Annotated in this window: 64 protein-coding genes, 5 pseudogenes and 1 riboswitch (2 of these 70 only partly in view); of the genes and pseudogenes, 28 read left to right on the top strand and 41 right to left on the bottom strand. The window is 36.1% G+C overall.

All coding sequences use genetic code 11. From position 1 onward, the window contains the following. From Y7E_RS0124120 to Y7E_RS0124095, 6 genes are all read right to left on the bottom strand, one after another. Positions 1–1523, bottom strand: partial view of an FtsX-like permease family protein gene (locus tag Y7E_RS0124120; RefSeq protein WP_017153780.1) — the 5' portion only. Its footprint begins 331 nt before the window's first position; only the first 1523 of its 1854 coding nucleotides appear in the window; it begins with the start codon at positions 1521–1523; its stop codon lies off the left edge, out of view. Positions 1524–1539: 16 nt separating this feature from the next. Then, the gene (locus Y7E_RS0124115; RefSeq protein ID WP_017153779.1) at positions 1540–2301 is read right to left on the bottom strand and encodes an ABC transporter ATP-binding protein; all 762 of its coding nucleotides are present in this window, start codon (positions 2299–2301) and stop codon (positions 1540–1542) included. Between the two features lie 173 nt (positions 2302–2474). Beyond that, entirely contained in the window at positions 2475–3167 is a 693-nt protein-coding gene (locus Y7E_RS0124110; RefSeq protein WP_017153778.1) for a hypothetical protein, read from the bottom strand. Between the two features lie 147 nt (positions 3168–3314). After that, a complete protein-coding gene (locus Y7E_RS0124105; protein WP_017153777.1) occupies positions 3315–3677 on the bottom strand; it encodes a VOC family protein in 363 nt (120 codons plus the stop codon). 95 nt (positions 3678–3772) lie between these two features. Continuing rightward, positions 3773–3922 carry a hypothetical protein gene (locus tag Y7E_RS0124100; RefSeq protein WP_017153776.1) on the bottom strand — a complete coding sequence of 50 codons (150 nt, stop codon included), beginning with the start codon at positions 3920–3922 and terminating at the stop codon, positions 3773–3775. Positions 3923–3937: 15 nt separating this feature from the next. Further along, positions 3938–4201, bottom strand: a complete 264-nt coding sequence (locus tag Y7E_RS0124095) for a YtzC family protein (protein ID WP_017153775.1) — start codon at positions 4199–4201, stop codon at positions 3938–3940. Between the two features lie 110 nt (positions 4202–4311). Between Y7E_RS0124095 and mnmL the strand changes: the two genes are divergently transcribed. The 6 genes from mnmL (at position 4312) to Y7E_RS0124065 (ending at position 9688) form a co-directional block, all read left to right on the top strand. Further along, positions 4312–5271: a tRNA modification radical SAM protein MnmL/YtqA gene (gene mnmL / locus Y7E_RS0124090; protein WP_017153774.1), complete on the top strand. Its 960-nt coding sequence runs from the start codon at positions 4312–4314 to the stop codon at positions 5269–5271. After that, on the top strand, positions 5268–5840 hold the full coding sequence (gene mnmM, locus Y7E_RS0124085; RefSeq protein ID WP_017153773.1) for a tRNA 5-(aminomethyl)-2-thiouridylate-methyltransferase MnmM: 573 nt from the start codon (positions 5268–5270) through the stop codon (positions 5838–5840). Before mnmL ends, mnmM begins: the two co-directional genes overlap by 4 nt. 71 nt (positions 5841–5911) lie before the next feature. Next, entirely contained in the window at positions 5912–6805 is an 894-nt protein-coding gene (locus Y7E_RS0124080) for an ABC transporter ATP-binding protein (protein WP_026049333.1), read from the top strand. Next, on the top strand, positions 6774–7466 hold the full coding sequence (locus Y7E_RS0124075; protein ID WP_017153771.1) for a hypothetical protein: 693 nt from the start codon (positions 6774–6776) through the stop codon (positions 7464–7466). Before Y7E_RS0124080 ends, Y7E_RS0124075 begins: the two co-directional genes overlap by 32 nt. A 53-nt stretch (positions 7467–7519) precedes the next feature. After that, positions 7520–8200: an aspartate/glutamate racemase family protein gene (locus Y7E_RS0124070; RefSeq protein WP_017153770.1), complete on the top strand. Its 681-nt coding sequence runs from the start codon at positions 7520–7522 to the stop codon at positions 8198–8200. 174 nt (positions 8201–8374) lie between these two features. Then, positions 8375–9688 carry a PepSY-associated TM helix domain-containing protein gene (locus Y7E_RS0124065; protein ID WP_017153769.1) on the top strand — a complete coding sequence of 438 codons (1314 nt, stop codon included), beginning with the start codon at positions 8375–8377 and terminating at the stop codon, positions 9686–9688. A 307-nt stretch (positions 9689–9995) separates the two neighbouring features. Here Y7E_RS0124065 and Y7E_RS0124060 read toward each other — a convergent pair whose 3' ends face one another. From Y7E_RS0124060 to Y7E_RS0124045, 4 genes are all read right to left on the bottom strand, one after another. After that, positions 9996–10382, bottom strand: a complete 387-nt coding sequence (locus Y7E_RS0124060; protein WP_017153768.1) for a GyrI-like domain-containing protein — start codon at positions 10380–10382, stop codon at positions 9996–9998. A gap of 60 nt (positions 10383–10442) precedes the next feature. Beyond that, positions 10443–11354, bottom strand: a complete 912-nt coding sequence (locus Y7E_RS0124055; protein ID WP_017153767.1) for a helix-turn-helix transcriptional regulator — start codon at positions 11352–11354, stop codon at positions 10443–10445. Between the two features lie 240 nt (positions 11355–11594). Then, the gene (locus tag Y7E_RS0124050; RefSeq protein WP_017153766.1) at positions 11595–12656 is read right to left on the bottom strand and encodes a tetraprenyl-beta-curcumene synthase family protein; all 1062 of its coding nucleotides are present in this window, start codon (positions 12654–12656) and stop codon (positions 11595–11597) included. A 36-nt stretch (positions 12657–12692) separates the two neighbouring features. Beyond that, positions 12693–13496: an alpha/beta hydrolase gene (locus Y7E_RS0124045; protein ID WP_017153765.1), complete on the bottom strand. Its 804-nt coding sequence runs from the start codon at positions 13494–13496 to the stop codon at positions 12693–12695. A 74-nt stretch (positions 13497–13570) separates the two neighbouring features. On the opposite strand from Y7E_RS0124045, the gene Y7E_RS0124040 reads away from it, so the two are divergent. The 3 genes from Y7E_RS0124040 to Y7E_RS0124030 all read left to right on the top strand — a co-directional run bounded on the left by Y7E_RS0124040 (position 13571) and on the right by Y7E_RS0124030 (position 15920). After that, entirely contained in the window at positions 13571–14083 is a 513-nt protein-coding gene (locus Y7E_RS0124040; RefSeq protein ID WP_017153764.1) for a gamma carbonic anhydrase, read from the top strand. Between the two features lie 145 nt (positions 14084–14228). Beyond that, positions 14229–14762, top strand: coding sequence for a phosphatase PAP2 family protein (locus Y7E_RS0124035; protein WP_017153763.1), 534 nt, complete (start codon positions 14229–14231; stop codon positions 14760–14762). Positions 14763–14774: 12 nt separating this feature from the next. Continuing rightward, a complete protein-coding gene (locus Y7E_RS0124030; RefSeq protein WP_017153762.1) occupies positions 14775–15920 on the top strand; it encodes a glycosyltransferase family 4 protein in 1146 nt (381 codons plus the stop codon). 58 nt (positions 15921–15978) lie between these two features. Here the strand turns inward: Y7E_RS0124030 and Y7E_RS0124025 are convergent, their stop codons facing one another. Together Y7E_RS0124025 and Y7E_RS0124020 are read right to left on the bottom strand one after the other, a co-directional pair. Next, on the bottom strand, positions 15979–16587 hold the full coding sequence (locus tag Y7E_RS0124025) for a molybdenum cofactor guanylyltransferase (RefSeq protein WP_017153761.1): 609 nt from the start codon (positions 16585–16587) through the stop codon (positions 15979–15981). Further along, positions 16584–17093: a MogA/MoaB family molybdenum cofactor biosynthesis protein gene (locus Y7E_RS0124020; RefSeq protein ID WP_017153760.1), complete on the bottom strand. Its 510-nt coding sequence runs from the start codon at positions 17091–17093 to the stop codon at positions 16584–16586. Before Y7E_RS0124020 ends, Y7E_RS0124025 begins: the two co-directional genes overlap by 4 nt. A gap of 415 nt (positions 17094–17508) precedes the next feature. Between Y7E_RS0124020 and Y7E_RS0124015 the strand changes: the two genes are divergently transcribed. From Y7E_RS0124015 to Y7E_RS0124005, 3 genes are read left to right on the top strand one after another with little or no spacing between them, the layout of a single operon-like run. Continuing rightward, complete coding sequence (locus Y7E_RS0124015; protein ID WP_017153759.1) at positions 17509–17688, top strand: hypothetical protein; 180 nt, start codon at positions 17509–17511, stop codon at positions 17686–17688. Between the two features lie 6 nt (positions 17689–17694). Further along, entirely contained in the window at positions 17695–17886 is a 192-nt protein-coding gene (locus Y7E_RS34585; protein WP_017153758.1) for a hypothetical protein, read from the top strand. A gap of 14 nt (positions 17887–17900) precedes the next feature. Next, positions 17901–18425, top strand: coding sequence for a GNAT family N-acetyltransferase (locus Y7E_RS0124005; protein WP_017153757.1), 525 nt, complete (start codon positions 17901–17903; stop codon positions 18423–18425). Between the two features lie 39 nt (positions 18426–18464). On the opposite strand, the gene metK is transcribed toward Y7E_RS0124005, so the two are convergent. Further along, entirely contained in the window at positions 18465–19664 is a 1200-nt protein-coding gene (metK, locus tag Y7E_RS0124000; RefSeq protein ID WP_017153756.1) for a methionine adenosyltransferase, read from the bottom strand. A 165-nt stretch (positions 19665–19829) separates the two neighbouring features. After that, a riboswitch (SAM riboswitch) is annotated at positions 19830–19952 on the bottom strand. A gap of 229 nt (positions 19953–20181) precedes the next feature. Between metK and pckA the strand changes: the two genes are divergently transcribed. Beyond that, positions 20182–21768, top strand: a complete 1587-nt coding sequence (gene pckA, locus Y7E_RS0123995; RefSeq protein ID WP_017153755.1) for a phosphoenolpyruvate carboxykinase (ATP) — start codon at positions 20182–20184, stop codon at positions 21766–21768. Between the two features lie 348 nt (positions 21769–22116). On the opposite strand, the gene Y7E_RS0123990 is transcribed toward pckA, so the two are convergent. Next, entirely contained in the window at positions 22117–22488 is a 372-nt protein-coding gene (locus Y7E_RS0123990) for an ATP synthase subunit I (protein WP_017153754.1), read from the bottom strand. Between the two features lie 456 nt (positions 22489–22944). On the opposite strand from Y7E_RS0123990, the gene Y7E_RS0123980 reads away from it, so the two are divergent. After that, complete coding sequence (locus Y7E_RS0123980) at positions 22945–23166, top strand: hypothetical protein (RefSeq protein ID WP_017153752.1); 222 nt, start codon at positions 22945–22947, stop codon at positions 23164–23166. A 28-nt stretch (positions 23167–23194) separates the two neighbouring features. Here the strand turns inward: Y7E_RS0123980 and Y7E_RS30305 are convergent. Both Y7E_RS30305 and Y7E_RS0123970 read right to left on the bottom strand, forming a co-directional pair. Then, positions 23195–24102: pseudogene (locus Y7E_RS30305) on the bottom strand (DMT family transporter). A gap of 112 nt (positions 24103–24214) precedes the next feature. Beyond that, a complete protein-coding gene (locus Y7E_RS0123970; protein WP_017153751.1) occupies positions 24215–24538 on the bottom strand; it encodes an iron-sulfur cluster biosynthesis family protein in 324 nt (107 codons plus the stop codon). Between the two features lie 401 nt (positions 24539–24939). On the opposite strand from Y7E_RS0123970, the gene Y7E_RS0123965 reads away from it, so the two are divergent. Beyond that, positions 24940–25857 carry a Nif3-like dinuclear metal center hexameric protein gene (locus Y7E_RS0123965; protein ID WP_017153750.1) on the top strand — a complete coding sequence of 306 codons (918 nt, stop codon included), beginning with the start codon at positions 24940–24942 and terminating at the stop codon, positions 25855–25857. Positions 25858–25942: 85 nt separating this feature from the next. Here Y7E_RS0123965 and Y7E_RS0123960 read toward each other — a convergent pair whose 3' ends face one another. After that, positions 25943–26569 carry an HAD family hydrolase gene (locus Y7E_RS0123960; RefSeq protein WP_017153749.1) on the bottom strand — a complete coding sequence of 209 codons (627 nt, stop codon included), beginning with the start codon at positions 26567–26569 and terminating at the stop codon, positions 25943–25945. 24 nt (positions 26570–26593) lie between these two features. Next, the gene (locus Y7E_RS0123955) at positions 26594–27352 is read right to left on the bottom strand and encodes a DeoR/GlpR family DNA-binding transcription regulator (RefSeq protein ID WP_017153748.1); all 759 of its coding nucleotides are present in this window, start codon (positions 27350–27352) and stop codon (positions 26594–26596) included. A 133-nt stretch (positions 27353–27485) separates the two neighbouring features. Here Y7E_RS0123955 and Y7E_RS0123950 point away from each other — a divergent pair, with 133 nt between their 5' ends. Further along, the gene (locus Y7E_RS0123950) at positions 27486–28139 is read left to right on the top strand and encodes an HAD family hydrolase (protein ID WP_017153747.1); all 654 of its coding nucleotides are present in this window, start codon (positions 27486–27488) and stop codon (positions 28137–28139) included. A gap of 18 nt (positions 28140–28157) precedes the next feature. Here the strand turns inward: Y7E_RS0123950 and Y7E_RS0123945 are convergent, their stop codons facing one another. Then, the gene (locus Y7E_RS0123945) at positions 28158–28523 is read right to left on the bottom strand and encodes a winged helix-turn-helix transcriptional regulator (RefSeq protein ID WP_017153746.1); all 366 of its coding nucleotides are present in this window, start codon (positions 28521–28523) and stop codon (positions 28158–28160) included. A 129-nt stretch (positions 28524–28652) separates the two neighbouring features. On the opposite strand from Y7E_RS0123945, the gene Y7E_RS0123940 reads away from it, so the two are divergent. Continuing rightward, positions 28653–30029 carry an MFS transporter gene (locus tag Y7E_RS0123940; RefSeq protein ID WP_017153745.1) on the top strand — a complete coding sequence of 459 codons (1377 nt, stop codon included), beginning with the start codon at positions 28653–28655 and terminating at the stop codon, positions 30027–30029. Between the two features lie 252 nt (positions 30030–30281). Here the strand turns inward: Y7E_RS0123940 and Y7E_RS0123935 are convergent, their stop codons facing one another. The 7 genes from Y7E_RS0123935 to Y7E_RS0123905 form a co-directional block, all read right to left on the bottom strand. Further along, the gene (locus Y7E_RS0123935; protein ID WP_017153744.1) at positions 30282–31505 is read right to left on the bottom strand and encodes an ATP-binding protein; all 1224 of its coding nucleotides are present in this window, start codon (positions 31503–31505) and stop codon (positions 30282–30284) included. Between the two features lie 233 nt (positions 31506–31738). After that, positions 31739–32938 (bottom strand): ATP-binding protein, encoded by a 1200-nt coding sequence (locus Y7E_RS0123930; protein WP_017153743.1) that lies wholly within the window; start codon positions 32936–32938, stop codon positions 31739–31741. A gap of 183 nt (positions 32939–33121) precedes the next feature. Further along, positions 33122–33316, bottom strand: a complete 195-nt coding sequence (locus Y7E_RS0123925; protein WP_017153742.1) for a thermonuclease family protein — start codon at positions 33314–33316, stop codon at positions 33122–33124. Between the two features lie 285 nt (positions 33317–33601). After that, positions 33602–35419 (bottom strand): acyltransferase family protein, encoded by a 1818-nt coding sequence (locus Y7E_RS0123920; protein WP_017153741.1) that lies wholly within the window; start codon positions 35417–35419, stop codon positions 33602–33604. A gap of 271 nt (positions 35420–35690) precedes the next feature. Next, positions 35691–36317: a YwbE family protein gene (locus Y7E_RS0123915; RefSeq protein WP_017153740.1), complete on the bottom strand. Its 627-nt coding sequence runs from the start codon at positions 36315–36317 to the stop codon at positions 35691–35693. 145 nt (positions 36318–36462) lie between these two features. Next, positions 36463–37425 carry a metallophosphoesterase gene (locus Y7E_RS0123910; protein WP_017153739.1) on the bottom strand — a complete coding sequence of 321 codons (963 nt, stop codon included), beginning with the start codon at positions 37423–37425 and terminating at the stop codon, positions 36463–36465. A gap of 215 nt (positions 37426–37640) precedes the next feature. Next, on the bottom strand, positions 37641–37937 hold the full coding sequence (locus Y7E_RS0123905) for a DUF3986 family protein (protein ID WP_017153738.1): 297 nt from the start codon (positions 37935–37937) through the stop codon (positions 37641–37643). 121 nt (positions 37938–38058) lie between these two features. On the opposite strand from Y7E_RS0123905, the gene Y7E_RS0123900 reads away from it, so the two are divergent. The 3 genes from Y7E_RS0123900 to Y7E_RS0123890 are packed head-to-tail and all read left to right on the top strand — an operon-like array spanning position 38059 to position 40638. Next, positions 38059–39063, top strand: a complete 1005-nt coding sequence (locus Y7E_RS0123900) for an ABC transporter substrate-binding protein (RefSeq protein ID WP_017153737.1) — start codon at positions 38059–38061, stop codon at positions 39061–39063. An 11-nt stretch (positions 39064–39074) separates the two neighbouring features. Further along, entirely contained in the window at positions 39075–39839 is a 765-nt protein-coding gene (locus Y7E_RS0123895) for an ABC transporter ATP-binding protein (RefSeq protein WP_017153736.1), read from the top strand. Beyond that, positions 39832–40638: an ABC transporter permease gene (locus Y7E_RS0123890; RefSeq protein WP_017153735.1), complete on the top strand. Its 807-nt coding sequence runs from the start codon at positions 39832–39834 to the stop codon at positions 40636–40638. The genes Y7E_RS0123895 and Y7E_RS0123890 overlap by 8 nt, the downstream gene beginning before the upstream one ends. A 69-nt stretch (positions 40639–40707) precedes the next feature. On the opposite strand, the gene Y7E_RS0123885 is transcribed toward Y7E_RS0123890, so the two are convergent. Then, a complete protein-coding gene (locus Y7E_RS0123885; protein ID WP_017153734.1) occupies positions 40708–40935 on the bottom strand; it encodes a hypothetical protein in 228 nt (75 codons plus the stop codon). Between the two features lie 168 nt (positions 40936–41103). After that, positions 41104–42228 (bottom strand): hypothetical protein, encoded by a 1125-nt coding sequence (locus Y7E_RS0123880; RefSeq protein ID WP_017153733.1) that lies wholly within the window; start codon positions 42226–42228, stop codon positions 41104–41106. Positions 42229–42332: 104 nt separating this feature from the next. On the opposite strand from Y7E_RS0123880, the gene Y7E_RS0123875 reads away from it, so the two are divergent. Further along, a complete protein-coding gene (locus Y7E_RS0123875; protein WP_017153732.1) occupies positions 42333–42992 on the top strand; it encodes an HAD family hydrolase in 660 nt (219 codons plus the stop codon). A gap of 327 nt (positions 42993–43319) precedes the next feature. Here the strand turns inward: Y7E_RS0123875 and mutTA are convergent, their stop codons facing one another. The 3 genes from mutTA to Y7E_RS0123855 form a co-directional block, all read right to left on the bottom strand. Further along, entirely contained in the window at positions 43320–43799 is a 480-nt protein-coding gene (mutTA, locus tag Y7E_RS0123870) for an antimutator 8-oxo-(dGTP/GTP)ase (protein ID WP_017153731.1), read from the bottom strand. A gap of 85 nt (positions 43800–43884) precedes the next feature. After that, positions 43885–44202 carry a hypothetical protein gene (locus Y7E_RS0123865; protein WP_017153730.1) on the bottom strand — a complete coding sequence of 106 codons (318 nt, stop codon included), beginning with the start codon at positions 44200–44202 and terminating at the stop codon, positions 43885–43887. Between the two features lie 465 nt (positions 44203–44667). Then, positions 44668–46338 carry an IS200/IS605 family accessory protein TnpB-related protein gene (locus Y7E_RS0123855; protein ID WP_017153728.1) on the bottom strand — a complete coding sequence of 557 codons (1671 nt, stop codon included), beginning with the start codon at positions 46336–46338 and terminating at the stop codon, positions 44668–44670. 146 nt (positions 46339–46484) lie between these two features. Here Y7E_RS0123855 and Y7E_RS34905 point away from each other — a divergent pair. From Y7E_RS34905 to Y7E_RS0123850, 3 genes and pseudogenes are all read left to right on the top strand, one after another. Continuing rightward, positions 46485–46556: pseudogene (locus tag Y7E_RS34905) on the top strand (YtzI protein); the annotation flags it as partial. Position 46557: 1 nt separating this feature from the next. Then, positions 46558–46758, top strand: coding sequence for a DUF3953 domain-containing protein (locus tag Y7E_RS32165; protein ID WP_081584750.1), 201 nt, complete (start codon positions 46558–46560; stop codon positions 46756–46758). A gap of 58 nt (positions 46759–46816) precedes the next feature. Continuing rightward, positions 46817–47047 (top strand): DUF3953 domain-containing protein, encoded by a 231-nt coding sequence (locus tag Y7E_RS0123850; RefSeq protein WP_017153727.1) that lies wholly within the window; start codon positions 46817–46819, stop codon positions 47045–47047. A gap of 450 nt (positions 47048–47497) precedes the next feature. Here the strand turns inward: Y7E_RS0123850 and uptA are convergent. From uptA to luxS, 3 genes and pseudogenes are all read right to left on the bottom strand, one after another. Then, positions 47498–48102 (bottom strand): annotated as a pseudogene (uptA, locus tag Y7E_RS30300) (undecaprenyl phosphate transporter UptA). 247 nt (positions 48103–48349) lie between these two features. Continuing rightward, positions 48350–48523: pseudogene (locus Y7E_RS30295) on the bottom strand (DMT family transporter); the annotation flags it as partial. A 107-nt stretch (positions 48524–48630) separates the two neighbouring features. Beyond that, positions 48631–49104, bottom strand: coding sequence for an S-ribosylhomocysteine lyase LuxS (gene luxS / locus Y7E_RS0123830; protein WP_017153724.1), 474 nt, complete (start codon positions 49102–49104; stop codon positions 48631–48633). A 129-nt stretch (positions 49105–49233) separates the two neighbouring features. On the opposite strand from luxS, the gene yidD reads away from it, so the two are divergent. Continuing rightward, positions 49234–49470, top strand: a complete 237-nt coding sequence (yidD, locus tag Y7E_RS0123825) for a membrane protein insertion efficiency factor YidD (RefSeq protein ID WP_017153723.1) — start codon at positions 49234–49236, stop codon at positions 49468–49470. Here yidD and Y7E_RS0123820 read toward each other — a convergent pair. Continuing rightward, positions 49467–50030 (bottom strand): beta-class carbonic anhydrase, encoded by a 564-nt coding sequence (locus tag Y7E_RS0123820; protein WP_017153722.1) that lies wholly within the window; start codon positions 50028–50030, stop codon positions 49467–49469. The two genes, yidD and Y7E_RS0123820, sit on opposite strands and share 4 nt — an antisense overlap. 224 nt (positions 50031–50254) lie before the next feature. Between Y7E_RS0123820 and cydA the strand changes: the two genes are divergently transcribed. Continuing rightward, complete coding sequence (gene cydA / locus Y7E_RS0123815) at positions 50255–51601, top strand: cytochrome ubiquinol oxidase subunit I (RefSeq protein WP_017153721.1); 1347 nt, start codon at positions 50255–50257, stop codon at positions 51599–51601. Continuing rightward, positions 51591–52619: a cytochrome d ubiquinol oxidase subunit II gene (gene cydB, locus Y7E_RS0123810; RefSeq protein ID WP_017153720.1), complete on the top strand. Its 1029-nt coding sequence runs from the start codon at positions 51591–51593 to the stop codon at positions 52617–52619. The genes cydA and cydB overlap by 11 nt, the downstream gene beginning before the upstream one ends. Before the next feature lie 45 nt (positions 52620–52664). Here cydB and Y7E_RS0123805 read toward each other — a convergent pair whose 3' ends face one another. Continuing rightward, entirely contained in the window at positions 52665–52898 is a 234-nt protein-coding gene (locus tag Y7E_RS0123805) for a spore germination protein (protein ID WP_081584749.1), read from the bottom strand. A gap of 337 nt (positions 52899–53235) precedes the next feature. Here Y7E_RS0123805 and Y7E_RS0123800 point away from each other — a divergent pair, with 337 nt between their 5' ends. Next, the gene (locus Y7E_RS0123800) at positions 53236–54270 is read left to right on the top strand and encodes a YdcF family protein (protein ID WP_017153718.1); all 1035 of its coding nucleotides are present in this window, start codon (positions 53236–53238) and stop codon (positions 54268–54270) included. A gap of 68 nt (positions 54271–54338) precedes the next feature. Here the strand turns inward: Y7E_RS0123800 and Y7E_RS33325 are convergent. From Y7E_RS33325 to Y7E_RS30290, 5 genes and pseudogenes are all read right to left on the bottom strand, one after another. Next, positions 54339–55534 (bottom strand): IS3 family transposase gene (locus Y7E_RS33325; RefSeq protein ID WP_154652025.1). Its coding sequence is split into 2 segments (ribosomal slippage): positions 54339–55228 and positions 55228–55534, totalling 1197 coding nucleotides; the frame shifts between segments, so codons are not numbered across the junction. Between the two features lie 99 nt (positions 55535–55633). Next, positions 55634–56413, bottom strand: coding sequence for a DUF4247 domain-containing protein (locus Y7E_RS0123785; protein ID WP_017153717.1), 780 nt, complete (start codon positions 56411–56413; stop codon positions 55634–55636). Positions 56414–56427: 14 nt separating this feature from the next. Beyond that, positions 56428–56934, bottom strand: a complete 507-nt coding sequence (locus tag Y7E_RS0123780; protein WP_017153716.1) for a DUF4178 domain-containing protein — start codon at positions 56932–56934, stop codon at positions 56428–56430. A gap of 21 nt (positions 56935–56955) precedes the next feature. Further along, positions 56956–57360: a DUF350 domain-containing protein gene (locus tag Y7E_RS0123775; protein ID WP_017153715.1), complete on the bottom strand. Its 405-nt coding sequence runs from the start codon at positions 57358–57360 to the stop codon at positions 56956–56958. Between the two features lie 268 nt (positions 57361–57628). Continuing rightward, positions 57629–57671 (bottom strand): annotated as a pseudogene (locus Y7E_RS30290) (PspA/IM30 family protein); its annotated part runs 518 nt beyond the window's last position; the annotation flags it as partial.

Below are 57671 nucleotides of genomic sequence, written 5' to 3'. Positions count from 1 at the left end.
GCAATTCCGAGGAAGAAGCCCATGAATACTGTTCCGCTAGCAACTCCATAGAACATATCATATGCTTGATATTTACTTCTCAATTGTTCAGCTTTTACATTTTTATATTTAACTAGCTGCAACTCGTCAAGTTTTTTCCATTCTTTTGTATATGTTAAGAAATCATCTGTTTTTCCAATGAATACAGTACCCTCTGCACCTTTCAAGCCATCATACATTTTTTGATCGACAATTTTAATTGTTCGATCAGGATGCACGTAAAATGGCTCTAACGTTCTGAAAGCATCCTCCCACTCTTCCGGAATTACATTATCAGACTTTTCTTGGCTGAAACTTGAAATCGCTCCTACTGGTAATTCTTCTGAAGCTTTTTTCACCTTAGCAAGATCTTTCATTCCTTTAATATTTTTAACATCTTTTACGAAAGGACGATTTTTCTCTAAATCTTCTTTTAAATAATAAACATATTTATCATCTACTTTGTAACGATATTCGCTCTTTTCTTTAAATGTAATACCATCTAAAACTTTCTTTTCTTCAACTGTTGGAGTGTGCACAATTGAATCGTATATTTCTAATCCATCAACAGTTTTTATAACGTTATTTTTAAACGCCATACCGCCTGAAATTGCCCCTGCACCAAGCGCAACTAACATTGCAACTGTTGCAAGCACCTTCGTTAAACTATTAATACGGAAATTTAATTGCGCAAATGTAAAGGCATTAAGTCCTTTCTCACTACGCTTCTTATTGCCCTTTAACTTTTTAATGATGAATGGTAGAAGCGATCCGAACAACATATACGTACCGGCTGTTGTTGTAATTAACGCTATAAGAATTCCCATTTCTCTTAATTTTTCCATATAAATCATAGATGCATAACCAATACCTAATAAAATAATGGCAAGAAATGCAATTACGCCTGTCATTTTCCCTTTTACTGCAACACGCTCTGTTTGCGCATCTGCATGTACAAGTTGCAATACAGAAATACGTGATAACTTAATACTGTTCATAATTGCCGATAACACAAATAGTGCAAAGAAGAAAACACATGTAACAGTCATTGATGGAATGTAAAATGATTTATAACCTTCTCCAGCAAATTCAAGCTGTTTCATTAATAACTGACCAATACCTTCTGCAAACCCCACACCAACTGCGATTCCGACTGCAAGTGATGCAGCACCTAGTACCATTGTTTCAATAAACATAAGTAGTGTAACTTTATGCTTTTTTGCACCTAACATCATATACATGCCGAACTCTTTTTGACGAAGCGATAGTAAAAAAGAGTTTGCATATAAAATATAGAAGAACGTTATGATTGCTAATAAGAATGAACCGGCTTGGAATACAAATCCAATAGATTGAATAACAGCGTTAGATTCAAGAAACGCTTTATTAAGCGCTAGCGTTTGAAACATGTAAAAAATTGAAATTGACATCACCAGACCAACAAGTAAGACGATGTAATCTTTCAGCTTACTTTTTAGTCCTGACATAGAAAGCTTAAATAACATGCTTGACCCTCCTTTCTTATGCTTTTTGTGTACCTAAGTCTGCAAGCACATCTAAAATTTCTTTATAGAACGCTTCACGCGTACCACCGCGGTGAATTTCTTTGTATAACTCTCCGTCTTGGATGAACAAAATACGCTGACAGTAACTTGCACTGTATGGATCATGAGTAACCATCATGATAGAAACACCTTGTTCCTCATTTAAATTTGTCATCGCATCTAAAAGACTTGTTGCGTTTTTAGAATCGAGCGCTCCTGTTGGCTCATCTCCTAAAATGATTGCTGGTTCATGCACAAGCGCACGCGCTGCCGCTGAACGTTGTTTTTGTCCACCAGATACTTCAGATGGATACTTTTGAAGTATTGCTGAAATCCCTAACATTTCTGCTACCTTTTCTACTTTTGGTCCAATCTTACGTGATGGAACACCTTGGAGTGAAAGTGGCAATGCAATGTTTTCATAAATTGATAGATTTTCTAGTAAGTTAAAGTCTTGGAAAATAAATCCTAACTTTTGAGAGCGGAAATCAGAAAGCTCACCTTGCTTCATTTTCGTAATATCCGTCCCAGCAATTTCAACAACACCACCCGTTGCCTTATCTAATGTTGAAATTACATTTAGTAACGTTGTTTTCCCTGAACCAGATGGTCCCATGATTCCAACGAATTCACCCTCTTGAATGGAGAATGATACACCTTTTAATGCGTGTGATTGATTTTCGCCTTTTTTACCGTATACTTTTTGGACGTTTTTTACGTCTACAACTGGTTTATTCATATATATCCTCCTACGCTTTGTTTTCCTTTTCCTATTCTGCTCCTTTTCCTGAGTATCTGCTATTGGTTAACATTACATTTACCTTACATTTTTGTAATATAAATAAAACGGCTCAATATGTTACATGTAACATATTGAGCCGTTTGTTATTTTAAAGTATCTCGAAAGGCATATTAAACACGTGTTATCTTTCCAACACTCGCACACGGATCTATATCTAATGTGCCGCTATATTCAACCTCACCCACGTGGCAATTTGAACCAATTTTTATATGATGACCAGACACAAGGGATGCCTCTGTTTTACTCAAAGTAATGTCGTTCTCTGTTATCGTTTTACAAGCAATTCTTTTCTTTATGCCTGGAATAAAGCTTGTAAGAGATATAAATTTACGAGATGGCACTATCATAATTATATCGCCTTCAACATTTTGCAATTCACTAGGTGAAATAAATTGTATTCCAATCTTTTTCGCCTGTAGATTTCCATGTACTCGAACAGCCCCTTGTACTGTAAATGATTCTGCATGCACATCTTCTTTCACCGATAAAGTACCCGATGAATATATATGTTTCGTCTGCACTTTTCCTAATCTACAACTACCGATGTTTTTCATTTCATTAAACTGACTTATCCCTTTAATTTTGCATGCACCAGAATTGCTAAAGCTTTTAACGGTTAAACTTCCCCGAATTACACAATCACCGATTACACTGAATTCAGCAGCTTGTACATCTTCTTTGAAAGATGCGGCGCCTTTCACACCAACACTTCCTGCAATTACTGGTTGAGAAAAAGATTTGCTACCAAATACATTGAGTTTCTCCTGTACATTAGCAACTTTTGTTTCCATAGTATTTTTCATCTATGTTCCCTGCCCTTTAGCTTTTCCCGTCGTGTTTTATAAGAAACTAATTATTTTAATATTTCTCTCTATATAGAATGTACCACAATTACCATGAAGAACATAAAAAAACTGAGCCATGTAAGCTCAGCTTTTCCTTTTATCATTTTAACCTTTTAAAACAAACTCATTTCCTTCATTATCTTTAAAGATAGAGAATGTACCCCAAGGCATTTCGTTTGGCTCTTGCGTAAATTCTACACCGTTGTTCTTCATTGTTTCATACGTTTCTGTAATATTTTCTGTTACAAATACGATAGATGCCTTTAACTCATTTGCATTTGGCATCATTGTTTTGGGATAAATGACTAAGTGAGAACGTGTCCCTTTTGGTCCTACTTCAATCCAGCTCGCATTTGGTCCCATCGGATCGTTACGATATACTTCAAATCCCGCTTTCTCTGTCCAAAACTCAAGTGCCTTTTGTTGATCATCTACGTAAATCGCTACTGTACCAATATGTGCAATCATTGTTTATTCCTCCGTTACTCTTCTTATTGAAACTTAATTATAATGTAAGTATGAAAAAATGCAAAAAATAAAACCAGGTCATACTTCGACCTGGTTTACTCTGATTGCTTCGATTTTTGCGGTTGTCCTTTTTTACGATTACGCTGTTTTGCTTCAACAACTGGATCGAGTTCATTTGAAAACTCAGCGTTATGTCCATTTTGCGTTTTTTGCTCTGGATTGTTTTGATCTGAACGTTTTGCCATTACATTCACTCCTTATTAGTGCGGTGTAACAATCATTTGGTGCTGCAATTGACGAACTGCCATACGTGCACGATTTAACTGCTCACGCTGTTCATCATTCGCATGTTGCTGCATAATTTGTAAATCATTATAAGCTTGTTCTAATTGTAATTGTGCATCGGAATACTCCATTGTATTGTAATGCTCTTGTCTACTTCCGATATCTAATTGCTCTTTTGCATATTCTATCGCTTGCTCAGCTTGCGTGATGTATTCTTCAAGTGATTGACGCTCTGCCATTTTGTTTCCTCCTTGCCTTTAATTCCCCTTTAGTGTGTCCCTTCCATATCGACCTTATGAGTATGTTATAATGGATTTTGTTTCATTTTAGGCTTTAGGAGGGATATGTTATGAAGGTTCAAAACCCTTTTCCATATACAAATGACAATAAACGTTACCATACGTGGAATTATCACTTACGAAAACACTTTGGCGAAAAAATCTTTAAAGTTTCATTAGATGCTGGCTTTGACTGTCCGAACCGTGATGGCACAGTCGCATATGGCGGTTGTACGTTTTGCAGTGCTGCTGGTTCTGGCGACTTTGCTGGTGATCGCCGCGAGGATGTTGTAACGCAATATCATGAAATGAAAGAAAAAATGCACTCAAAATGGAAAGACGGAAAGTGTATTGCTTATTTCCAAGCGTACACAAATACGCACGCTCCAGTAGAAGTATTAAAAGAAAAATTCGAACCACTTTTAGCAGAAAAAGACGTTGTTGGTCTTTCCATCGCAACTCGTCCAGACTGCTTGCCTGACGATGTTGTTGAATATTTAGCTGATTTAAATAAACGCACATACCTTTGGGTAGAACTTGGACTACAAACTGTTCATGAGCGCACTGCGAATCTCATTAACCGTGCTCATGACTATCCATCATATGTGGAAGGTGTAAACAAACTTCGTAAACACGGCATTAAAGTATGCTCTCATATTATTAACGGCCTGCCGCTTGAGGACTATGACATGATGATGGAAACTGCACGTGAAGTAGCAAAACTGGATGTACAAGGAATTAAAATTCACTTACTTCACTTATTAAAAGGAACGCCAATGGTAAAGCAATATGAAAAAGGACAACTAGAATTTCTCTCTCTTGAGGATTACGTAAGCCTTGTTGTTGACCAACTTGAAATCATGCCAGCAGAGATGATTGTGCACCGCATCACAGGTGACGGTCCACCTGAATTAATGATTGGTCCTATGTGGAGTTTAAATAAATGGGAAGTATTAAATTCCATCGATGCGGAATTTGTACGCCGCGGAAGCTGGCAAGGAAAATACGCAAACGAGGTGAAACCAGTATGAAATTAGAACGTGTATTGCCGTTTGCACGCACGCTTTTGCAAACAGCTGTTAAAGAAGGTGATTTTGCTGTAGACGCAACGCTTGGCAACGGTCACGACACTTGTTTTCTAGCGGAGATTGTTGGAGAAAACGGGAAAGTATTTGGATTTGATATTCAGCGTGAAGCGATTGAAAGTTCGACTGTTCGCCTAAAAGAAAAAGGACTTGAAGAACGAACTGTTTTAATTCACGATAGCCATGATACATTATTATCCGTCTTGCCAGAAGAAGCAAAAGGTAAAGTAACAGGAGCAATTTTCAACTTAGGTTACTTGCCCGGCGGTGACAAACATATTGTAACAAAACCAAACTCAACAATAGCTGCTATTGAACAATTATTAGAAGTAATGGCACCAGAAGGCATCATCATCCTTGTCATTTATCACGGACATCCAGAAGGACAAGTAGAACGCGATGCCGTATTGCAATTTGCCGAAGAGCTCGATCAAAAACAAGCTCACGTACTTCGTTACGGATTCATCAATCAACAAAACAACCCGCCATTTATCGTGGCAATTGAGAAGCGCTAAATATATCGGCGCTTTTTTTATTGTTCCAAGAACAAAATATACCATATAATGGATACGAGAAGGAGGGAACCATTTTGTTAGAACTAAAGGGTATACAAAAGAAATACGACAAACAGATAATACTAGAAAACATCCATTTATCAATTCCAAAAGGACAAGCGGTTGCCATTATCGGCGGCAACGGTACTGGAAAAAGCACTTTACTCAAAGTTATCGCTGGATTTATTCATCCTACGGCAGGCACAATCCACAAAGCATCAAATATGAAAATCGGATATGTACCAGAACATTTTCCAGAAGATATTCGTTTTACGCTCGAAGAGTATTTATATCATCTCGGTCGTATTCATGGTTTATCGAAAGAGCATTTAGAAAACAAAATCCCCTCATTACTAGAAACTTTTCATTTACAACATGCCAATCATTCCGTTATAAGAAATTTTTCAAAAGGAATGAAACAAAAAACAGGTATCATGCAGGCACTCCTTAGTGATGTTGATATATTAATTTTAGATGAACCGCTTTCTGGACTTGATCCAAGGTCCCAAGAAGAACTTGAACATATATTTCTCTCATTGAAAAAACAAGGTCTTACCATTCTCTTCACTTGTCATGAGAAACAGCTATTAGAAAACTTTGCCGACCGAATTGTGACACTCGCTAATCATACAATTGCAGAGGATAAACTTTTAACATTTGATGCAATCCCGAAAGAACATACTTACATAGAAGCAACGGTATCACACACTTTTTCTATCACAAAGTTACAGAAGCAATCCGGCTATATACATGTTACATATAACGCAAATCAGCACCTCATTCAATTACAAATTGAAAAGACTTATACAAATGACATACTTCAATACTTATTACATAACGATGCGTTCATTACATTGCTACAACCTAAATTCCTTAACCGAAAGGAGGATCCCTATGCTCGCGCTCATTCGTTACAATTTTCTTGATTATACAAAGTCCTATAAATATGTTCCACCAATCGCGATGTACATCGTAAGTTTACTCTTTGTCTATGCTTACAAACCAAATCCGATTGTTACAACGTATTTAGAAACTTCCCTTATACTCTATTTACTTTCAGCTTGGATTACCATTACGCTGTTTCATACAGAAGACCCTGTTCAAGAACAAATTACCCTTTCACATACAAAAAACATATGGACTTTATACCTTGGTAAATATGTAACGGTACTTCTCATTTGTAGCATTCTATCCCTTATCTCTGTTATATATCCAATTGCCTTTCAAATGTTTAACGAAAAAATGACAGTCTCATTATTTATAACTGGTATCCTTGCACATTTTTCTTTATCTATACTCAGCATTTCAATTGCAACACTATTTACACGAAACATCATTAGAAAAGCGAGTACAGCTTGGCTGAGTCTTTCTTTTGTATTACTGATTACGATTGCGTCGATTCGCCTCAAAAAAGACATGCCGGAACTATTATGGTTCTTCCCGCCTATCAATGGTTTTATGATGCTTGGACAATATGAACATCATTTGCTTACGCACGTGCTTTGGCTTACTGTATGGGCACTTGCATATTCAGTTGTATTAATAGGCTTATTCCTTTATCTTGTACGAAAAAGAAGGAACATGTAGATAAAAACAAGAATTTCTAACTTTAGATTACGAAATTAAGGAGAGGTACAACAATGATCGGAATACTAGCAGGAATGGGACCAAAATCAACAGGTCCATTCGTTGATACAGTCGTAGAGCAATGTCAAAAAATATACGGTGCCAAACATGATATGGATTTTCCTCATATGATGATTTATTCTTGCCCGACACCTTTTTATATAGATAAATCCATTAATCATGAAGCTATGGAAAAAGCTATTATAAATGGTGCACAAAAACTTGAAAGTACGGGTGTCGATTTTATTGCCATGCCATGTAATACCGCTCACCTATATTTTGATCAGTTACAAAATTCAGTGTCAGTTCCTGTTTTAAATATGGTAGATGAAACACTAAAAGAAATACCAAATCATATAAAAAAAGTAGCTCTCTTAGCGACCGATGCAACCATTCAATCTGGCATATATCAAGATTGGATTGTAAAACGTGGCATGGATTATATACATAAAAATAGCTGGCAAACAATTATCACTCAAATTATCTCTAGCATAAAAACAGGGAACATCAATAAAGCAAACGAATTATGGCATACACTTTGTATGGAATTATCTGAAGCAGTGGATGTCGTTATTATAGCTTGTACCGATTTAAATGTTGTATCAAACGCAGGGTCAAATAACCTTTGCTTTGTGGATTCATCGTTTTGTCTTGCTAAGGCGGTTGTTCATAAATATTTAGCAAATCAATTGTAAATTACATACATATTCTATACGCCAAGAACATAAAGACGTACACATGCTGTACGTCTTTTCCTATTTCCCTAAGATTTTTTATTTTTTTCACACTTCTTTCAAAATAATCACACTTAATCCCGTTATATTAAATACGTATTTTATTCATATAAGGAAGGTTAGGGGAACTAAAGTATGAAACTAAATCGATCGCTTCACTATATTTTCTGGCGGTGGCATTTTTACGCCGGCCTCTTCATAGCACCACTACTCATTACTTTATCACTTAGTGGCATTGGATATCTGTTTCGAGAGGAAGTTGAAAATTTCATTTATAAGGATTTATATTTCGGAAATAGTCATCAAACAGAATCTCTTTCTATGACTGAATCCATTTCGCTAACAGAAAAGAAATATCCTCACTATAACGTAACGAAAATTAGCTATTTTGAAAATGAATATAATACAAGGCTCACAATGAAAAATGAATATACAGGCGATCAAAAATATGTTTATTTGGACAAGCATAATCAAATTGTTGGAGATCAAAATGCGAATGAAACATTCGCAAATATCATGCGTGAGTTGCATAGTTCTCTTCTCGTTGGTGGTACATTTGTAAACTACTTAATTGAATTAGCTGCTTGCTGGACCATTTTTTTAATTGTTACTGGTTTATATATGAGTATAAAAAGTTTCAAAAACACTCTAGTATCCAATGCTAGAGAACACTCTAAGCGACTGCATTGGACAATTGGGATTGTATTTACAATTCCACTCATTCTCTTAATACTAACAGGATTACCTTGGTCCGGTTTCATGGGAAAACAAATTTATAACATCGCAACTTCCAATCAATCACTAGGATATCCTAAATTATATATGGCACCGCCAGAGTCTAAGTTTAAAGAATTGCCATGGGCAACTAGACAAGAAACGCCTCCACAATCAGATGTAACTAAACGGGGCGCTCTTTCAATCAATGACCTAGAAGAGAAGATTCAAATTGAAAAACCATACGTCATTTCTTTACCGAATGATGCCAAAGGAGTTTTCACCGTTTCAAAATCGAGCGGATCAGGCATTACGGGAATGAACGTATCACCAAATGAAGAAATCACTGCTTATTTTGATCAATATAGCGGTTCTCTCATTTCCAAAATTGACTATCGTGATTACGGGCTATTTGCACAGTGGTTTTCTTATGGTATTCCTCTTCATGAAGGACATTTATTCGGATGGCCAAATAAAATACTTTGTTTACTAACAACTTTATCCTTGCTATTCCTCATTTATTTCGGAGTTAAAATGTGGCTAGCAAGAAAACCACAAGGCAAGCTAGGAGCACCGCCAAAACAAAAAGATAAGAAAAGCATATTTGCCTTCATACTTATTATGATAATATTAGGTATTTCCATGCCTTTATTCGGTTTATCTGTTCTTATCATTTTTATAGTCGAGTTTTTACTTTATCTATTCTCTAAAATGCGGGTAAAAAAATATAAATAAACAGTATTTGTATGAGAGGATAAACATCACTACACGCCATTGGAGACTTTCTTTAACAACTGATTTAATACCTTTAAACAACAAGATAGAACAGCAATTATAATGATTATTGAAGCGATAGTTTTCAATGGCTCAAACGGAATATAACTTACAAGCCAATTCCCGCCATAGTATATGAGAAGAAAACCAATGAAAGTTGCTACCGTATAAGAAATAATAATATTTAGACACAAAACGCCCGGTTCCTCTTATGTTAAGGAACCGGGTATTTTGCTTATAAATTGATTTACACTAACAATTAATCTTATTATTCAACCGACAGAAATATTTTTATACTTCCATCTTTAGAATAAAATTCAAAATCAGTTTTATATGCTCTTTTGATATCGCTATTCCAAATATCCACCCAAGCGTTAAAGACACCTTTTGGATCCGTATGATCTACTTCTACAACATGGTAGTTACCCGTTGGAATGATAACATTACTTTCATCAGTAAATTTTTCTTCAGTACCGATATGTAAATCATAATCACCTGTAAAATCACTTTCATAATTATTATACACACCATATATGTCACCTTTTAAATTTAAACGAAGAAACTCTTCCCACAGATTAAGTATAGCATCTGTATTTTGATTATTTGTTCTTACTTTCTTTCCGTAAATATGTTTCTCAGTAACTGCTGTATTCATATATACGCCCCCTACTCATTAATAAGGAAAGTATAACATTCATAATATGACAACAGTCTGTCAGCTTTTATAAATATATTCAATTTCATCTCTATATTTATTTTTTAACCATAAGGGTTCTAGTATTTTTACATGCCTCCCAAACATCAAGAGAAATGGCAATATATTTTTATTGCTATCATATTGAAAAGTTACTTTTAACTCCCCATCTTCAAGAACCTCTATTTCATCATCAGTAAAGAAGTCATATAATTTCCCAAGTTCACTTTTTGAGAATAATAATATAATCCTCTCTACTTTAGCTGACTTATTCGTTACGTACTCATTTTTCTCAGTATAGGGCGTTCTAGTATTGTCATGTATGATTTCCATACTTCTTATTCTAGTCAATTTAAATAATCTCAAAGCTTTTCTATATTCGCAAAAGGCTTCTAAATACCAACTACCATTCATAAAATTTAGTTTTAAAGGCTGAATCATTCGACTAGATATATTCGCTGTTTGTGACACATAGGAAATACGGATTTTATTTCCTTCATTAATTACAGACAGTATTTTTCTGATCTTTACTTTTGTTTCTTCTTCTATCGTTTCTCGGTGTAACGTAGATGATGATATTGTGATATTGGAGTGATGCTCTTCTTTATTCTCTTTCAACAGCTCTAATTTTTTTTGTAAAATTAATAATTGATCATTATCAAACAGTTCATTTTTTAATGTTAAACCTTCTAGTAAAAACTTCTTTTCCTCTTCATTAAATGTAAATTTATCTAGTTGATAGTTATCAATTAAAGTAAAGCCACCGTTCTTTCCTAAATAAGAAATAATAGGGATACCAATTGCTGATAAAGCATCTATATCTCGATAGATTGTCCTCTTACTCACTTCAAATCTATTAGCTAATTCCTCAGCAGAAACTATATCTTTTTTCAATAAATAGATAAGTATAGAAAACATTCTTTCTGTTTTCATAGCGTATTTGACCTCCTATGGGGATAGATAAAGTGAAAATTTAATCAGCCCGCAAATAGCAGGCTAAATGAGTAACAGATTTAATTTTCAATATCCAAGATTATTGCTACATACAAAAAGAACAGGATGTTGACCAGTTCAATCCCATTTACTTTCATTATTTTACAAAATACTTTTTTCTTCAACCTTAATACTATACATAGTAAAGAAGACCACTCCTAAAAAGAGTGGTCTCCCCTATCACTGCGCCATTTTCTTTCGGTACATCTTCCCGTTCCAATAGAAGAATCGTGAAGTGAATCCACCATATTTCACAATGCGCCGTGCCATTTGCTGCATATTCTTTTGCTCTGATACCTTTTGATCAGATAAATAAATTCCAAGGAGACCGCGACTAATAAGGCGATGAAACTTCGCATGTGGTAAGTCGCCAATATTTCTTTCTGCTTCTTTTACAAAATGCTTCATTCGCTCTAATATAACTTGTTCATTTTCATAATAACTACAGAAATTTAAGTCTCCGCCAATGCGATCTTCTTCTTGATCAATAAAATAATCAAGTAAAATATGAAGCCCTTGTACATATGGGAAATAACCTTGCTTAATCTTCGCAATATCTTCATCAAGTAATTCATCATGAAACGCATACGCCACGAGACAAAAGATTCCAAGTGTTGATCCTGCACATGCGGAAAATTCAAACCAGCTCATCGGTGGTACGTTTTCCTTATGAGCTTCAAACCATGTTTGCAAGCGTGGTTCTCGCTCTTCTAGTTCCACATGCTTATGAATTTGCAAATCACAATAATAACAAGCAAGCTCGTGAAGAATTGGTGCAATCTTTTCATAATGCTTTGTTTTTCTTAGTACATCTTGGCATGTTGCGACAAGCTCATCTAAATAACCACCATCATCTTGATCATCTCGATAACGATAGTAATTACTTCCTTCACTCTCTGGTGTTAATGCAGTCAGCATTGATTCATGTAGTGCAGCAAAATCATTCGGATCAAGCGATGTACTACGATCACATAAGTTATCTAAGTAATCACTAATCGTCTGATACGCCACAATAAAACGAATACATTCCTCACGGTTTTCATTTGCAAGCAGCGCTAAAATACCACCGCCTTCACAATGAAACGTTTTATGTTCAATACTTGCAATTGCCTGATTATGAAGCTCATCATTTGGAATATGGTAGGCACGCTCTTTCCACATCGCTAGCTCATGGTGTACAACCGGAAACACATCACGGTATACTTTCGCCATGAGCGTTATGGGATTACTCGGTACGTTCACTTCTTCCTTCATCTCCTCTATTAAATGTACAAATCATTATTTATTTGTTTGTATTATATTATTTAAATGTGTTTCCATAAATGCTTTGGCATAACTAAAAATTTCATCTTTCTCATACTCATTCAATAGCTCATGATAACAATTCGGCCATTCTTTATATGCTTTATCACTTATTTTCAACCGATCAAACCATTTACGGACACGTGTTTTATCTACAAGTTTATCCTCACACGCCTGCATTAGCAAGAGCGGAACGTCTGGAAACTCATCTATTTTTTCATGAGCAATCTCAATAGATTTTATCAATTCACTATACCAACGAACTGACACCTTGCGCAAGAACAACGAATCATTTTCCATTGCATCACGAACTTCTTTATTTCGCGTTGACATTTCGACTGTAAGATTTGTGGGAAATTGGAGTTTTGGCGTAAAAATATTTAACAACTTTGAAGCAGCTCGAAGCGGAGCAGCAGGGACCGCTAAAACACCTAAGCATGGTGAGCTCAATATAATTCCATCTATATCTTCTCTCTTCGTTTCTTCCATCATTCGAATGACAATAAGACCACCCATACTATGTCCAAATAAAAAAATAGGGAGCCGATATTTTCTTGCTTCTTTCACCCATAATTTTATTTCTTCTATGTATTCATCAAATGATTCAATATGTCCTCTATTTCTTGAAGTTGTTCCATGAGCTGGAAGATCCCCCATAACAACATGATACCCGAAATGAGTCCACATTTCTGCTAGCGCCTCATAACGTCCGTGATATTCCATTGCACCGTGCACAATCACGATTACGGCTTTGGCTGCTTCCGCTTCATAATTCCACATACGAAACTCCTCCATTTCACTCTTTTCCGTAATTTGATACACTAAAACTAGTTTCTAGGAAAGGAAGGCTTTACATGATATATCCTTATAAAGATAAAAATCCGAAAATTGCGAGTAGTGCTTTTATCGCTGACTACGTTACGATTACAGGTGATGTTACAATTGGCGAAGAATCAAGCATTTGGTTTAATACGGTTATTCGCGGTGATGTGTCTCCAACAATCATTGGAAACAGAGTAAATGTACAAGATCAATGTACGCTTCACCAAAGTCCACAGTACCCCCTTATTTTAGAAGACGATGTTACCGTTGGACATCAAGTTATTTTACATAGCTGTACTTTAAAAAAAGATGCTTTAATCGGGATGGGATCCATTATTTTAGACGGCGCTGAAATTGGCGAAGGTGCATTCATTGGTGCTGGTAGCTTAGTTTCACAAGGAAAGAAAATTCCACCTAACACACTCGCTTTCGGTCGTCCGGCGAAAGTCATTCGTGAATTAACAGATGAAGATCGAAAAGATATGGAACGCATTCGCAAACAGTATGTTGAAAAAGGACAATACTATAAGTCACTGCAAAAATAGCCGTTACTTGCTGCCACTACAATGGCAGCTTTTTTCATTAAAACTCTAACGTTTTCTTTACAAAATCTTATTATTCCCTCAATAAAATCTTATTAAAATAAAAGATATCATCTGAATATATATGTAAATGAAGGGGAGAGTTTTCATGAAGGTCAGCTCCTTATACAAAATAGAATGTTACATTTTCAAAAGAATTAACCGTTACTTTGATCAAAAAACATTAAATATCTTTTTCCGCACGATTACACATATCGGTGGTGCAATCTTTTCCATCTCACTCACGTTATGCTTTCTTATCTTTTCAAAAGGACTTCTGCACACTGTCGCAATTGCAGTAGCTCTTTCATTAGCAATTAGTCATATCCCTGTGCAAATATTAAAAAGATGGTACCCACGTAAACGGCCTTATTTAACAATTCAAGATGCAAAATACCCATTACATCCATTACAGGATCATTCATTTCCGTCCGGTCATACAACAGCTGTTTTTTCAGTTGCCGTTCCATTTATTTGTTATGATCCAAACTTAGCAGTCTTTTTACTTCCATTAGCAATGATTGTAGGAATTTCCCGCATCTATCTCGGGCTTCATTATCCATCAGATGTATTTGTAGGTATGTGCCTTGGCACATGTTCTGGCATCATCTCTTTTTATCAATTCATTCCACTTTTCATGTAAAGGAGAGATTGGATGAGAGTCGCCATATTTACTGATACATTTACACCGCAAGTAAACGGTGTAGCAAAAACATTAGATCGTTTGATCCGTTATTTTCAAAAACAAAATATTTCCTATTCCGTATTTGCACCGCAGCATACAGCAGAAGATGACTTCGTAGCCAATGTGAATAAGATGAGAAGTATCCCGCTGAAAATATTATATCCAGAATGTCGAATTGCTTTTCCTACCCCGCGCATTAAGCGGGAACTTCTTAGCTTTAGACCTGACATCATTCATATTGCTACTCCCTTTAATATGGGGCTATGTGGCATGTATTACGTGAAAAAATTAAACATTCCTCTTGTCGGTTCCTATCACACAGACTTTGACGCTTACTTGCAATATTATAAAATTGAATTTTTCTCCAATATGCTATGGAATTATTTAAAGTGGTTTCATAGCCATATGCAAAAAAACTTTGTCCCTTCTCCCGAAACATTACAGCAATTAGCCAAAAAAGGATTTCAAAATTTATATATTTGGGGACGCGGAGTAGATCGTTTACTCTTCCATACGGCTTACAATAAAGACGTATTCCGAAAAAAATATAATATTACTGCTCCATACATTCTTTCCTACGTCGGACGCATTGCCCCTGAAAAAGATATTGAAACACTTCGTACACTCATTCACACAACACTAAAAGAACGAAAAGGTGATATTCATTGGCTTATTGCTGGAGACGGTCCCTTTGCCGAAGAACTACGTGAAACTACACCAACAACTAACGTGACCTTTACAGGATATTTACAAGGGGAAAACTTAGCAGAAGCTTATGCATGCTCTGACCTTATGGTATTTCCATCGGCCACAGAAACGTTTGGCAATGTCGTACTCGAATCGCTCGCATGTGGTACACCAGTAATTGGTGCAAATTCCGGCGGAGTAAAAAATATTATTACAGATGGAAAAACAGGTTTTCTTTGTGGACCTAAAAAAACGGAATCATTTTTATCATCTATTTATCAGTTACTAAATAACGATGAAATGCGTAAACAAATGAGCATAGCTGCTTGTGCCTATGCTGCTACACAAAGCTGGGATGAGATTTTTCACGGTTTATATATGCAATATGAAGAAGTGCTTCAGCAAAATAATGCTGAACTACTTGCGTAATAGGAAAGTTCAACTCATCCATAATACTCATAAAAGAAAAAGGTATGACTCTATAACGTCATACCTTTTTGGTCTTTTTCTCTTTAAGTAACCGCAAATATTCCTCTTGTGTATTTACATTCATAAACAATTCTTTCGCTACATTCCATTCTTCTTCCATCACATATTTTACGTTACACTGTGATAAAAGTTGTCCCATACTTCGTTTTTCTTCGTTTAACAATGTGTATATTTTTTCTTTTATACTATAATGATACGCCGCTAATAGTGGCTGCTTTCTTCCATCAATGACCGGAACAATTGCCCCATATTCACCACTTATTTGTCCTACTAATGCTGTAATCCACTCATTTGAAAGATTCGGCGTATCACAAGGCGAAATGATATACCACTCCGCCTCTATATACGCCATCCCCGATACAATCCCAGCAAGCGGTCCCTCTCCTTTATAGGAAGGAATATCTTCTATAACAGGAACGTCTACTAAAGTAACGATCCTTTCTTTTATATCAGGATGACTAATCACAACTACATCTTGCACGGTAGTCTGCATCACTTGAACGATATGCTCGATAAAAGTATGTCCTTGCCAGCTTGCCAATGCTTTTGGCCCACCAAAGCGTCTCGACATACCACCCGCTAATACAATTCCAGCTATTTTTTTCATTGACGATGCAGCTCAAATGTAATATGACCTAGCTCTGGTAAAATTAATTTGTTCATCGCAAGGCGAACTGCCCCGCTAGAACCTGGCATTGAAAAGATAACTTTTCTTCCAATTGTTCCGCCAATTGCTCTACTTAACATCGCCGCGCTTCCGATATCTTCTAAATAACTAATCATCCGAAACAATTCACCAAAACCAACGATTTCTTTATCTAACAATGCTGAAACGGCTTCAATCGTCACATCACGCTTTGTAATACCTGTTCCTCCACTTGTTAACACCACATCGACATCGTCTTTATGATATCCACTTAATACAGCCTGTCTAATACTTTCTTTATCATCTTTTACAATTTCATAAGCAGTTACCGTGTGTCCTGCTTCTAATAATAATTCTTTTAATAGCTTACCGCTCTTATCTGTCTCTTCTGTACGTGTATCAGAGACCGTAATAATTTTACAGCGCACTTCTGCCGGTGCTTGTTTTTTGTGTTCTATTACGCTCATTTTTATTCTCCCCTTTTAATGGACTACTTTTCATTTTATCATATCGTATGCAATCTCTATTAAATATGAAGTACATCACATTTACATAATTATCTAGTGAATGACTAAAACATCATGATACAATATCAGTATGCATAACCATAAAAAGGGAGTTTTTTATAACCCACTCTCTACCTTTTTTATAATTTAAAAGGCGTATACCTTGGATTCTATTTCCTATTATCCTAATTTCATTTCAAATAATTGCCTATGGATTGGATATTTATTTTTTTAAACGTTAAGTTTCCATGCCAAACGGCCCCATCCGTTATTACTTAGCTAGCACCGCTATTCCCCTCGAAATTGCATATGTATTAGATTTTATTTGGAAACAAAAAAACACTGAATAATATTTCATGATTAGGAGGCTTTACAGATGGGACTCTACCAAAAACTCACAACAACATTTATTCTTCTATTCGCCGCTTCTATAAGCGCTGGTTTTGCCTTAAAAGATGCCGTACCAAATGCAACAATTGGCGGAATTGGATTTGCAACACTCTTTTTACTATGCAGTGCATTTTGCGCTGGAAAAGCGCGGCAAAAAAAAGGATGATGACCATTGCTCCAAAAAAAGCTTACACTTTGCAAGTCATGTAGGAAAGAAATTCAAACGTATGAGAAAGCTTGGGTTCATATGCCCTTCCCTCCAAGCGGAATGACGAATATGAAAAAATATATTGAACTTGATGGAGAAGTATATTGTAGTTCTTGTGCTGGAGTATGTAAGAACCAAAGTAATGAGGTAAAATAAAGGAGGTTTTCCACTTGTTCGAAACAAATCGGATTCGTTTACGAAAGTTTTCAGAAGGTGATATTCCAACCTATCACCATTGGCGAAATGATATAGAAGTTATGAGCACTACCAGTCTCAACCTTGATACATACTCTGTTTTGGAAACAGAGCAGTTTTGTAAACAAATCATTCACTCTTCCACCTCTAAAAGTTATATTATTGAACAGAAAAAGGGTAGCCTCCCAATCGGAATCACATCTTTAATTAACATTGACTCACATAATCGAAATGCAGAATGTATTATCGATATCGGAAAGAAAGATTGTTGGGGGCAAGGGTACGGAAAAGAAACATTAACTTTATTATTAGACTATGCCTTTTTAGAATTAAACTTACACCGTTTATCCTTACGCGTATTTTCATTTAATGATAAAGCCATTTCTCTCTATAAAAAGCTCGGCTTTCAGCATGAAGGCACGTGTAAAGAAGCTGTATTTCGAAATGGGAAATGGCATGATATTGAACTTTTTGCATTACTACAGTCTAATTACAAATAAAAAGCTTTGCGCTCTTGCGCAAAGCTTTTCCATCTTATATTATAGACCAGCTTGCTCTTTTAAAGCTGCTGCTTTGTCTGTACGTTCCCATGAAAGATCTACATCAGTACGTCCGAAGTGTCCGTAAGCTGCTGTTTGTTTGTAAATTGGGCGACGTAAGTCTAACATTTTGATGATACCAGCTGGGCGAAGATCGAAGTTACTACGAACTAGCTCTACTAGTACTTCTTCAGATACTTTACCAGTGCCGAATGTATCAACTGAAATTGATACTGGTTGTGCTACGCCGATTGCGTATGCAAGTTGTACTTCTGCTTTTTCAGCAAGGCCAGCTGCTACGATGTTTTTCGCAACATAACGAGCTGCGTATGCTGCAGAACGGTCAACTTTTGTTGCATCCTTACCAGAGAATGCACCGCCGCCGTGACGAGCATATCCACCGTAAGTATCAACGATAATTTTACGTCCTGTTAAACCAGCATCACCTTGTGGTCCACCGATTACGAAGCGTCCAGTTGGGTTAATGAAGAATTTTGTTTCTTCATCCATTAATTCTGCTGGTACGACAGCTTTAATTACTTGTTCTTTTAAATCACGATCGATTTCTTCCCATGTAACTTCTGGATGGTGCTGCGTTGAAATTACAATTGTATCGATACGTACTGGTTTACCATTTTCATCATACTCAACTGTAACTTGCGTTTTACCGTCTGGACGTAAATATTCTAATGTTTCATCTTTACGAACTTCCGTTAAACGACGAGCTAATTTGTGAGCAAGTGAGATTGGAAGTGGCATTAATTCTTTTGTTTCATTACATGCGAAACCAAACATTAACCCTTGGTCTCCTGCACCAATTGCCTCAATCTCAGCGTCAGTCATTTGACCTTCACGTGCTTCTAACGCTTGGTCAACACCCATAGCGATGTCAGCAGATTGCTCATCGATAGATGTTAAAACTGCACAAGTTTCTGCATCGAATCCGTATTTTGCACGAGTATAACCGATACCTTGGATTGTTTCACGGACGATTTTTGGAATATCTACATAAGTAGAAGTCGTAATTTCCCCCGCTACCAATACTAAACCAGTTGTTACTGTTGTTTCACAAGCTACACGTGCATTTGCGTCTTTTGCTAAGATCGCATCTAAAATTGAATCAGAAATTTGGTCACAAATTTTATCTGGATGTCCTTCAGTTACAGACTCAGATGTGAACAGATGACGTTGTTTTGTCATGTGGTAAACCTCCCTACAGTAATTGTATATATTGTACGGAACTCATCCTTAATTTGCCACAAACTGCGACATTCATTTATTCTCCCACACAAGTATAAAGAAAAACCTTTCCTATTATAGAGGAAAGGTTTAATTTGCTACTTGCATACTGCTTTTTGCCCTTCGCTCTTATCGTTCGAGACCGTTCGCCTCGCACAGGTTTTAGCACCTATTCACTTGCTTATTACCGTTACAAGTGAGGTTGCTGGGCTTCATCGGGCCTGTCCCTCCGCCAGCTCGGGATAAGAGAGTATCCGTCCCAACCTATACTAAAGAAATGATATTCATTTGTCAATTAATATTCACATATTCCTACAAGTTTTTCACATTTCGTGTCGAACAAAATATTAATAGGAAAATAATACATTCACACAAACAAAAATAAATAAATAGTATACATTATTTATATAATTGTGTTATACTCTCGTTGGGGATTACGAGAAAAATTTCATTAAAATGAAAAGGATGGTATATAATTATGGGTACTGTGAATGTCCAAATTGGATTACATGAATTACTGAACGGAAGCAACGCACAGATTCAACTAAGCGTTCCACAATTAGTGGAAAAAGTACTAATGAGAAACGAAGGAAAATTAACTTCTACTGGTGCCGTCTCTGCTTCTACAGGAAAATATACAGGACGTTCTCCTAAAGATAAATTCATTGTGAAAGAAGCATCGGTTGCAGACAAAATTGCTTGGGGACCTGTAAATCAACCGATTTCTGAAGAACATTTTAATAAATTATACACAAAAGTATTGGAATACTTAAAAGAAAAAGAAGAATTATTCGTATTTAAAGGGTTCGCTGGTGCTGATCGTAACTATCGTCTTCCATTGCAAGTTGTTAACGAATATGCATGGCACAATTTATTTGTACATCAATTATTTATTCGTCCAACTGAAGAAGAATTAACAAATCATGAAGCTGAGTTTACAATTGTCTCTGCACCAAGCTTTAAAGCAGATCCAGCGATTGACGGCACAAACTCTGAAGCATTTATTATGGTTTCATTTGAAAAACGCATCGTATTAATCGGTGGTACTGAATACGCTGGAGAAATGAAAAAATCTATCTTCTCTATTATGAACTTCTTACTTCCAGAACAAGATATTTTATCTATGCACTGCTCTTCAAACGTAGGTGAAGAAGGCGATGTTGCTCTATTCTTCGGTTTATCTGGAACAGGTAAAACAACATTATCTGCTGACCCACACCGTAAATTAATTGGTGATGATGAGCACGGTTGGTCTGATAACGGTGTGTTCAATATTGAAGGCGGTTGCTACGCGAAATGTATTAACCTTTCTCATGAAAAAGAGCCACAAATTTTTGATGCAATTACATTTGGATCAGTGCTTGAGAACGTTGTAATTGATAATCAAACACGTATTGCAGATTATAATGATACTGCATTAACAGAAAATACACGTGCTGCATACCCAATTCATGCGATTGATAATATTGTAGTACCAAGTGTTGCAGGACATCCAAATACAATTATCTTCTTAACTGCTGATGCATCTGGAGTATTACCTCCAATCAGTAAATTAAATAAAGAGCAAGCTATGTACCATTTCTTAAGCGGTTACACTAGTAAACTAGCTGGAACAGAGCGCGGCGTAACATCTCCGCAAGCGACATTCTCAACTTGCTTCGGTTCTCCATTCTTACCACTTGAAGCATCTCGCTATGCTGAAATGCTTGGTGAAAAGATCGAGAAACATGATGCAAAAGTATTCTTAGTGAACACTGGCTGGACTGGCGGCGAATACGGCGTTGGAAAACGTATGAACTTAGGTTACACTCGTGCAATGGTGCAAGCTGCATTAAACGGCGAGCTTGATAACGCTGAAACAGCGAAGCATGACGTCTTCGGTCTTGAAGTACCACTTCATGTACCAGGCGTACCTGATGAAGTATTAATGCCTGAACAAACATGGGCTGATAAAGCTGCTTACAAAGCAAAAGCAATCGAACTTGCAGGTAAATTCAAAGAAAACTTCAAGAAGTTCGAGAACGTTTCTGAAAACATTATCAAATTAGGCGGCCCAATCGCTTAATTGAACCTTTACTGTCTGAATGACCTTTACTCATATGAATAAGTATGTTGTAACCTGAAAGTTTCGCGTACTCACCGACAAAACCCATGCGGCTTTACAGGTTACACATACTTACATAAAAAAGAAGCTTACGCTAAAAACGTAAGCTTCTTTCTATATATATCCACTTTGATTTTCCATCATATAAATCGCGGCTTTGGAAACAAAAGCAGATTCCCCACTCACTTTCTCCCTTTGTTTTCACATGGCATGGGGTGAAAAAAAGCACTGTCCGCTTCTACCCATGGTCGGACGCTCTCTCCCACCTAAAAGAAAAGGTTTTATACCGGGTTTTCAATTTGTATTTATCTATTTCTTCGCATCTTTCATGCTATAGTATCCTAAATTAATAACAATTAAGAAATAACCACCCATAATCCCCACAGCAAATGCCCACATAACCATATGGTGTTCAATCTCATACATAATAATCGCGCCTAGTATCGCTGCTGCGAACCGATTAATCATACCAAGTGTTGGTGCTTTACTCTTTTTTACAATACTATCTCCAAGCTTTTCAATACGTCTTCCTAAAATCCAAACACAATACATACTAACGAGTAAACCAATCCCAACGCCTAAAAAGTGAGCAGAAAAAGGTGTCATCGCCCATCCTAATAGCATCGCGCCTAGCAAATAATACATTTGGATTTTAAATGACCTTAGTGACATACTAATCATGCAGTTCTCCTTTATCATTATCATCTTATTTACATATCATCAGACTTTATCTGTTACATTCAAAGAAAAAACAACATAACCACTATGTTTATGTTGTTAAAATATTTTTCAGAAATAATATTATACAAGATTTCTAGTTTGGAAGCAGGAGCAATTTGTGACGTTTTTGCAAACATTTTTTCATAGATTTACAAAAAAGTGATATCAATCTACAAAAATATGGATATGATGTATATATATCCACTTTAATTTTCCAATATATAAACCATGGTCTTTGAAACAAAAAGAGACCTCCACGCGTTCTCTCCTTTTTTTTTCACTCGGCATGGAGCGAAAAAAAAGGATCTGACCGCTTCTATGCATGAGCGGCTCCTCTCTCCCGCCTAAAAAGAAAAGTTTTACGTCAGTTTTTCAATTTACATGCATGTAGTAAATACACAAAAAAGGGGGCTTCTAATGATTTATTTTTTAATGGCTCTCATTCACCTTATTATCCCTGCACTTATAGGACTCTCGTTATATTGGTACACAACAAAACATAGTATTTTCTATGCCGTCCTCGGTGTCCTTCTCCCGGGTATTATTCTCATTGCACTGTTTCGCATACCATTTCTCAACTTAATTCCACTTATTACTGCTATTTTGTTCCTTATATTTTTACCAAAAATAAAAAAATAGGAAAGCAGACCATAACTGATCTGTTTTCCTATTTTGATATATGTTTTGACATGGCAGACTGCATCTCAAGTTTTTCAGATTTCACAAACCATAAACCGAGAAAAATAATACACCCGCCAATCATTTGTTGCAGCGAAATATGTTCCTTCGCCCATACCGCCGCAAATACAACTGCAACAAATGGCGTAATATACATATACACCATCGTATGAGAAGCCCCAATTTTTTGAACTCCAATATACCACATAACTAAACCGAATACCGTTACAAAGAAAATAGAATATAATAGCGCAAACCATGACATCCCTTGTTCAATTTGAAATGGCAACGAAAAAGTATGCCATCCGCTCAGTATAACAAGCGGAATCGCTCCAACAACTGCTGACCATGCCGTCACGCGGAGTGCTGAATATTTTTTGATAAGTGGTCCTGCTAAAACTGGATATAGCCCCCAGCATATCGATGTAATGAGTCCAATTCCATTTCTCCATAAAAAGAACCAGCAAGTGAATGCTCAGCTAATAACACAAGCGCTGCACCAGTGCAGGCTATAATAGAACCGACTAACTTTCTCTGGGAAAACTTCTCTTGTTTCAAAAAAATCGCAAACATCGTTGTAAAAATAGGTGAAATAGAAATGAGTAAGGAAGCATTCGTAGCGGATGTATATTTGATGGTTTCCATAAATAACGTTTGATACAGCACAATTCCCACAACACTAACTATAATGAGCCTCGGTATATCTCTTAATTCCATATGCACTGACTTTTCAATATAAAATGTAAGTAATAATAATAGCGGTCCTGCTGCAATCATCCGGAGCGCTGTAAACTCAATTGCTGTAAACTCCTCAAGTCCGTATTTTCCAATTGTATAATTTACACCCCAAATAATAACAACACTTAAAAGTAATAATTCAATCCCCCATCTTCTCATGCGTATCCCCTCCGCACAAAAGATTATACAGAAAATTCAATCTAATGTACATTTAATTAGATAAAAAGTTTCATAAGAAAAAGGAGCTTATGATTCGCTCCTTCTTAATCAGTTACACTCGAATATGAAGCTTCATGTTTGGATTATAAAATTGGCTTGGACTTTTTAGTTGAAAATGTCCCCCTGATTCATGTAAATCAACAGTCAACTTATCATCCATAAAAACAAGCTTTGTGCGATCCGCAATAAACTGCAATTTATTTGATTCAATCTCTACATCACGTTCATCTTTTTCTGATACAGCCACTAAATCAATAATTCCACTCATCACACAGCCGCATCCTTCATTATCATAAAATAATTTTATAAACTTTGCTTCACTTGGAATCGTATCCATAATCTTTTTATATGCTGCATCTGTTACAGTAACGTACATTCAATAGTCCTCCTACCTCTTTACATAAAGTGAAACTTTAATCAGTGGGGGTTTTCTCCATCCCCCACTGATTATTAGCCCTCACCAATCGGGCTTTTACGGGCAGTTTATCTCCCACCTAACTTCTTTAGAAAAGCGGAAGCGGCTCGCTCAGAATCGCAGGACGTTGGAGCACCCGACAGAGAGGCACTTTTTGCCTCGTCCGAGGGGGCGAAACGACCGGAGATTCTAGCCGCTAGAGCTGGACAATGCTTTTGCCAAATTTTGAGTTGGGAGTATTACTGTCCGCAAATAGCGGGATAATTCTTATATTGTACCATTCTTTTTATAAATTCTATCCATTTATTGTGTACAGAAAATTAAGACTACTATACAATGTATTTGATAAAGGAGGATGTATTATGCCAGCTTTAAAAGAAATCCAATTTTCACTAGATTCTTTATTTCAAATCAAAAAATACGGAAAAGACGGTGCCTTCAGCCGCTTTATTCCAGCTGTATACGATCCAATAACATTCCCTTGGCAACAATTTTTTGAAGCAGACTTTGTAGATACTTTTAACGGACTTATGATAAAAGGTGCTGAAACTGTAAATACCGTCTTTTTAGCAGTCTTTCCAACAGATGATGTTCTTGAAAAATTCATCTCACAATCGAAACCAGGTGATTTACTTTTTATGCATCACCCTCTTGTAATGGAATGCGGTGATCCTCTTGGAAAATCTGGACGAGGCTTTGTACCGATTCCAGCGCACTATTTACAAGAACTCAAAGATAAAGACCTTTCTATTTATACATGTCATGGCCCAATGGATCATCATCAAACATATGGAACAAGCATTGCGATTGCTAAAGCTCTAAAGGCCGATGTAGTAGATGGTTTTGCTTATGATGATAAAGATATACCATGTGGACTCATTTGCGAAATACATGAAACAACAACAAGAAACCTCGAACAACATCTAAAAGAACTCTTCCATATTCCATATGTAGACTTCGAAGGGAAACGCCATGAATCTATCACAAAAATTGCAATTATCGCTGGATGCGGTGATAAAATAGATCTTCTCAAAGAAGCAGAAGAAAAAGGCGCTGAAGCCTATATCACTGGAGAAATTCATTGTCATATCGATAATGATTACGGCAGATACAAATATTCATTAATTATGGATTATGTGAAAGAAACGAATATGTCACTTATTGGTGTATCACATTCAGCTTCTGAATACTTAATCAAGAAAACATTGCTGCGTGATTGGTTTATACAAAACTTTGACGCAGACGTTGTTTTGCTACCTCAAAAACGATGGTGGTATTAAATGCGAATTCGTACACTTTCTTTCATTGTCTTAGCTGTTTTCTGTTTTCTACTAAGCTCATGTAAAAAGAGATATGTAGCTGAATCTACATATCTCTTTTTACTACCTTCAAAATCTCGTGAGGGGTTTGAAAAACATGATCAGCTTCTTCAAATCCCTTTGTTGTTTTCGCTCCCCATAAAGCTAAACCAAATTTTGTTCCAGCTTGTTTCGCACATTGTAAGTCATACAGGGAATCACCTATATAGATTGCTTCGCTAGCATCAATATTCAATCGTCTTAAGCATGTTACTAATGGTTCTGGATGTGGCTTATGTTTGTTTGTATCCTCCACACAAATAGAATGTTCAAAATGTTCGTGTAGTCCAAATGGTTCAAAATCATCAACAAATTCTTGTCTTGTTTTCGAAGTGACAATTCCTGTTCGAATATCATATGGAGCTACCGCTTGTATCACTTCTTCGATTCCCTCGAAAACCTTTATTTCATTTTTAAATTCCACCATATTCTTAATCCATTTCTCATGAACCCTTTCTATATTCGCTACACTTAATTTTTGTAACGCGGCAACTCCAGGGATTCCTAATGCAAACCGTAACTCTTCTAAGTCGTAATGAATCCCTTCGTTCCGCAATGTTGTTTGCAATGAATACAATACAGCCTTCTCCGTATCTAAAATTGTGCCATCAATATCAAAGATAATTCCCTTCATCTCCATATCCCCCTTTTTCTTGTACTACTCTCCCAGTACGACTTCAATACCATGATTTTTCACAACATCACTTAAACGCTCTGGAACGTTATCATTTGTAACAATCGTGTCAATCGCTTCTAACCACAATGCTTTAAAGTTTTGACGCTGGTTAAACTTTGTAGCATCAATGAGTAAAAATACTTGATTCGTTTGTTTGATTAACTCACGTTTAAAATAAATGTCCTCTTCAAATGCATAGTAAACACCCTCTTCCGTAATTCCAGGCGCTCCGATAAATACTTTATCAAAATGATAATCCTTTAACTTTTCCATAGCTGCAAATCCTGTTACGTGACGAGATTGTTTATTCAATTGTCCACCTAAAATATGAATATTTACATTAGTAGTATTTGCTAAACGATTTACTGTATCAATGGAATTCGTTACAACTGTCACATTGTTTGCTTCTAAAAACGAAGCCATACAATTAACAGTTGTGGAAACATCAAGATAAATAATTTCATTATCTTGCACGAAAGATGCTGCTGTTTTTCCAATAGCTTGCTTATACGCAGCATCTTTCTCTTCCCGATTTACGTAATCCGAAATTTTTTGGTGAAAAGAAGGTAAAGCTACCCCACCATGTGTTCGAACAATTTCTGTTTCATTTGTTAGCTTCACAATATCTCTTCGTGCTGTATCTCTTGAGACATGAAACAATTCGCACATCATTTTCAAGCTCATTGTTTTATGGTCATTCAAGTACTCCGTTATTCTTATTAATCTTTCATCCTGATTCATTTTATCACCTGATTCTATTTACTTTTAAGTCATTTTAAGTTACTTTAAGTATAACACATAAAAATACTTAAATTGACTTATTTTCACTTAACCTTAAAGTTTCACCAACAATTATGCTTAAAGGAGTGGGAAAATGCTGCGTACAATTATTCTTGATTTTGATGGAACATTAGCCGATACATTACCTTTATGTTATTACTCGTTTCAAAACGTTTTTCAGGAGTTTGACAATAAAACTTTAACCGAATCAGATATTCTTTCCATGTTTGGTCCAAGTGAAGTCGGTATTATTCATTCTAATTTGATTTCTCACCATAAAGAAGCTGCCACTGAAAAATATTATGAATGGTATAAAGAAAAACATCATAAGTACGTAGACAAAAATATTGAAATAGCTAATCTTTTATTAGATTTAAAGCGAAGAGGATTCCAGTTAGCCATCGTAACAGGAAAGGCTCGAAGAAGTTTAAATATTTCTTTGGAGGCATTGGAGTTACATTCCTTATTTGATTGCATCATCACTGGAGATGACGTCGTAAAACCAAAGCCTGATCCAGAAGGAATCGCCCACGTCTTAAACGTATTAAACATAACAAAAGAACAAGCAGTATTCATAGGAGATAGTGACGCAGATATACTTGCAGGAAAACATGCAGGCGTACTTACAATCGGTGTGCAATGGTTACCAAACTATCAATCTCAAGCGTTCTCTGTACAACCAGATTATTTTATCGAAAGCATACAGGATTTTATTCCTTTACTTGATACAAAACTAACTACAATATAAAAGAAAAGTACATCACTCTCAGCCAAGTGATGTACTTTTCTTTTTATCTTCTTCTCCATCTAAAACATGCCATGAATCTCCCCACTCTCTCATCGCATCAAAAATCGGACGAAGTGTTTGTCCTTTTTCTGATAAAGAATATTCCACATGAGGTGGCATTGTTGAATAAACCGTTCTTTCTATAATTTTTTCATTCTCCAATTCTTTTAAACGTAATGAAAGCGTTCTTGGACTAATACCGATTAGTGATTTTTCTAATTCTGCAAATCGCTTTGGCCCATAAAATAAATCTCGTAAAATGAGAAACGTCCACTTCCCACCGATTACACTCATCGTTTTTTCAATGGAGCACTTTGATATGTGTTGCTCTTCTTTTCCGCACATTGTATCCATCCCCTTAACTATACAAAAGTAAAGTAGCTATATAAAAAATCAGTACTTCCATAAATAAAGCACTTTATTTATTATAGTGTTTAGGAAAATATTAGTAAATATCTATTAGGGGGATTGGAAATGAGCACAAACTCAGTAGCACATGTAGAAACAAAACAGATGAAATCTTCTAGTATCATAACTTTACTCGCACTCGCAATGGGATTTATTATGGCCACTCTAGATGTAACCGTCGTAAATGTTGCGATTGCTGACATTCAAAATCATTTACATATGGGAATTTCCAGCGCAACTTGGATTGTCGATGGGTACATTTTATCGTTCGCATCTTTACTCCTCATCGGTGGATCACTTGCAAATCATTTTGGTGCGAAACATATGTATATAATTGGACTCGTTTGTTTCGTTCTTGCTTCACTTTTCTGTTCTATTGCATCATCTGCAAATAGTCTTGTTACCGCACGGATTCTGCAAGGTGTTGGGGCTGCACTTTTCATGCCGAGCTCTCTTAATCTTCTTGCCGCCTCTTATCCAAATGAAAGACAACGCGCAAAAATGTTCGGTCTATGGTCCGCTATCGTTTCAGTTGCTTCAGGAATTGGGCCTTTCGTTGGAGGAGTACTCGTAAACTCTTTTGGGTGGCGGAGTATTTTCATCATCAATCTACCAATTGGAATCATTGGTATCTTCATGGCTTATTATGTTATTTCCGCTTCACCACACCAACAAATTAAACTAAATCTTCTCAACCATGGATTAGGTGTGATTACTGTAGCTAGCCTAGCTTTCAGTCTAATTGAAGGACCTTCCTACGGCTGGACATCACCACAAATACTAGGTGGATTTCTTGGTACAATTATAGCTGCTAGTTTGTTTATCGTTACCGAGCGTAATTCAAAGCAACCGATTATTCCATTTTCATTATTTCATAACCAACAATTTTCTTCGGCAAATATCGTCGGCTTTTTAATTAACTTTGCATTGTTTGGTGGGATTTTTATGTTCGGCTTATTTCTTCAAGATGTGCGAGGCGCTAGTCCTTTTCTAGCTGGACTCGAATTATTACCAATGATGACTGTCTTTGTAATCGGGAATCTCTTATTCGCTAAGCTAGCCCCTCGCTTCGGTTCCAAATTACCGATGCTCATTTCCTTACTTATTGCAAGCTTAGGCTCATTTCTTTTAATTTCTATTTCACCAGACACACCTTATTGGTTGTTAGCAATCATATATGCGATCGTCAACCTTGGAATAGGTATCTCTGTTCCTGCCATGACAACGGCTGTTATGCAAACTGCTGGTCGTGAACATGGAAATATAGCGGGGGCCACTTTAAATGTAAATCGGCAATTAGGCGCATTAGTTGGGATAGCAATTATGGGCATCATTCTACATGAATCTTCATCATGGTATGCGGGTGTAAAAAATAGTTTTTTAGCTATGGGAATCTCCTATTTTTTTGCTAGCTTTCTTACTTGGCGGTTTCTACAAAGATAACCGCTTCCTTTTTTGCTATGTAAACATCTACCTATCAATAGGCTACGTTATTCTAAACTATAATATGAAATATTGCATATCATTTCTTCATACTTTATATGATATAATCCTAAAGCAATCTGTTAGTAATCCTTCTTCATGCAATTTGCTAACTTTGAAACTTAAGGACTACTAGAACCCCAATGATATGTAAGGCTTATGACATCAAAAAAAGAGAAAATTCGTTTGTTGAACGAATTTTCTCTTTTTACTTTATTGTGAAATTGGGAGCGCAATCTCAACCGTAGTTCCAACTCCAACTTCACTCTCAAATTGTATTTTCCCTTGGTGCTCTTCAATAATCTTATATGTAACCATTAACCCTAAGCCAGTTCCTTCTTCTTTCGTTGTATAAAAAGCTTCACTAAGCTTAGAAATTTTGTCTTTTGGTATGCCACAACCTTCATCTGTGACCCGAATGATCATAGCCTCTTTTACAGCTACCTGAATTGTAATCGTTCCACCATTTGGCATAGCTTCAATTGCATTTTTTATTAAGTTTAAAAATACTTGTTTCAGCTGTACATCATCACATTTAATAAGAGGCATTTTTTCACTATAAGTCGTATGAATTGTAATTCCTTGCTGAGCTGCTGTTCCGCCAATAATACGCTCAACATATAAAATCATCTCTTTTATATCGTGAAGTGTATATACTTTTGATTTTGAATTTCCTAATATCATCAAATCATTTGCTATAATATCAATTCGTTCCATTTCTTGTTCCATAATATCGCAATATACTTTATCCTCAGGATACTTTTCTTGTTGTCCTCTAATAAAGCCTTTTAAAAGCCTTAATGGATTACGCATTTTAAAACCGATAACTGTTGCCATTCTTCCGATTACAGCCATTTTCTCCGACTTTTGCAATTCCTTATGCGTCATTTCAATTGTGTGTATATAAGATTGGAATCTCAATAAAACAATCCATCCTATAATGGAAAACAAGCTACAAAGGACAATGGGAATGAGAACAATAAAAGAATGCACAACCACACCCATTAGGGCATACTTTACTATTGTCCCTACCGCTACTAACCAAAAATAGCGTTTATTCACAAAGAATGGTGCAAAAAGGAAGAAAAATCCTTCTACTATATTTCCTGCATCAAACTCTAAATCTGTTCCATAGTAAATGATAAAGTTATGAATGAAATCTAATAGATTATACCCTATGAAAATAATATATTTCACAGTATATGGATTCTGTCGCTTCGCCACATATATTCCCACAAACACCAATATAATCATGAGAATATACAACCATATCCCTAAACCTCTTTCTAGAATTGGAGCCCCATCTCTTCCCCCTTCTAGCTTAGGCATAATATAATAATATGCAACATCATAGATAAAAAAAGTCGCAAAGAATAAACCTAAAAACAACTTTAACGTTCGAATCTCTTCTCTTGTTAATTTATAAACACTGTCCATGTAGTAACTCCTTTATTTACAATACACATACTTTACTAATCTTGCCTTCTATATATCCATTTTGGTTTTCCAACATATAAGCCGGTGCTATGACGAACAAAAGGTGACCTGCACTCGTTTTCTCTCTTTGTTTTCACTTGGTATGGGGCAGAGAATCTGACCGCTTCTATGCATGGTCGGATGCTCTCTTCCACCTAAAAAGAATGGTTTTATGTCGGTTTTTCAATTTGTATTTATATAGGTAAAATAATGTCTACTGTCGTTCCTACGTTTCTTTTACTCGTAATATGTATTTCCCCATTATGTTCTTCAATAATTTTACAAGCAACAGTAAGCCCTAAACCTATGCCACCTGTCTTTGTCGTATAGAAAGCTTCTGTTATACGATTTAAGTTCTCTTCCTGCACGCCACACCCATTATCTACGATACTTACTATTACACGATCTTCATTTCTTTTCTTAATACGTATCCAAAGTGTTCCACCATGTTCCATTGCTTCAATTGCATTTTTTATTATGTATAGAAATCCTTCTTTTAATTTACGATTATCACAATCTATTTTTATTGGATCAGGTGCAACATCATAAGTTAGATACAGCTGTTTTCTGTCGATTTCTGCACTCATTTCTTTCATCGCATTTGATACAATTTCTTCTATTAAATGATTACTGTAGGTAGAAGGCTTACAAGTTGCCATTGCCATAAGTTCACTTACCATATTGTTTATATGCTCAATTTCATCAATCATATGTTCATACACTTTATCATCTGCATATTTCTCTTTCTGCAATTGTGTAAATCCCCTTAATGATGAAAGTGGATTTTTAATTTCATGCCCAACAGACGCTGCCATTTTCCCAATAACTACGAGCTTTTCAGACTCTCGTTTTTCTATCATTACATTATTTACAGCAGAAAGGTACTGTAAAAATCGATTCAATAAGAAATACGTTACAAATAATAAAAGACTATACATAACCAACGGCATAAATGCCTCTTTTTTTCCTAGGACCAAAAACGAACTATATTTCCCCATAATAATCAAAAATATCCACAGTAAGTATCTTTTACTCATAAAAATTGGCACAAATAAAATAAAAACAAATTCAAGTATATTCCCATCATCAAATGCTACTTTATTGTGGATTGCATACCAGTACAAATTAAAAATTTCTGCACACATATAAGCAATCAAATATACATACTTAATACGATATACCTGTTTCTTTTTCATCATATATACGCTACATACTATTAAGCCAACTGTATACAAAAGCTTTGGAACTTGAACATCTAATCTTATAAGTGGTACAGAATCTTCTAGCATAATAGAATAAACTATTTCATATATAACCCATACAATATTCAATACCCATAAAAAGAGCAAAGCACTTTTCTTTTCTTCTTGAAATGAGATAAAGTTTCTTTTCACTTTAACACTTCCTCAAAAGCTATATACTTTCTCTATATGATTACTAACACACATTATTATAATAAACGACAATGGTGTTTAACCAAAGTAATATCGAATAATGTAGAAAAATTCAACCTCATTTATACATTTGTGCTACTAAAAGAAAAAAAGAATCCGCCTCTTAAGCGAATTCTTTTTATTTTATTTATCACAAGCAATTCCATCTTCGTCACGATCACTCACATCAATTTCAAGTTGAATTTGCTTTTCTACACTTGCATATTTTTTCGTAAATGCACTTGCTTCATGTCCAAGTGGTTGTACACCTAAACGCGGATGTTTTGTTTCTGGTGTATCAATCAACAAGAAGAAAACGTACCATTTCTTCTTTGCCATTTTCGTTATGAAATATGAATGAATGGAACAAACTCTCACTCGCCAGTTTGATAATTCACATAATTTTCAATAATGTACACGTAAAAATGCTTCTATATGTTATATACTGAACTTGTCAGGTTAACTGAAAATAGAACTCCCCGTTCTTTGTGTTTGAGCTATGTTATCTGTTTATCCCCCTGTTATTAAATATAAGTCAAAAAAGAACTTGTAGTATATCTACAAGTTCTTTTTTATCCATTTATTACAATTAACCTACTGAATTTTCCTCTGAAGCGAATCAAATCATTGGTTCGCTTGATTTATTTGTTTTGTCACAAGTGATGCATATGCTTCTGCACCTGTTTTCGTTAAATGTACGCCGTCCGGTTCAAAATACGCCTTATTTCCAGCACTTGCTGAATACCAATCAATTAGCGTTACATTTTGATATTCAGATGCCACTTCTTTTAATTTCTCATTCACTAATGATTCCCATGGACGTGGTACCCTCGTATTGATTAATACAATTTTACGTTCATTCCCAATCAGTTTTACTAATGATACTAATTGGTCCTTAGTAAAGGCTCCATTTGTACCTAATCCAACAATGACATGATCCCCTAAATTCCCCTCACTCTTCAGCTGTTCCACCGCAGGAATTGCTTTCGACAGCTGGCGACCAATTTTCGCATCAATCCTAATATTAGGAAAAACATTTTTTAAATACGGAGCGATGTCAATCATAATGGAATCACCTACAGCTGTAACCGTTTGAGGATCTTTAGGCTGCACAGTAGCTTCTTGTTGTTCCTTATTTTGAGGTGGTTCATCAGCCGGTTTTTCCCGAACTGCAACTGGGTGTTTCGCCGGTTCCGTTTGTACTGTTTCCACCTTATCTTTTGGAGGATTCTCCTTCGCTTTACTAGCTGTTGATAATCCAAAAACAGCTATCGAAGAAACAAATAATGCGCATATTAAAGCTAACTTACCGCCTAAAGCTAAGTTTTTAAGTCTTAAGTTTCTAAACTGAATGTTCTGTAGTGCACCTTGTCGTATTGGATTTTCGATAAACTTCCATGAAATTTGTGCAACTACTATAATAAGTAAAAATTGAAGAATCGCTCTTGTAAGCTGAAATTCTCCAGCATTTACTTTCGAACTCGTCAATGTGATAATCGGATAATGCCAAAGATATATCCCGTACGATCGTACCCCCATCCAGCGCAGTGGTCTAAACCTTAAAAATTGAGCGATTCGGCTAGCTGGATGAGCAAGGTTCGCCACTAACAAGGCAGTAGCAATCGATAAAATGACCATGCCTCCGCGATATAGAAACGGATCATACTGATTCGTCTTCCAAAACATAACGAGAATAATAATAAGAGAAATTCCTCCAACTACATCAAGAATGAGACGTGCTTTTGGAATAATTTTATTTGCAAGCCTACTGCTCGGCCAAATTAAGGCAAGTGCTGCTCCAATCAATAAGGAAAAAGCTCTCGTATCAGTACCATAATAAATTCTGCTTGGGTCAGCTCCTGGTTCATACAGAATTGCCATTGCTAATGCGGAAGCAACTGCTCCTAAAATGATGAATAAAATAATACGTGATTTCTTTTTTATGTAATAAAATGCAAGGCTAATGATAAATGGCCAAACTACATAGAACTGTTCTTCAACAGCTAACGACCAAAAATGATTTAGCGGTGAAAGTTGATTAAAACTCTCAAAGTATGATAATTTGTGATAAATATACCACCAGTTACTGAAATACAATAAAGCTGCTAATGAATCCCCTCGCATCTTTCCTAACAAAGAACTATGAAAAATTGTAATCCATGCTAAAACAATTACAAGCATGACAAGCATTCCAGGAAGTAATCTCCTTGCCCTACGGAGCCAGAAATTCTTCAAGTCAATCCTCTTATTTCTCTTCCATTCTATGGACAAAATATCTGTAATTAGATAACCCGAAAGTACAAAAAATACAGTGACACCTAAGAATCCTCCAGGCATCCAATTAAAATTGATATGATATAAAATAACACCTAGTATAGCTAGGCCCCTTAGACTGTCCAATCCAACCATATAGCGACTATTTTTCTTTAATGGTTTGGGCATCTAGCAGTCACCCCCATGTTTCTCTAAAAATTCTGTGAATATTTACAATATAAAACTCTATCAATTGTATGACCCCTAAAAATATGAACCCAATCAAAATATTACAAAACCTACTAACAAACACATTCGTTTTTTATGATTATATGCACAGTAACTAAAATTTTATCACGTTATCTAGTGACATAAAATAGTTTCATGAATAAACTTTCTCTTACAAAATAAAAAAAGAGGTTATCCTAAAAATTCACTTTTAGGATAACCTCTTTTCTTATTAACCGACACTCTGTACTCTACCAATTTGCCCATCTTGTAATCGTACTTTAATACCGTATGTATGCGTCTCCGTATTGGTTAAAATGTCTTTTACAACACCGCTAACACGTTTACTACGGTCCTTATCTAAGACAATCTCCACATGAGAGCCAACTGAAATTTGCGACCTTGTTGGTTTGCCTCCACTTGTTTGTGCTTGTTTTGGTGCTCTTTCTTGTTGCACTGTTTTTTGAGTTTGTTGCCCTGCTTGTCTTTGTTTTTCTTCCTCTGCTCGTTGTTGCTCTTCTTGTTTTCCTTTTTCTTCTTCTACTCGTTGTTGCTCTTCTTGTTTTCCTTTTTCTTCTTCTACTCGTTGTTGTTCTTCTTGTTTTCGTTTTTCTTCTTCTACTCGTTGTTGTTCTTCTTGCTTACGTTTTTCTTCTTCTGCTCGTTGCTCTTCTTCTTGTTTATGTTTCCCTTCTTCTATCTTTTTATCTTCTTCCACTTTCTTTTCGTCTATTTGTTTTTTCTCTTCTTTTTGTTCTTTCTTTTCTGCCTGTTTTGCTTCATCATCTGCACCTGTACACGCTGTTAAAACAAATGCACACAAACTGCTAAGCAATAGTAACAATAACTTTTTTGACATTCAAAAATCCTCCTATGTATCTGGTAAAAATAACGAACTTATTTAAGATAACAGATATAAGGAGATAAAATTGTCATAATTTGTCGTATTTGTACTGAATTACATCTAGTCTCTATTTTTAATAACTTCGTAAACAGTAAACATACTATCTTTTCCCATGACTGCTCGTTCTCTTTAACGAAAAAACAGAAAGTTCCGGCTTGCTTAAAAACCGTACCGGCATTCTAGTCGTACCAATACCACGATTCACATACAACTGTAATGGCTCACTCTTTCCTTCCAATGAATAAAGCCCTTCTACATATTTATTTGCTAATGAAGTAGTAATGATAGGACCTATGAACGGGAGCTGTACTTGTCCACCATGACTATGACCAGATATTTGAAGGTCCACTGGATATTCAAATATCTGGTCTACAGCATCCGGTTCATGCACTAATAGTAAGTTAAAATCCTCTGTTCTAAGATGCTGAAGAGTAGGCTGAACTTTTGGTTTTCCAAGTAAAAAATCGTCAAGACCAGAAATTGTAATGTAATCACCATTGGCAGCCTTAACCTTTTTCATTTCATTATTCAAAACAGTAAAACCAGCCTTCTCCATATAATTTTTGTATAAATGACCGCCTCCACCACCCCGGTCATGATTGCCAAATACAGCATATTTACCAAGAGGTGCTCGAATTTGAGCTAGAATGGTTTGTGATTGTGCCCTTTCTGCAGTATACTCTCCAAATTTGTCTATTAAATCACCTGTAAAAACTACAATATCAGGTTTTAGCTTATTGATTTTATCTACTAACATTTGTTGCTGTTTATGAGGAAAATTTGGTCCAAAATGCGTGTCTGAAAACTGTACGATTTTCACACCATGAAAACCTTCTGGAATATTTGGATTCTCAATATCATTCCATGTGACTGACAATGAATTCGTTTCAAAATGAAAAGCATATATATAAATTGTTATCGGAAGAATGAATAGTATGAGAGAAATGATACCTATTCTTCTAAACCGCAATAAGGAAGTACCCCCTTTGACTTGTTCCAAAGAAGGTATTTCCTCGTTCAAATCCATTCTATTTATTTTGGAGTGTTCTAAGTTCGCTTTCATATGTTCACCTCTAAATTTATCTTCCTAAAAAGATACTATTTAAAGACTGTTGTAGCATTTCAATGTTACAAACGTATGTCTTTTTGAAAATTGAGGTGAACATACTCAACTTCATTCTACAAAGTAAAACTTTAGTCGGCGGGGGTCTTACTGCCCATTAATGCGGGGGAAATCCTGCTACAGAGATAAATAACAAAACAAGAAAGTCGATCAACCTATTTCTGTACCACTTTCTCTAATATACGATGCTCCAAAAGCCATTCTTCAAACTTAGCACTTCCAAATTCCCAGCTTAGGTCATTAGCCTGTATGGAAAATACGTAATACCCTGAGTGTTCATCCATATATGTCTCTTCCTGCACCCCAATCAGCGGAATCTCATAAAACGCAAAGTTAAAAAAGACATCCCACACATCTTCATGTTTTCTTTTATAAGCAATCGATTCCACATCATACTCATCTCCAAAATAATCAAGATGTAAATGCAGGCTATCATCATATTCATACTTCATTTTTATCACCCCTTATATTTGTACTTCTTTATCATCCAAAAAATTCCTCCTATGTCCACTCACATCTAGGCACTTCCTTCCATATTATAGCAGTAGATTCATTTCTAGGAGGTGTCACGTATTGAAAAAATTCATAGCTGTTTTTTGTATACTTGTACTTACTGTTTTTACATTTGTGGCGTGTAGTAAAAAAGACGACGCTAAGCAGAAGACGCAAAAGATTCGCATCGGTGAAGTTACACATTCTCTCTTCTATGCCCCGCTCTATGTTGGGATCGAAAAAGGATTCTTTAAAGATGAAGGAATAGATATTGACCTGCAAACGACAGCTGGTGGAGATAAAACGATGACCGCGCTGTTATCTGGTGGAATTGAAATTGCACTTGTCGGTTCTGAAACATCCATTTATGTTCATCAGCAAGGAGCAAAAGATCCGGTTATTAACTTTGCACAGCTCACGCAAACTGATGGTACATTTTTAGTTTCACGTAAAAAGTTAGATTCCTTTAATTGGAACGATGTGAAGGACGTTACTTTCCTTGGTCAACGTAAGGGCGGTATGCCGCAAATGGTTGGAGAATACGTTTTGAAGAAAAATGGTATTGATCCGCACAAGGATACAAATTTAATTCAAAATATCGAGTTCGCGAATATCGCTAATGCCTTCGCATCTGGTACAGGGGAATTTGTACAGCTGTTTGAACCAACCGCAAGCATTTTTGAAAAAGAGGGAAAGGGCTATATCGTCGCTTCTTTCGGTGCTGAATCTGGAACTGTTCCATATACAACATTTATGGCAAAAGAAAGCTTTTTAAAGAAAGACAAAGTAGCAGCGGAGAAATTCACACGTGCATTATATAAAGCACAGCAATGGGTAGATACACATAGTCCTGAAGAAATTGCCGAGGCTGTTACACCACTTTTTAAAGATACTTCAAAAGATATTACGGTAAAAGTAATCGAGCGTTACAAAAAACAACATTCCTATGCGACGAATCCATTATTAGACGCGGAAGAATGGAAGCAACTGCAAACGATTATAAAAGAAGCTGGAGAACTACAAAAAGAAGTTCCACATGAGGCGCTCGTCAATACAAAAATTGCCGAAAGCGTTATTAAGAAATAGAGGCGAATACGATGAGTTTCTTACAAATATCTCATGTTTCACAATGCTTTTTTTCAAAGGAAAATGCTCGGCTCGTCCTCGAAAATATTAACTTACACGTAGATGAAGGAGAATTCATCTCCTTTCTCGGTCCAAGTGGCTGCGGTAAAACAACGCTTCTTTCTATTATCGCGGGACTGTTAAAACCAATTGAAGGCACTGTCTTTTTAGATGATGAGCCAGTAATAAAATCAACATCAAAAATGGGCTATATGCTTCAGCAAGATTACTTGTTCCCTTGGAAAACGATTGAAGAAAATATCATGCTTGGGCTGCACATTACAAAAACATATGGGGAGGAAACGAAAGAACATACATTACAACTTTTAAAGCAAGTCGGACTACAAGGTGTAGAAAAGCAATCCCCTCATGAATTATCCGGTGGTATGCGCCAGCGTGCAGCACTCGTTCGTACACTCGCAACAAATCCAAAAATCCTTTTGCTTGATGAACCATTTTCAGCTCTTGATTATCAAACGAAATTAAATTTAGAGGATCTCGTATTTTCTTTATTGCACAAGTATAAGAAAACTTCCCTTCTCGTCACACATGACATTGAAGAAGCAATTGCAATGAGTGATCGTATTTGCTTGCTTCAAGCAAACCCTGGTAAAATTGCCAAAACATTCACCGTACCAGAAAGCATCCGTTCTTTACCACCGTTAAAAGCAAGACACCATCCTGAATTTCCATCTCTTTTCCAAGCCATATGGAAGGAGCTGGAGAACCTTGGATAATATAAAGCAATTACATGAACAATTTCGAAAAAAAGAACGCCAGCGCACTTGGACAGCTGCCTCTTTACAATTATTACTTCTCATTCTCTTCTTTGCATTATGGGAAATCTCTAGTAAACAGGAGTGGATCGATCCTTTACTTTTCAGCTCTCCTTCAAGTATTTGGGAGTTGTTTTTAAGTAAATGGGGAGATGGATCACTTTGGATTCACATATGGACGACACTGCTTGAAACGGGTATTGGTTTTATTCTAGGTACAGTGCTCGGGACAATCATCGCAACCGTTCTTTGGTGGATACCTCTTATCGCTCGCGTATTAGACCCATACCTTGTTGTGCTCAATGCGATGCCGAAAGTAGCGCTTGGTCCGATTATTATCGTTATTTTCGGCCCAAACATTTCCTCTTCAATCGCAATGGGAGTCATTATTTCTATCATCATCACCATTCTTGTTATTTACAGTGCATTTCAAGAAGTTGATTCTAATTATATAAAAGTAATGGATACGTTCGGTGCAAATAAATGGCAATGTTATAAACAAGTTATTTTACCGTCTTCCTTTCCCGCTATCATTTCAACTTTAAAAGTAAACGTTGGATTATCATGGGTTGGTGTTATTTTCGGGGAACTGCTCGTTTCAAAACAAGGACTCGGTTATTTAATTAGCTACGGATTCCAAGTGTTTAACTTTACGCTCGTACTACTGAGTGTGTTACTGACATGTGTCCTCGCTACTCTTATGTATGTGTTTGTTGAAGGATTTGAGAAATTAATTGTAGGGAAAAGAAAAAGAAGCTGACTCCAAACAATATGCCGGGGTCAGCTCTTTCTTCTTTTTCAAATTGTATTAATACGTATACAATAAAATTTATTTTGAATCACATACTTTTGTATCGTTAATTACAGTACTCCCTTGAATCGTGACCGTATGAAAACAATCTTTCACACGTACCTTTACAATATTATCTTGTCGATCTATAACATGATACTCACTAAATTGTTTATCTAGCGCTGTGCGAATTTGTTCTCCTTCGAAAATCGGAACCCCATGCGACATTACCCAAATAAGGCCAGCAATAGCAAGAATGGTTTTCATACGATCTACCTCCTTGAGAATAAATTCATTACATCTCTACTATGTATATTCTAGTTGTGTCAATTTTGTGACAAATTCCTTTTCATACCTATTCTATTTGAAAATTCTAGTTCCTTCTTCTATATAAAAAAAGCAACCTCATTATATTTTGATTGCTTTTACTACTGTTTATTCTTCTACTTTTTGCGAAATTTCATATAACCCAGATAACACTTCCGCTCTCATTTTTACGAGCTCAGGGAACTGATAGAAGAACGCGATTTTTTTATACTTCAACTCTGTTCCTTCCTTCACTTTCTTTGAATCTTGTAAAATAAATGCTGTAAATGTATCTGCAATATCTTCCGCTACATTCGTTGTCCCGTACTCGGAAACGAATTGATCATGCTTCTCTTCGAAAAATTGTATTTGTGCATCTTCATTTATTTCAATTTGCTTTTCTTTCCATTCACTTTCAATTGATTTCCAGAAAGAATCATAGAATTTGTTAATATACGAATCCGCTTTCGCACACCCTTCTTGTAGGAAAAGATTTTTACAATTATTTTGATAAGAAGAAACATCTTTCTCCTCTTCAAACGCCTTTACATACTTTTCATCTACTGGAATTTGTTTATCACTAAGCGTTAATACATGAGCCGTCTCATGTATTAACGTCTTCATCACTTCATCTATATTCACACCTGAATCAAGCGTATCTAAACCTAACACCCAATCTTTCGGATTCTCCATACTAGGAGTCACATGAGCAACAATCCCATCATATCCATCTGTCACAATATCAAACTCTTTTATATTCTCTCGATACTTAGGCGGAATTAACGTACGATAAATTTCCCATAGCGTTTCATGATAATCCTTATCCTCATGTTGCTCAATTATTTCTTCCTTCGCTTCTTTATCATCGGCAAACACTTTATTTAAACGTTTTTTATCCAGTTTTTCAAAATAAGGATCTATGATGTCTTCCTTATCAATATAATAAGATGCTAAAAAGAAATAGTTTTCATCATCATCTTTCTTTTTTTCAGCTTCCCTAATACTTTCTATCTTTCCGGAATTCTCTTCCGTACTTTCTTCCAATTCCTCTATATTTCCTTCTGGTTCTTCCAGCTGAGATAGACTCTCCATTTTCTTATATACTTTCTGAACCATGTCATCTCCAAGTTTCGTACAATCATCTTCGGCTTTGCATATATCTTTCTTTTCGGCAACTTTTACCTCTTTACTGCATCCTGCCGCAAAACCAATTGCTAAAATTAAACATAATAACTTTCCACAAAATTTCCCCATATAAACCTCCAGCGTTCCATTCTACAAACATATCATAATCATTTTTTTAGAAATATGCGATAATTATTTTGATAGAGTTTACCATTTTCTTAGGAGGGACTATTATGATACGCGCAGTACTGTTCGATTTAGATGGAACACTATTAGATAGACGTCGTTCTTTGCAGCATTTTATTAAGGATCAATATGATCGTTATGCTCATCATTTTACCGAGATAAACAAAGTTGAATACTGTTCTCGTTTTATTGAGCTCGATAATAACGGCTACACGTGGAAAGATAAAGTATATACTACCTTGCTCAAAGAATATAACATTACAACTCTAACAGCCGAACAGCTCTTGCATGACTACGTGATAGGATTTGCAAACCACTGCATTCCTTTTCCTAATATGCATGAATTACTACAGCAATTACAAAACAAAAATATTAAAGTAGGAATTATCACAAATGGCATGACTGAATTTCAAATGAATAATATTCGCGCTTTACAACTACATACTTATACAAATACAATTCTCGTTTCTGAAGCAGAAGGCATTAAGAAACCTCATTCAGCTATCTTTGAACGCGCCCTCCAGAGATTAAATGTGAAACCTAATGAATGTATATATGTGGGGGATCATCCAGAAAATGATGTAATAGGAGCTGAGAATGCTGGTATAACTGCTGTTTGGAAGAAGAATTCATTTTGGGGGGATTTTGAACATTCTCATGTGGCTCGGGATTTGCTTGAGGTACTTTCATTTGTAAAACTTGAATAACCCATATTTTATCATTTTTTTCATACTAATATAAAGTGAATATGTCTTATTCAAAAGGAGGCATCATGGACAATTTCTGAAACATGCTGACAACGTTTCTTATTTTTCTTAAAACAAATTTCGCCATTTCTAATAATAGTCACTGTGTTATTGAATTTTTTATATTCCCACAATCTTCTCACATTACTTCAAAGAATTTCACTATTTTCGTTTTCTTTGTCTTTTGTTTTGCGTAAAGAAAGAAAAATTTTGTTTGAGATCCTATCTTGTATCTTTGCCTTTTCTCTCATTCGTTTTATTCTCTAAACAAAAAAGAAACCGACTCCTTTACTTCGTAAAACAGCCGGTTTCTTCTATATGTTTCATCGTACGTGCTAATACATCATCACGCATAATAAAGCTAAATTTCCTATCAGTTTTGATGTTATCAGGGATTTCTTTTAATAGAACAGACCCTTTTGTCTCTTCATAGTGCGTATGTTGTTCAACCGCACTAATTGTTGCAAAATAAATGTTTTTAATGATTATTTTGTCTTTTCCAGATACTTTGTATTGTCCTAAGTAAGTTAAATCAGAAACAATGCCGCCGGTTTCTTCATGAACCTCTCGAACTGCCGCTTCTTCCGGTGTTTCCCCAATTTCTACTTTACCACCTGGAAATTCAAGACCGCGGCGTAAATGATGCGTTAATAACCATTGATCCCCGTACCGGCATACAACCCAAACATGCTTTGGCTCAGGAGAAAATGGGTAACGTTCAAACGATAATTGTACAGTGTTGTGGTAATAATCTTTAAATTTGTACATGCCATTACTCCCCTATTGATGGTTACAAGTTTTTCCTACCACAAATTGTAGCACAATTCTTATTCATATGCATAATGTTATCCAACTATAATCCATTGATTATTCCCATTTGCGCGACTAATTCTTTCGTTTCATGATTCCCTAGATCATAAATCATCTGATATGCTTTCTGTAGCTGTTCGTCATAACGATCATTATTCGAATCATGGTGATACTCAACATATGGAACGTGAGAACGTACAAACGAACCAAGATCTTCACGATACGCTTGATCGAAATACTCCCGAAGCTGAATGATTTCCTCATCCGTTGCATAAATCTCAAAACTATATGTATCTGCCGTTTTCACTTGCGAAATTTGACCATTCCCTACTGATATATAGTAAGTTTTCTTATTATCCATATAACGCCCTTCTTTCACCCTTTTAATTTCTATTGTTTTCAACAATTACAAAATTATGTAAAACGAGTTGGATTTGATGGTAAACTGAAGAAAAGGAGGATTATGGATGATTAAAATCTTAATAATTGGGATCATTATTGTCGTTCTCGTATTAGTACTCTCTGTGCTAACTATTATTGAACTACCCCCACCTACCTCTACATGAGCTTGAGGTAGGGGATTCTACTGTTTCTGCCGAAACAAAAACACTTCCTCTCGTTCAACAAAGAGGATACAACGATATAGAAATTCAGTAGTGTCCTTAGGCAAGACGACCTCTTTCTCTCTTCCGAGGAAAACAGAAAAGGTACAGCTACTTTCTTCCTCTATCGAGGCGAAGAACACCATGCCATGCATCCAGTTCCTAGACCTGTTATCTGCTCTGGTGACAAGCGTAAGAGACTGGGACCAGGGATTCTTTTTTCATTACGCCAACAGTTTTGCTAGTTTTTTCTTTTCATTTTCAAATAAGTCTAATCGCTCGATTTGTAATGCCTCTTCCGGCTGATTTACATGATATAACTGATAGAAATGATGCGTACGAATATCCAATCGATTGTTTAATTGATGCCAATGGCTCCAGTGGTGCGCTTCTTTCTTTGGAATATAAGGCTGAAGCACCTGAGGCACTTTCTCTTTGTATCCTAATCCACGACGACCAATTGTAAAGGCGGCCGATTGATGGATTGAGATCCCTAATTTCCGCATATATTTCATCTTCCCTGAAATCGAAGTGTACGCTGGATTGACTTGAAAGACAGCCACGCCCCTTTTATCCGCGCGACCCAGAATCGCGTCTGTCATCTTCTGATAAGCGAACAAACTCTTCATTCGATTCGCTCGCTTACTTCCGTACCGATCACCTGCCCTTGATTGCATGGTATCTAACTTCTCGATTACAATCGGCTTGTTATACTGATGCGCAAGATCAACTAAGCGAATCACTTCTCCTTCGATTATCTTTGTGATTTGACCAGTGGATTTCCCTATAATAGAAAAACGGAAGGAACCACTTCCTTTATCATTTCCATCCTTGGTTACATTCGCCCAAGCAAAATGATCTAGATTGCAATCTATACCAATCACACCATCCGCTTTACTGTAGTTTGTGTGAGGGTTTTCCGGTACATCGACTAAGCATTTCACAATGTAATACTCTCCATAGTCTTCAACAGACCACGCAATCGGTTTGCCATGTTTTTTCTTATTCTTACACTGTAATTGGTTTGTGATTACTTCCTCCATGATTTCTTGCCCATACGGGAATGTGACAGCTGAAAACATAACCTGTTTTCCTGTACTTGTCGCCATCCATAATTCCTGATTCTGGGTAACATACTGAAACACAAAATTTCCGTGTTTGGCATCTTTACAACCAGATAGAATGAGTTGTTTATTTCGAGCACGGGAAAATAACGCTTTCCATTTGTCATGATTATGTATAAATTCATCGATTGTAAATTGAGATCGAAACAGTTTTTTACTTCCAAATACTGCGCTTGGAATATTCGTTTGATAAGATGAAAGTTTTTGCGTTAAACGGTATTGCCGGTGGGTTAGAAGTCCGATTTTCGCCTGAATTCTTTTGATTTGAACATCTAAGTATTGGTGTTCAAATAGATATTCATTTAGCCAAATCAAGGTTTCTTTTTTACGAGATAAGGAGATGAGGTTGTTGTGCTTCGCAAAGCGGGTGTTTTTCGGAAATGTCAGCTTTCCTTTCACACAACTTTGTTTGATTTTACGAAGAGTTGTTAGTTTTGTCCGTTCTTGTTTCAACTTTTTCTTGAGTTTGGTGAGTTTCTCTTGCTCTTGATTTTCATATATTTGTTGAGACTCCATTAAACCTGTAAACAACGCCTTTGCTTCTTGCACCGCGCTGTTTGCATAGTAATCAGTCAATTGATATTTCCGCTTGAGAACAAGATGAAGACTATCTGTATGTATCTTACGGTTCCAACGTTTTTCTCGAACGATTGTTTGAAATGCAAAACGTTTCGCCCGATTAAATGTTTCGATTGTCTTTATCAATATATCTACCATTTCATACGGCATATCTCTTTTATAGATTCGTTTCGAAAAATACGCTTTCTTCACCTTTTCTCACCTCATTTTGTTTGATAAGACAATTATACAACAAAAAAGAACATACGTTCCGAAAAATAATTTCCCTTTAAAAAGAAAAAACCGATTCATCCCCCACTTTCACTTCGTTTAGAGGAGGGGGTCTTCTCGGTTAAAATAATAAAGGATACTCATACAAACATTCGGTGGATAAACCAGAGGATAATCCTTATAAGAAGGCAAATAAATAATATGCTACGAATACTACGCATTTTAACTGCTTTGACTGTCGTTATTTTATCCTCTTACAGCCTACTTACAGATAGCTATTCATTTCTTACACTTTCACAATTTTTCATAGGACTCTTATTCTTCATAATCGCGGTTGAACAAATAAAAAAGCATAATAAGAGTACTGGTTTTACCTGCATTGTTGTAGGGGTTTTCGTGTAGGTTGTTCTCATTTTAAAGTATGTCCTGTAACAAGCATTCTCTTACGGAGGGATATAACATGCTAAAAATAGTTCGGATTACATTCGCACTCATTGCATTAGCTTTATCTATCTATGGCCTGATCACAGATAACAGAATCATTATGCCCTACATGTTCATCGCTTTAGGATTCATGGCTTTTGCTATGAGTATTGAAGAACTGAACAAACAAAGGAAAACAGGTGGAGCAATCTGTTTCTTAGCTGGAACCGGAGCTTTATTCCTCGCTATATCAGATTTACTCCGCTAGCATGCACTTTCAAAGGAGGAATACAATGTTAACTGGATTACGTGTTTTCAGTTTTCTCACACTCGCCCTTTGTATATATTATCTTTCTACCAATACTGTCTCACTAATCCCTTACATACAACTTTCTTTTACTTGTATGTTTATCCTCATGAGGATTAATGAAATAAAAGCTGAGCGAAAGTCAATGAGCATTCCGTATTTTGGTATTGCTTGTCTTATGTTCTTCATTATGATATCAAAATTTACCATTCTCTCAATAAAACATTAATTTAACATAGAACATACTTGAACTAAGAAAAAGGCTATATCCCTACATACTGTAGAAATATAGCCTTTTTGACTTGAAGCAAACTGTTTACATATGTAACAACATCTTTTACTAACATAAAACACTTCTCGATAGTCAAAAGAAGAGAGACCGTACTTAAACTGTCTTTTTCATATAGATTACTAACCACGTCGTTTCATAATTTTTTTTACAATGAAATAGACAACAGCAATACCCACTGCAGCTATAGCGAAATATTTAACATAAGGTCCTGCTACTTCATTGATATTCTCCCATCTTCCCCCCAGTTTCCACCCTAAATATACAAATAAAGTTGACCATGGAATGATCGCAAGCGTAGTAAGGGTAATAAACCGTGCATGCGACATTTTAGTAATCCCTGCAGGTATTGAAATCGCATGGCGTACAAAAGGAATAAAGCGCGCTGTAAAAATAACACCAGTCCCATAGCGATTAAACCATGCTTCTGCATGATCAATATGCTTTTTCTGAATGAAAATGTACTTCCCATAACGTTCAAGTACTGGTCTGCCTCCATAACGACCTATCCAATAAATAAATAAATAAATAACTGCGCTATAACACCACCAATTGTACCGAATACAATAGCACCAAAAAATGATATACTTCCTGATGATACTAAATATCCTGCGTAAGCTAATACAATTTCACTTGGAACGATTTCAATCATGAGTCCAAGCATAACGCCCCAATAGCCCAGTCCTTCTAAAAAGACTAAAATTGAATGAATTAGATTCCCCAACATCTTAACTACACCATCCATTTATAAAGTTTCAAACATACTAAAAAATAAAGAGACGCCTTATTTAAGCCAACCCTTTATTTTACATAATATATAAATTTTTCATAGTAAAATAATGAGCATGTCCTTCCTATAATCCTAGTCTTTCTTAATATCCTTCTGTTGTTCGTAGTACAGACAACAAAATAATAGTATATTTATTTTGTTGTCTAAAACATTATTTAAGCGAAGCAACAAGAAATATTAAACATCAACTCAATAACCTGAGACTAGCGATTGTTCCCATAATGCCGATGATACAAAATATTCGAAATGTATTTTTCGGTTCACGAAAGAATACAATACCGACAATCGCTGCTCCTAATGTCCCAATTCCAGTCCATACCGCATATGCTGTCGATAGTTGAATATCTCGCAGAGACATTCAAGACTCTTTACAAAGTACAAGCAAAGATATTATCTCTCACCTAGAAAACTACATTCTTACTAAAAGTAAAAAAGCTGCCTTTTCACAGGCAGCTTTTTTATCTATTAACCAAATACTTTCTCAAGCTCATCTTTATCTTGGCTTAACCAGAAATTCATTAAGCGTTTTGCCCCTTCTAAATCATGAAGCTTCGCTTGACCACACTGCGTTTCGTTTGCAGCTGGAATTTCTGTAATTTGAACCGCATCTTTTAATGTAAGCTCTAATAAATCAATGACTTCACGAACAGTTGGTGTTCCGCTTACAACAAGATAATATCCTGTTTGGCAACCCATTGGTGAAATATCGATAATATCAAAATGTGGATAACGATTAATATATTTACGTAAATTAAATGCTAATAAATGTTCTAACGTATGAATGACATCTGGTTTCATCGCTTGTTTATTTGGTTGGCAAAAACGAATATCGAATTTATTAACAATACCGTCACTACCTACTTTATGAACACCACAATGTCTTACATAAGGTGCCTTTACAATCGTATGGTCTAATTCAAAGCTTTCTACTGATGGCATAAAACATCTCTCCCGCTTTAATTTTAATTCCGTTATATCCAATATGATATAACGGAAATTCGAATTAGTAAAGTATTATGTATAGCCCGTGCTATAATACTAGAAGAATATGCTGAAAAGGAGACCGTTATGAAACAGATTTTTATCGGAATCATACGCTTTTATCAAAAGTTTATTTCCCCGATGACACCACCTACATGCCGTTTTTATCCATCATGCTCAAGTTATGGATTAGAAGCATTTCAGAAGCACGGTGCTTTCAAAGGATTCTGGCTCACACTAATACGCATATTAAAATGTCATCCTTTTCATCCAGGAGGATTTGATCCAGTCCCAGATAAAAAGGATGACAAAGTAAACTCTTAAGCTTCGTAGCCGTTCACAACTAAATCTAATTTTCCTGTATCAGGATGGATCACAAGACCATGAACAGGTACTTCTGTTGGAAGTAATGGATGGTTACGAAGTACTGACACGCTATGCTCTACACTTTCTTCCACACTTGAGAATCCTTGTAAGAATTTCTCTAAATCGATTCCAGAATAACGAAGTGTATCTAATTTTTCTTCTGTTACGCCACGCTCTTTCATCTTTTCAATTGTACTGCTTGCCTGTATTTTTGCCATACCACAATCATGGTGACCAACAACACATACTTCATCTGCACCAAGGTCATATACAGCAACTAAAATACTACGCATAATACTTCCAAACGGATGTGAAATAACAGCGCCCGCTACTTTAATAATTTTCACATCACCATTACGCATATTCATTGCTTTTGGTAATAGTTCAACAAGACGTGTATCCATACAAGAGATAATTACCATCTTTTTATTTGGAAATTTTCCTGTCTCATACTCTTCGTATTTTTTCTCTTCAACAAATTTTTCATTATACTGCAAAATTTCTTCTAATGACTTCATAGTAAAAAGACCCTCTTTTCTCTCATTTAGACTACGTACTAATTGTACCAAAATCAAAAAAATACCAAAAGGATATTACTTTATTGCAAATATATAATTTTTCAGACAATCGACATAATTCTTTCAAAATATACACACAGCTCTGTAACAACCCCCACATGCTCCTCCCATATTTTCACTATAAACTGGATGTAGATAATGTTAAAAAGGAGTGAAACTTTATTATGTCCGACGTTCTGTTACTGAGTCGTTTTCAATTTGCAATTACTATCTTTTATCACTTTTTGTTTGTACCTTTGACAATCGGACTTGTTATTTTAGTAGCATGTATGGAAACACAATATGCACGCACATTAAATCCAACGTATCGAAAAATGGCGAATTTCTGGGGTAAGCTATTTACGATCAACTTCGTAATGGGTATCATAACCGGTATTACAATGGAGTTCCAATTCGGGACAAACTGGTCAGAGTACTCGAAATATATGGGTGATATTTTCGGATCACCACTCGCAATCGAAGCACTTGTTGCTTTCTTCTTAGAATCTACCTTCATGGGAATTTGGTTGTTCGGTAAAGATAAAATCTCACCAAAGTTCCGTGCTTTTTGTATGTGGATGGTTGCGCTTGGAACAAATATTTCCGCGCTTTGGATCATTACGGCAAACGGCTTTATGCAAAATCCTGTTGGCTACGTAGTACGTAACGGCCGTGCTGAATTAAATGATTTCTGGGCACTTGTTACCAACCCATATGCATGGCACATCTTCTTCCATACAGTTGTTGGCTGTTATATCGTTGGTTCTTTCTTCGTTATGGCAATTAGTGCGTATCATTTATTACGTAAAAACGATGTGGAGTTCTTTAAAAAATCATTTAAGTTTGGTTTAGTTTTAGGATTATTAGCGGCAACTGCCACACCTTTCATCGGTCACCAATCCGGTGCATTCGCTGCAAAAATGCAACCTGCAAAAGGTGCTGCGATGGAAGCAGTTTGGGAAACTGGTAAAGGTCAAGGCTTCTCAATCATCCAAATTCCCGATGTGAAGAATGAGGAGAACTTTGAATTATTAACAATCCCAAAACTCGGTAGCTTCTTCTATACAAACTCATTTGATGGAGAGATTGTTGGCTTGAAAGATATTCCGAAAGAAGATCGTCCGAACGTAAACCTTGTTTACTATAGCTTCCGCTTAATGGTTGCACTTGGCGTATTCTTCATGGCATTAACTTGGTTTGGCTTCTATTTAAACCGAAAAGGAAAACTAGAAAACTCAAAACGTTTCTTAAAAATTACAATGTGGTCTGTCTTACTTCCATATGTTGCGATTAACGCTGGATGGATCGTTGCTGAAGCAGGTCGCCAGCCATGGACAGTATACAAATTGATGCGTACAGCTGAAGCTGTTTCACCAATTTCCGTCCCACAAATTTGGTTCTCATTAATTAGTTTAGTATTGTTCTACACATTGCTCTTAATCGCAGATGTATATTTAATGCTGAAGTTCGCGAAAAAAGGACCTGCAGCATTAGAAGAACCTACTAAGGGAGGTGCCGCTCATGTCTCATGATATGCTTGCAGTCATTTGGTTTGGTTTATGGGGCGTGATTTGGACAGTTTACTTTATTCTCGATGGTTATGCACTCGGCAACGGAATGATTTTCCCGTTCGTTACGAAAGATCGGAAAGAACGAAATCAAATGCAAGAGGCAATTGGTCCGTTCTGGGGCGGTAACGAAGTATGGTTAATTACAGCGGGCGGTGCAACATTCGCTGCCTTCCCAATCACATATGCAAATATGTTTAGCTACTTATATACACCATTATTTTTAGTATTACTTGCTCTTTTTGCTCGTGCAGCAGGGCTTGAATTTATGCACAAAGATGATTCACCAATTTGGCAAAGCACTTGTAAATGGGCATTTGCAATTGGTAGCTTCCTCATCGCCTTCTTATTCGGTGTTACATTTGCAAACCTGTACTACGGTCTGCAAATCGGAAAAGACGGCTACGAAGGAACATTATTCAGCTTATTAAATCATTACGGTATTTTAGGTGGTCTCTTCTTCACTGCAATCTTTGTCGTATCCGGTTCACTTTGGGTCATGATTAAAACATCTGGTGAAGTATCAGACCGTGCTTATAAAATTGCAAAACCATTTTCAATGGCAGCTGCGATCATTTTAGCCATCTTCTATGTGGCAACTGCAAACCGTACAAACTTATTCCAAAACTTTACGGAATATCCTGTACTGTTCATTCTTCCGGCGCTTGCGATGCTAATGAGCGTGCTAGCAATTATTATGGTTTACAAACATAAAATTGCTCTTGCATTCACATTTGTCTGCCTAACAATCGCTATGTTTATGACAACTGGTTTTGCGGGTATGTTTCCAAGAATGTTGCCATCACGTATTAACGATGCATATAGTACAACGTTATACCAAGCAGCAGGCAGTGAATTAAACTTAAAAATTATGTTCTTCGTCGCAATGGTAATGGTACCAATCGTTATCGGATATCAATTATGGAGCTATACAATCTTTAAAGAGAAAATTCATAAAGACTCTGCTAAAGGGTATCACTAAAATGAAAAAGACACTCAAAGCGAGTGTCTTTTTTTCCTTTCAAGCTTATAATGTAAATTGTATCCCTTGATCATTCACATCTTTATCACACACATCTGTCGCACTAATTCCATTAAAGGCTCTCACAGCAAACCCTGTATTAGACGATCCAGAGCCGCTATATGATTTTTCTTCCACTATCGGACGTACATTGTATTTATCCCCTAGATTAAGTGATCCATTACAGTTTTCAATTATTACACCATCAATAACAGCAGGCATCATATCACTCACTTTCATTATGTTATTTTCAGTTTATGAAAAGAGCCTAAAAAAATAGCATGTTTACCGCAAAAAAGAAAAAACACTCACACAAATACCTTCCTCTTATTTAAACACTTTAAATAATTCATATATACGAAACAGAAGAACACAGACCGTTCTCCTACTCGAAAATAATTTTCACATTGTAAATAAAAGTTTCTTAAAACATTTTCCTTTTCATATAGCTCCTTGGATACAATTCACTCTATCCGAATAATATTCTGAATACTTTTTCTTCTAATCACATTCTTTTTCATCATGTAATATATTTACGTGTGACAAAAATCTATAAAAATCGGGGTGTATCATATTTATGATTTTTGGAATTATTCCTCTTATCTTATTCATTATTTTTCTCTATTTTTACTTAAAAGACCCAAGAAGAATCATAAATGGCCTTTTATTTAACGCATTTTTCTGTTCATTTCTTCTTTTTTGTCTGATTGCATCTTTCCAATCAGGTAATGAAAATTTACATTTCATGGTTGCTATACCGTTTTTAGTTTTTTTCTTTATGCTCCCTTTTGGTATAGTCGCTTTAATCGTTGGATTGTTTCTTAATGCTAAAACACTGATGAAAAAAGAAGGACGACGCTTTTCTAATTGCTTAACTCTCATTTTAGGTATATTTATTTTATTATATATACTATTGCCTATTTTTAGCCCGGCAAGCTTGTTTTCTTCTCACTTTCAACCTATATTCGGTGCAATATCTCTTATTATCGTATACTTCTTTATACATGTTTCAAACTTCTTAACAGCTTATTTCCTTTATCAATTTAATAGACCAAGACGTAATCAAGATTTTATTATCGTGCTTGGCAGTGGATTGATTAATGATAAAGTGCCACCACTTTTAGCAAGCCGAATTAATAAGGCCATTGATTTCTACTGGAAGCAAGCAGCTGTTTCTTCTCCGCCTACAATCATTTTTTCTGGTGGACAAGGACCCGATGAAAATCTTCCTGAAGCTGAAGCTATGCAAAAGTATGCTGTTGAAAAGGGAATTCCGATTGAGCATACGGTGCAGGAAAATCGTTCCGTCAATACGTATCAAAATATGCTTTTCTCAAAACAAATTATGGATTCGTTAAAACCAGATAGCAATTATAATAGTATCTTTACAACAAACAATTTCCACTTGTTCCGCGCCGGTTTATATGCAAAACTAGCTGGCCTTAATAGCCAAGGAATTGGCTCAAAAACAGCTTTCTATTACTGGCCAAATGCAATGATTCGAGAGTATATTGCAATCGTTGTGATGGGACGTAAGCGTCATATGAAAGTAGTCGGCGTTATTTTAGGATTCGCTGTCTTCTTATCGGCCCTTAGCTTTTTATTTAGTTAATTTATACCGGAAAAGCCCTCCTTGCGAAAGTGGTGTTAGCCCTGTCAAGTAGACAGCTATAAAAAAGACTAGGCAGCCATCAAGATTCGATATTCTATCGGAGCTCGGTGGTTGAGTCGTTTTTGGAATCGTTTATAGTTATAGAAGTAGATATATTCCTCAATTGCTTGTACTACTTCTTCTTCTGTTTTAAAATGGTGTAAATACAACATCTCCGATTTAAAATGGGAGAAAAATGACTCGATGCAGGCATTATCATGGCAGTTTCCTTTGCGAGAGTGGCTGCCGATGATACCCAAATCTGAAAGTCGTTTGTTGTAGACATGAGATGTGTACTGGAACCCTTGATCTGAATGAAGAATGGTTCCACGCACATCTCTTTTTTGTACCAAATTTTCAAGCGTATCTAATACGAGTTCATTGTCATTGCGTCTAGAGATTTTCCAAGAAACAATTTCATTATTATAAATGTCTTGCACGACAGAAAGATAGCGAAATCCATCTTGGATTCGTAAATACGTAATATCTGTAACGAGCGCTTCATTTTGTTTTCGATTTTTAAATTCACGGTTTAAAACATTCGGAAAAGTATTCGAATAATTCCCTTTAAAGAAGCGTCGCTTCTTACGAATAATAGATTGAATGTTGAGCTCACTCATTAATCGATAAACCTTTTTATGATTTACAAAGAAACCTTCCTCCTGTAAAGCTATTTTCATACGTGGATAGCCGTATTGTTTGTACTTCAGGTGGATAGATTGTATCACTTTTTTTAATTGTTGATCCGCTTCTGATCGTACATTTTTAGCTGTTTTCGCACGGATCCATTTATAATAACCCGCTCGATGTACACCTGCGAATTTAGTAAGCCAAGTGATCGGATATTTCATTTTTAACGATTCAATGATACGATATCGCTCCTTGTGCCTCAGTGCACCTCCATTTACAGATTTGGATAACGCTTTTTTAAATATGCAACCTGTGCCTTGTAGTAGTCTCTCTCTTCCTCCACACTGTTAAAATGGACACGTTTTCCTTTTAGAGGATTAGGAATACCTTGAGTTCCGCTATTTTTTCCACGAGTATCTGTAATATCACCCAATTCTTTATATTTTTTCACCCAATCCTTAAGTTGTGTAGAGCTCCTGATATTATATTGCTTAGCTATAGCTTGATAACTGCCTTCTCCATTTAAATAACTTTGAACAGCTGATAGTTTTAATCCATCTGAATACGTATTGAATGTTGTACCTTTTTTAACCACGAAAAATCCCCTCCAAGTAATAGTGTAACACCCATGTATGTACATGGTCTTTTTACACTGTCTACTTAAAGGGGATAATACCACTCCTTGGGCTTTTCTCTATCTTCTCTTCGTAATTTTTCCTGAACCACCAACCCTTGTTTTAGGGGGAGATGTATTCCTAGGCGGGCTTTTAATCGATGATTTCGGTTTTACATCAGATCCACTAGAACCACCTGGTGACTTCGTAATTTTCCCTTTTTTCTCTGTCGATGGTGGAACGGTTTTACTTCCTTTTTCCGTAATACTTCCTTTATCACTTCTTTTAATAATAGAGCCTTTACCTTGTTTTGTAATAGGCGGTGGTGTTTTCTTCTCTTCTTTTGTAGGTGGTCTTTCTGGAATAACTGGTTTATGATTTTGTCTGTCCGTATATCCGCGATAATCGCCATGATACGATTTTCGTGAATCAAATATATCGTTTAATATACTCGCCATAATATAGCTTTGTAAAAAAGATGGTTGATAATTTTGACGAACATATTCTTTATTACTAATTTCAACTAATGTATCAGATGGTTTTTCTTTATCCTTCTGAAGATTATATAACTTATCAGAATAGACAAGGAACATCTGATTTTCATCTTCTTTAGATGCTTGCTTCGGCTCTTTCTCATCAATCAGTTCCTTTGCAACTTCGGGAACTGACCGATTGGCAGCCCTATATACGTACGATTCTTGCTTACCATCTTTTGCGACGGATTCTAGTGGATACCGATCTTGAATCGACTTTTCACTTTGACACCCCGATAAGGCATAACCAGCAATTACAAGTAATGTAACGATGGCAAGTATAGGGATTACGAACGATTTAATCATGGTAAACAATCGGTTTGACATGATTACCTCCCCCCTTACGTTGCCCTTATAATTTGTACGTCAGCAGAAAGAATCGATTCTCCCTCATACATCATTGTACGGCCATCTTGCCACTCAATGCGAAGTAGCTTTCGATTATCAGATTGGAACTCCCACACATATTGTTCATCAGAAACGGCAAACGGTGTTTTTCCCATCGCAACAACACGTCCGTTATATTGCTCTTCCATATGATATTCGATATCATCCATTTCAATCGTCGTTGGAATCTCATCTATAGAATCTAGCCGCCCATCAATTGGTGTATACAATTTATAATAAGTTTTTTCACGATTTTCGATTTTTAAATAGCGAATTGTTTTCCCGTCTTGTAATGTTAAAACAATTTCATTACGAGAATGCATGCTTGTTTTTCCGATCAATTCATACATCACTAATGAAACTTCAATCATATCGCCAGGCGCTAACGTTAATAGACTTTTTTCTGGTTGAACGGGCTCTGGACTTTTCATTATATTTTTAATACGTTTAAATAAACTCACGAATTACCCCTCCTTTTCTCGTTATAGACACGCTGCTAAAATGAGGGCCCCAACAATATGTAACGAACCAGCTAATAAAGCATGTGCGACATGCCCTTGCTTCGTTCCCTCTTCTAAATCTAAACCGACTACTTTTTTCAAGATGAGTTCAATAAACATTTCTACGACTAATAAAATAACGAATGAAACCGCTGACGCAAGGAGTGCCTGCCATAAGTCATTTGCTTTCGTAATCGATTGTGACAAAATATATCCTTGTGCAAATAACTTCATAATAAAGCGTGTTGTAACCGCCATATTTCCTTGTTTTATTTCTGCTAAATCGTTGTATTTTGTAAAAATAGAATCAATCCACATAAGTGCAAATAAAAGAACAGCACTTGCTCCTGTCCATACAAGCATGGCTAACACATTCATCCATGTCATGGTAAAACCTCCTCTAGAGAATAATAGAAAACCGACATGATTGAGTTTCATGACATGTCGGGTTCCTTTATCTTCTATATATCTATTTTGATTTGCTGGCCTATAAACCGCGGCTATGAAAACAAAAACAGTTCTACACTCGTTTCCTCCTTTTGTTTTCACGTGGCATGGGGCCAAAAAAGGCACTGACCGCTCCTATGCATGAGCGGATGCTCTCTCCCCCCTCCCAAAAAAGAAAGGGGGTGTATGTCAGTTTTTAATTTATATATTATTTCTCGTACTGCTTCATAATACGAGCCAATTCATCATCT

The sequence above is a fragment of the Bacillus bingmayongensis genome (assembly GCF_000299035.1).
Lineage (GTDB): Bacteria > Bacillota > Bacilli > Bacillales > Bacillaceae_G > Bacillus_A > Bacillus_A bingmayongensis.
This window is presented reverse-complemented; position numbering and strand designations above follow the sequence as displayed.

Bases quoted from the DNA above. Each gene is read 5' to 3' on its own strand.
- metK (WP_017153756.1), bottom strand. From the start codon at position 19,664: ATGACAAAACAACGTCATCTGTTCACATCTGAGTCTGTAACTGAAGGA.
- Y7E_RS0123945 (WP_017153746.1), bottom strand. From the start codon at position 28,523: ATGTGCGGAAAAGAAGAGCAACACATATCAAAGTGCTCCATTGAAAAA.
- Y7E_RS0123920 (WP_017153741.1), bottom strand. From the start codon at position 35,419: ATGCCCAAACCATTAAAGAAAAATAGTCGCTATATGGTTGGATTGGAC.
- pckA (WP_017153755.1), top strand. From the start codon at position 20,182: ATGGGTACTGTGAATGTCCAAATTGGATTACATGAATTACTGAACGGA.
- Y7E_RS0123990 (WP_017153754.1), bottom strand. From the start codon at position 22,488: ATGATTAGTATGTCACTAAGGTCATTTAAAATCCAAATGTATTATTTG.
- Y7E_RS0124065 (WP_017153769.1), top strand. From the start codon at position 8,375: ATGAAACTAAATCGATCGCTTCACTATATTTTCTGGCGGTGGCATTTT.
- Y7E_RS0123785 (WP_017153717.1), bottom strand. From the start codon at position 56,413: ATGTCAAACCGATTGTTTACCATGATTAAATCGTTCGTAATCCCTATA.
- Y7E_RS0123950 (WP_017153747.1), top strand. From the start codon at position 27,486: ATGCTGCGTACAATTATTCTTGATTTTGATGGAACATTAGCCGATACA.
- Y7E_RS0124110 (WP_017153778.1), bottom strand. From the start codon at position 3,167: ATGAAAAATACTATGGAAACAAAAGTTGCTAATGTACAGGAGAAACTC.
- Y7E_RS0123805 (WP_081584749.1), bottom strand. From the start codon at position 52,898: ATGAAAGTGAGTGATATGATGCCTGCTGTTATTGATGGTGTAATAATT.
- Y7E_RS32165 (WP_081584750.1), top strand. From the start codon at position 46,558: ATGCTACGAATACTACGCATTTTAACTGCTTTGACTGTCGTTATTTTA.
- Y7E_RS0124060 (WP_017153768.1), bottom strand. From the start codon at position 10,382: ATGAATACAGCAGTTACTGAGAAACATATTTACGGAAAGAAAGTAAGA.
- Y7E_RS0124015 (WP_017153759.1), top strand. From the start codon at position 17,509: ATGGGACTCTACCAAAAACTCACAACAACATTTATTCTTCTATTCGCC.
- Y7E_RS0123965 (WP_017153750.1), top strand. From the start codon at position 24,940: ATGCCAGCTTTAAAAGAAATCCAATTTTCACTAGATTCTTTATTTCAA.
- Y7E_RS0124035 (WP_017153763.1), top strand. From the start codon at position 14,229: ATGAAGGTCAGCTCCTTATACAAAATAGAATGTTACATTTTCAAAAGA.
- Y7E_RS0123885 (WP_017153734.1), bottom strand. From the start codon at position 40,935: ATGAAAACCATTCTTGCTATTGCTGGCCTTATTTGGGTAATGTCGCAT.
- Y7E_RS0123820 (WP_017153722.1), bottom strand. From the start codon at position 50,030: ATGAAGTCATTAGAAGAAATTTTGCAGTATAATGAAAAATTTGTTGAA.
- Y7E_RS0123970 (WP_017153751.1), bottom strand. From the start codon at position 24,538: ATGTACGTTACTGTAACAGATGCAGCATATAAAAAGATTATGGATACG.
- mnmL (WP_017153774.1), top strand. From the start codon at position 4,312: ATGAAGGTTCAAAACCCTTTTCCATATACAAATGACAATAAACGTTAC.
- Y7E_RS0123875 (WP_017153732.1), top strand. From the start codon at position 42,333: ATGATACGCGCAGTACTGTTCGATTTAGATGGAACACTATTAGATAGA.
- yidD (WP_017153723.1), top strand. From the start codon at position 49,234: ATGAAACAGATTTTTATCGGAATCATACGCTTTTATCAAAAGTTTATT.
- Y7E_RS0124105 (WP_017153777.1), bottom strand. From the start codon at position 3,677: ATGATTGCACATATTGGTACAGTAGCGATTTACGTAGATGATCAACAA.
- cydA (WP_017153721.1), top strand. From the start codon at position 50,255: ATGTCCGACGTTCTGTTACTGAGTCGTTTTCAATTTGCAATTACTATC.
- Y7E_RS0124045 (WP_017153765.1), bottom strand. From the start codon at position 13,496: ATGTGGAATTATGAAGCGGAAGCAGCCAAAGCCGTAATCGTGATTGTG.
- Y7E_RS0124075 (WP_017153771.1), top strand. From the start codon at position 6,774: ATGCTCGCGCTCATTCGTTACAATTTTCTTGATTATACAAAGTCCTAT.
- Y7E_RS0123940 (WP_017153745.1), top strand. From the start codon at position 28,653: ATGAGCACAAACTCAGTAGCACATGTAGAAACAAAACAGATGAAATCT.
- Y7E_RS0124115 (WP_017153779.1), bottom strand. From the start codon at position 2,301: ATGAATAAACCAGTTGTAGACGTAAAAAACGTCCAAAAAGTATACGGT.
- Y7E_RS0124025 (WP_017153761.1), bottom strand. From the start codon at position 16,587: ATGAAAAAAATAGCTGGAATTGTATTAGCGGGTGGTATGTCGAGACGC.
- mnmM (WP_017153773.1), top strand. From the start codon at position 5,268: ATGAAATTAGAACGTGTATTGCCGTTTGCACGCACGCTTTTGCAAACA.
- Y7E_RS0123960 (WP_017153749.1), bottom strand. From the start codon at position 26,569: ATGAAGGGAATTATCTTTGATATTGATGGCACAATTTTAGATACGGAG.
- Y7E_RS0124095 (WP_017153775.1), bottom strand. From the start codon at position 4,201: ATGGCAGAGCGTCAATCACTTGAAGAATACATCACGCAAGCTGAGCAA.
- Y7E_RS0123775 (WP_017153715.1), bottom strand. From the start codon at position 57,360: ATGACATGGATGAATGTGTTAGCCATGCTTGTATGGACAGGAGCAAGT.
- Y7E_RS0123905 (WP_017153738.1), bottom strand. From the start codon at position 37,937: ATGAAGTATGAATATGATGATAGCCTGCATTTACATCTTGATTATTTT.
- Y7E_RS0123910 (WP_017153739.1), bottom strand. From the start codon at position 37,425: ATGAAAGCGAACTTAGAACACTCCAAAATAAATAGAATGGATTTGAAC.
- Y7E_RS0123925 (WP_017153742.1), bottom strand. From the start codon at position 33,316: ATGGCAAAGAAGAAATGGTACGTTTTCTTCTTGTTGATTGATACACCA.
- Y7E_RS0123850 (WP_017153727.1), top strand. From the start codon at position 46,817: ATGCTAAAAATAGTTCGGATTACATTCGCACTCATTGCATTAGCTTTA.
- Y7E_RS0124030 (WP_017153762.1), top strand. From the start codon at position 14,775: ATGAGAGTCGCCATATTTACTGATACATTTACACCGCAAGTAAACGGT.
- Y7E_RS0124070 (WP_017153770.1), top strand. From the start codon at position 7,520: ATGATCGGAATACTAGCAGGAATGGGACCAAAATCAACAGGTCCATTC.
- Y7E_RS0123800 (WP_017153718.1), top strand. From the start codon at position 53,236: ATGATTTTTGGAATTATTCCTCTTATCTTATTCATTATTTTTCTCTAT.
- cydB (WP_017153720.1), top strand. From the start codon at position 51,591: ATGTCTCATGATATGCTTGCAGTCATTTGGTTTGGTTTATGGGGCGTG.
- Y7E_RS0124020 (WP_017153760.1), bottom strand. From the start codon at position 17,093: ATGAGCGTAATAGAACACAAAAAACAAGCACCGGCAGAAGTGCGCTGT.
- mutTA (WP_017153731.1), bottom strand. From the start codon at position 43,799: ATGTACAAATTTAAAGATTATTACCACAACACTGTACAATTATCGTTT.
- Y7E_RS0123935 (WP_017153744.1), bottom strand. From the start codon at position 31,505: ATGGACAGTGTTTATAAATTAACAAGAGAAGAGATTCGAACGTTAAAG.
- Y7E_RS0123955 (WP_017153748.1), bottom strand. From the start codon at position 27,352: ATGAATCAGGATGAAAGATTAATAAGAATAACGGAGTACTTGAATGAC.
- Y7E_RS0123915 (WP_017153740.1), bottom strand. From the start codon at position 36,317: ATGTCAAAAAAGTTATTGTTACTATTGCTTAGCAGTTTGTGTGCATTT.
- Y7E_RS0123865 (WP_017153730.1), bottom strand. From the start codon at position 44,202: ATGGATAATAAGAAAACTTACTATATATCAGTAGGGAATGGTCAAATT.
- luxS (WP_017153724.1), bottom strand. From the start codon at position 49,104: ATGCCATCAGTAGAAAGCTTTGAATTAGACCATACGATTGTAAAGGCA.
- Y7E_RS0123895 (WP_017153736.1), top strand. From the start codon at position 39,075: ATGAGTTTCTTACAAATATCTCATGTTTCACAATGCTTTTTTTCAAAG.
- Y7E_RS0123980 (WP_017153752.1), top strand. From the start codon at position 22,945: ATGATTTATTTTTTAATGGCTCTCATTCACCTTATTATCCCTGCACTT.
- Y7E_RS0123880 (WP_017153733.1), bottom strand. From the start codon at position 42,228: ATGGGGAAATTTTGTGGAAAGTTATTATGTTTAATTTTAGCAATTGGT.
- Y7E_RS0124055 (WP_017153767.1), bottom strand. From the start codon at position 11,354: ATGAAAACAGAAAGAATGTTTTCTATACTTATCTATTTATTGAAAAAA.
- Y7E_RS0124100 (WP_017153776.1), bottom strand. From the start codon at position 3,922: ATGGCAAAACGTTCAGATCAAAACAATCCAGAGCAAAAAACGCAAAAT.
- Y7E_RS0124040 (WP_017153764.1), top strand. From the start codon at position 13,571: ATGATATATCCTTATAAAGATAAAAATCCGAAAATTGCGAGTAGTGCT.